Genomic DNA, 56,645 nt, shown 5'->3' with positions numbered 1-56,645 from the left:
ATAAACAAATGATTGAAGAGAAACTCGGAAGTGTGGAGCGGCCAGACTTACAGTGGATCGAAACAAAAGTGAAGGAAGCCGCTGAATTGTATGAGCAAGCATCGGAACATTTGATCACCGCTCAGGACACCTTGTCTCGACATCGTCAAATCGTTTCAGAATGGAATGCCCTTCTTGAGGATACGGCGCTTGAAGAGAAGAAGTTAGAAACAATCAAGTTAATTGCGGATACCGGAAAAGGAATTAATCCGCAGAAAATGACGTTTGAGACATATGTACAAACAGCTTTCTTTGATCAGATTCTATATGCTGCAAACATTCACTTGGATCAAATGACAAGCGGGCAGTTCCGACTTGAACGTAAGGTAGAGACTGCGAAAGGAAATGCCAAATCCGGACTCGAGTTACTCGTTTTTGATGCGTACACCGGTCAATCAAGACGCGTCCAAAACCTTTCGGGAGGGGAAGGGTTCAAGGCGTCGCTCTCTCTCGCCCTCGGACTTGCGGAAGTAGTGCAACATTTGAGTGGGGGTGTCAGTCTCGAAACGATGCTCATCGATGAAGGATTTGGGACACTTGATGCCGAATCCCTTGACCAGGCGATTGAATTATTAATGTCTCTGCAGGCGACGGGTCGCCTCGTCGGGGTCATCAGTCACGTGCAAGAATTGAAAGATCGCGTCGATGCCCGAATCGAAGTGAAAAAATCTAGAAGCGGGTCATCGATCCAGCTGATTGTGGAGTGAAAGTTGTGAAACAGATGGTCACGAAATCAAGTATCATAGATAGTCTAAAAATAGCCGGTATTAAGCCGGGAGAGGCTTTGTTTGTCCACACGTCGCTTTCTAAACTCGGGTGGGTGTGTGGTGGTGCCCAGACTGTGATTGAGGCGTTGCAAGAAGTGGTAGGGCCAGCTGGACTGATTATGATGGCGACCCAAACCGGAGACAATTCAGATCCGGCTGAATGGGAAGCTCCCCCCGTCCCGGTTGAATGGTGGCAGACGATTCGTGCCGAAATGCCACCATATGAAAAGGGGAAGACAGCGACTCGTGGAATGGGACGTGTTCCGGAGCTCTTCCGAACACACCCGGACGTTTATCGCAGCTCCCACCCGATGTGGTCAGTCGCCGCATGGGGAAAAGATGCAGAAGAAATCGTTTCTGGTCACACGGTCGATGTCGGATTTGGTCCCGGCTCTCCAATCGAACGAATGATTGAGCGAGATGCACGTGTCCTTCATCTCGGCTCACCGCTCGATGCGACGACACTTTGGCACTATGCCGAGTACGGAATCGATGGACCGACAAAATCGTTTGGTTGTGCCGTCCTTGATCGCGATGAACGTAAATGGATTACGTTTGACCACATCGATGTAAACAGTGATCCATTTGGTGCGATAGGCGAAAATATTGTCAAACAAAAAGGTGTTCGAACGTTTACGATCAACGAAGCGACATGCTATCTGATTCCATCTAACACATGGGAACCGGTGCAACATGCTCTCGTCGCGCTTCGAAGTTGGTTGAGATAAATGAACGCAGAATCGAGGGGAAGAAACAGATGAGTCGTTGGATGAAAATATTGAGTATTTCTGTACTTGTCATCTTACTCGTTGCCGGACTAGTGATTGGCGGGATCTCAGCACACATCGGCGATCAATTGACTTCGCCTGAGCGTGAAACTTTGACATACACGCCGAAGTCATTAGGGTTAAAGTACGAGAATGTTACGATTCAATCGGAAGAAGAGTATGATTTATATGGATGGTGGATTCCACATCCTACGCCGCGTGCGACAATTGTTTTCGCGCATGGGTATGGTAAGAATCGAGAACAGGAAGATCTGCCGCTTAAAGAATTGATTCCTGAATTTCATGAACAAGGATATCAATTCTTAACATTCGATTTTCGTGCATCGGGCATATCTGAAGGGGACCGTGTGACGGTTGGTGCCAAAGAACAATCGGATTTACAGGCAGCTATTAAGTATGCACAGGGCCGCTCAGAGGGACCAATTGTCCTGTATGGAATCTCAATGGGAGCGGCGACAGCACTTTCTACAGCTGATGATGTCGAAGTTGCGGCGGTTATCGCAGATAGTCCATTTAGTGATTTAAGGAACTATCTCGAGACGAATCTACCCGTGTGGAGCGATTTACCAAATGTTCCGTTCACGCCCGTCATCATGACTGTGACACCTTGGTTTACCGGTCTCGATGCCGATATTGTCTCTCCCATCCATGACATCAAATCAATTGATGCGCCGATTCTTTTAATTCATAGCGCGGGTGACGATGCAATCCCTGTCTCAGAAAGTGAAGAACTGGCTGCAGCTCAAGAGCAAGTCGAGCTCTGGGTGACCGATAACGACGGACACGTTGGATCTTATCGGTCATTCCAAACAGAATATCGTCAACAGATTTTCGATTTTTTAGAACGTTCATTATGAGTAAAGGGGCGCATTTGACGCCCCTTTTTGATATGATTGCAGACGAGACCAATGAAAGAAGGGTATAACATGGACTTTTTGCAGTTAATACAGTTTCTTTTGCTCGGGACGTTGATTGGAATCTTGAGCGGCTTCTTCGGAATCGGAGGCGGAATTTTACTGACACCACTACTCCTCGTTTTCGGCTATGAGGCGAGTGCGGCAATCGCCCTCAGTCTCATGTTGACACTCGGATCAACGACGGCAGGAACGATCTCGCACATTCGTTTGCGTAACGTGAACGTGCCTCATGCTTTATGGATTGGTGTATTTGGGATACTCGGTACATGGGTTGCGACGCCACTCGTCTTTTATTTAGAAGGGGTAGACGGAGCGACGCTGATCATTTCTCTCGTTTACATTGCGTTACTTACGTACTTCGCGATTTCTTTCTTCCGCTCGAAACAGCACGTGGAAGGAAGTGTTGGTACGGGTTCCGTGCCACGTCTAGGCATCATCGGTGTCTTTGCCGGTTTTATTTCCTCGTTGATGGGTGTGAGCGGGGGGTTCGTATTGACTCCGCTACAAGTCAAGTTACTCAATACTGAAATGAAACGTGCGGTAGGAACGAGTATTTCAGCGGCACTTCTTATCGTCATTTCCGGCGTGATTAGTTACGCCGTAGCTGGCGCAGAAACGAACTATTGGCATGGAATCGCCCTGATTGCTGGTGCCATGATTGGGTCACCGTTCGGAGCAAAACAGTTACAGCGGTTCAGTTCACAACATGTCAAAAAAGCACTCGGTGGATTTTATGTTACGGTCGCATTCAGCGTGGCGCTCAACCTGATAGGATGGAATACCGCATCACTCTCACTTCTTGTGTCATTGGCGCTCCTTTTCATCATTACGCTCATCATTCGACCACGAAAAAAATAAACCCCGTCTACGGACGGGATTTTATCGTCTAGCAATATGATCAATGTTTTCTTGGATTTCACCGACTTTGCCTTTTGCCTCGCGGAGTCTGCGCTCAAAAGCTTCTGTGTCACGTTTCTCATGAGACGATTTGTCGACTCCTCGATGTTGTCCTTTATCAGAGCGTTTATAAAAGTGGCTCGCTTTCTGTAATCGTTTTTTAAACGTCGAATCGCTCATAAGGACACCCCCTTCCATATAAACAATATTCCACATAAGGAAACCGGCGAAACGTTCAAACCTTTAAGAAGCGAGCGAACGTCGCACTTGGACATTTTCAGAAATTTTGTTTGCCATAATTCCTGCGAGCACAGCCTTGATTGAATCTCCGAAAACAAATGGGATATTCACTTTGAGCGCATCAATGAATGACATGCCAAGCATGAATTCAAGGCCGATGCTGCCGAGTAAATAGACGAATCCTAGACCGAATAAGAAGTTGTAACCAATTAATCCAGGAATCGAGCGATGGCGTTCGCTGAACAAGCCAATCAGAAAAGCCGCAATAGGGAAGGCGATCAAATAACCGACTGTTGGACCGACGAATGGTGCGAGACCACCTTGACCGCTCAGTACCGGAAGTCCGATTAATCCTAGCAATAGATAAACTATCACTGCTAGTGAGCCTTTACGTGCCCCGAACACACCGGCGATTGTCATGATGGCAAGTGTTTGAAGCGTTATCGGAACCGGTCCGATCGGTATTTCAATAAATCCGACACTCGCGATGAGTGCAGCTCCAAAAGCGATTTGTGTCATGTCTTGAATCTTCATATGTAAACCCCCTTCAAGTTAACGTTAACATAATAAAAGTTAACACCTTAGGAAGAGGATAGCAAGAATTTTTTTGACAAGAATAAATTAGTAAAAATACACCAGAGATATTTGTCTCTGGTGTATTTTTTGTTAAAGTCCATTTTGACTTAGAACTGTCTGATATGCTTTTGTATCAGCATAGATTTCATCCTTGAGTGGATGAAGATTACGTTGGCGGATTCGATAAAATTGGTAAGACACAAGTGCTATATTCGAAATAAGAGAGATGAGACTAACGATGAAAAATGCTCTCGGATTATGAGTGGATGGAACAGGTGCCAACCGGTCGACAAAAGATGGGACAGTCATGACAAACATGATCCATAAAGCGAGTGTATGTGCACGGTGCTGTAACCATGCTCCTTTTTTGATAAAAAATGAAGGAATCGTACAAGCGAGTAAAAGTGCAAATCCCGCATAAAATGAATGGTCAGATATACAGTTGTAGACGTATGCAAAGTTCCAAAGATCATAAGCGATAATCCATGGCCAAATCATGTCAGGCCATATCATATCTTTCGATTGGTCTTTTGAAATCTTGATTCCAACCCATCCACAAATCGCAATGATATTTAGTAGTCCAGCGACCCCGTTCATTAAGTTCCACGGACCAGACATGACCCACAAGTTATCAATATATGCTCCGTTCGGGACGTTATAAAAATAAACTTGAAAGTCACGAATGCATGCTTCTAATATGTTTAGCGCCAATATACCAGGAGGGAATAAAAGGATCCATTTATTGTTTAATAAAGTAGGGCGATAACGAATTAGCATAAAGCCAAGGCACCCCGCGAGTGCAGAATAAGTCTTCACCCAGTTGAACCACGTACCTGTTCCATATTCATTTCCCGGTGACGCTGTCGTTGGCCAAATAAATATAGTTAAAACGACTGGAACAATCAAAAATAGAGTCAATCCACCCCATTTTGTCGTCCGACTGAATTCATTGAAAGCCATGAGCGCAAATAGAACAAATAACCATATTCCCCAGCCTACAAGATCTGTTTGCTCGTATAGTATTCCCATGATAAGTGACTCCTTTATAAAAAATATTGTTCAACATTGAGCAATTGAAGGCAAAAATTGATACGCAATACGAACGTTAACTCGCTTTAACTCTCTTAAAACTCAAGGTCGCTTTATTATTATGAAGTTGCCACATATGCCAAAATACATAAGGAACAATAATGACAAAATTAATCATTCCCCACGTTCTCAATACTTCTGGATTGAACCAAGTCGAGGAATTCATAACAGTCGGGAAGACATCATAGCATGCTCGAATTAGCAGATGAGCTGCTAACGTATAGATTCGGGCAGTGATATATAATTCTGGTCTACCTTTTAGCACTGGATAAAGTTCGGCAGCAATCAAAATACAGAGAGAACTTGCAAAATAAGTTGGTGATTCGGCATATACAAAACAAGCATTCCATGTCGTATAGATAAAATTCCAAGACCCGGTCGTATATGCGACGAGATCAGCATAACCTTCTTTTGCAAACCTCCAAAAAGTCGGAGCAAACGGAATCGTGACACAAAGTAAAAACCCACAAGCGGCATTAAAATAGTTTCCAAGTGTTGCATCCTTGATGGTTGCTTCGGCAATATTCAAAAACAGAATTCCATAAAAGAACCATAAAAATTCATCTCGCTTCAAGAAATCCCAGATGCGACCTTGTTTATTTTCATATATTGCGATTCGAGAAAAACCAACGATAATCGTCGGGATGATAACGCTTACAATTTTTGCCCATCTAAACCATCCATCTACATTTCCCATCATCCATAACGGGATCGTCAACAGCGAAGCGAGCCAAAAATAGGCGGACAATTTGTAGTGTTTACGAAAGAAAACAACGATTCCTAACAATAGACCTAAATAGAGTGGCATTGAGATTACATGAGGCCATACGTTCATCAATTTCACCTTCTCATTTGAATTTAACAAACATAACGTTTGTTATGTTTTTAGTATAGGCTGATATTTATCAATAGTCAATGTGAATTTATTCACAATATTGAAGCGAAACCTAGTTCGGGCTATGTTATTCTAAAGTGGAATCGAAAGGGGATAAATTGAAAGTGGATGGAAAAACAAAAATTCTTGCTGCTACAAAAAATGTGATCATAAAACATGGTGCCAATGGGGCGACGGTTAGAGCGATTGCCGAAGAAGCGAACATGACGACTGGAGCCATCTATCATCACTATAAAAATAAAGAGGATTTATTATATGATCTTTTAGATGAAAGTTTGTCAGTTTCCTCTCAAATCGCTAAAGAAGTAACTAACGAATCATTTTCGAAAGAACTAGTGAAGGAAGAGATTGTACAAAACACGGCCAATCGATTTTATAAAGATGCAGAGAATCGGCTTCAATATCATTTCGCTCACGACGTATTACTAGGAAATATGGATGCGCAAGCAAAATTGAAAGTCAAATACTCTGAATGGACGAAACAAATCGAGCAATTATTGATTCATTTGTATGGGTTAGAAAATACCCGTTTGAGTCAGGCCTTTAGTTCATGGTTGATTGGCGCAATTGATGGAGTAGTTCTCCAATATTTACTAGACGTCAATGAGAACTCGATTGATGAGATGATGGAAGTGTTCGAAATTTTACTAGATGAGGGTCTCGAATCCTTCGTTGAGCGATTGAACGAAAAAGGAAAGTAAAAGATCCGCCACTCCATAGAGTGACGGATCAAATCTGTTATGAAGAAGTCATCATTTTCATACATTCTGAAGCTTCCTTCAACTGTTCGCGGACGGCATCAAATCCTGTGCCGCCATAACTGTTCCGACGTTTAACGGCCTGTTCAGGGGTGAGGGCGACATACACATCGTTTTCAATCAAGGTGGAGTGGCTTTGAAACACTTCAATCGTAAGCTCACATAAATATAATCGTTCATTCACGCAGTGCTTGACTAGTTTTCCTGTCACCTCGTGCGCCTCGCGAAACGGCAACCCTTTTGCTGTCAAATAATCGGCGAGCTCGGTCGCATTAGAAAAATCACGTTCGGTCGCTTGTTTCATGACGTCAGAATGGAACGTCAATTCATTCATCATCCCAGCCATGATACTAAGAGAGCCTTGGACGGTCTTGACCGTATCGAACATTCCTTCTTTATCTTCCTGTAAATCTTTATTATAAGCGAGCGGAAGTCCTTTCATGAGCGTCAACAATCCCATCAAATTTCCAATCACTCGACCCGATTTTCCACGGACGAGTTCGGCCATGTCCGGATTTTTCTTTTGTGGCATCATACTTGAACCGGTAGAGAAGGTGTCTGACACCGTAATGAAGCGATATTCTTCACTCGCCCAAAGAATCAATTCCTCGCAGAAACGGGAGAGGTGCATCATGAGCATCGACGCATTTGAAAGGAACTCGAGAATGAAGTCACGATCGCTCACGGCATCGAGACTGTTCGGGTAGACCCGATTGAATCCGAGAAGTTCAGCTGATCGGGTCCGGTCAATTGGGAAAGTTGTTCCGGCAAGCGCGCCTGCTCCAAGCGGTGACCAATCGATTCGTTTCAAACTGTCGGTGAAGCGTTCTTTATCCCGCTCGAGCATCCAAAAATAGGCGAGTAAGTGATGAGCCAGTGAGATGGGTTGCGCGCGCTGAAGGTGCGTATAGCCAGGCATGATCGTCTCGACATGGTCTGAAGCGTGTGCATGGAGTTCCTGCTGAAGTAATTCAATCAATTGAATCACTTCTTTCACACGTACTTTCAAGTAAAGATGCATATCGGTCGCGACTTGATCGTTTCGACTACGTGCCGTATGCATTTTCCCGGCAACCGGTCCAATCGCTTCATGAAGCAGAGCTTCTAAGTTCATATGAATATCTTCGTGATACACCTCGAATTCCAATTCACCTGCATGTGCTTTTTGCTTAAGCTGTTGCAATCCATCAAGGATTTGAGTGACCTCCTCCTTTAAGAGGATGCCCTGGTCACCTAGCATCGTCACGTGAGCCATGCTACCTTCTAAATCTTCAAGAACGAGTTGAGCGTCAAATTCAATCGATGCACCGAACGCATCGACCCAATCACTCGCCGTCTTCTCGAAACGGCCTCCCCATAGTTTACTCATTGACGAACGCTCCTTTTTCCATCAACACCTCTGATTGAACTTTTGTTGGCAAGCCCCATAACTTGATGAATCCGACAGCTGCTTGCTGATCGAACGTGTCCGCCGATGTATATGTCGCAAGTTCCTCATCGTAGAGTGAGATTGGGGACTTGCGGCCGTCGACGATGGCGTGCCCTTTAAACAGCTTCATCCGGACCGTGCCTGTGACGGTTGCCTGTGTCTCATCGATAAAGGCAAGGAGTGCCTTCGTGAGCGGAGAATACCAAAGTCCGTTGTAGATGGTCTCCGTTAACTTTTGCTCGACAATCGGTTTGAAATGCGCGACTTCACGCACGAGTGTCAAGGATTCAAGAGCTTTATGGGCCGTAATCAATGTCATGGCACCAGGTGCCTCATACACCTCACGTGATTTGATACCGACGACACGGTTCTCGATGTGGTCAATCTTACCGACGCCATGCGCACCAGCGACGATATTGAGCTCTTTCAAGATATCAGTGAACGGTTGGCTCTTCCCATCAATGGCGACCGGCACCCCGTTCTTGAATTCAATTTCAAGGAAAGTCGGTTCGTGTGGTGTATCCTCGATTGCTGCAGTTAACTCATAAGCGCTCTCAGGTGGTGCCGCCCAAGGATCTTCTAAAATGCCGCATTCGATGGCGCGTCCCCAGATGTTCTGATCGATCGAGAAAGGCTCTTCTTGAACGATTGGAATAGGGATATGATGTTGAGCCGCGTACGCAATTTCTTCCTCACGTGACCACTTCCATTCACGAACGGGTGCGACGATTTCCAGTGAAGGGTCGAGTGCGTGAATGGACACTTCGAAACGCACTTGGTCATTTCCTTTCCCGGTACATCCATGAGCCACAGCGACGGCTCCTTCTGCTTGTGCGACCTCGACCAATTTCTTCGAGATGAGGGGACGAGATAGTGCCGAAACGAGTGGATATACGCCTTCATATAATGTATGGGCCTGCATCGAGTAACGAGCGAACTCGTTGACGAATTCATCGACCGCATCGATGACGATGGATTTTTTCGCTCCAACTTTCATTGCTTTCTGCTGAATCTTTTCTAAATCTTTTCCTTCCCCAACGTTTAAACATACCGCAATGACATCATACCCTTGTTCATCCAACCATTTAATTGCAACCGATGTATCAAGTCCACCTGAATAAGCCAATACGAGTTTCTGTTTCAAAATGTGAACACCCCTTATGAATAATTATTAGTTTTTATTTATAAATATACGATTTAGTGTAAGGGATAATAATTTAAGTAGCAACCTTTTTTTGAAAAAAGAAAAACCACGAACTTTTTTCGTGGTTGTCATTGTTCAATCTTGAGTTGTGGTAACCACTGAGACATGTGATTACTGATAGGGGAGATGAGTTTAGGGCGAGCAACTTCTAATGGGACGACTTCATACGATCCACCGATAGATTTTCGAGCAAACGTCGGATAGAACATGGGATTCTTCAATTCAAAAGTCACACTGTTATCTTCGATTGTTTTGACGACATCAATCCCAATGATCCCACCTGTATTTCGATCATCCCCTTGTTGACCTGAAAGGAAATTACCGAGTGAGTAGACAACAAATGTCTGATTGCCGTTGACTCCTTCTAGCATCGCTGGGGGTTGCAGCACATGAGGATGGTGACCGATGATGATGTCGACCCCAAGGTCTGCTAACGCTTGTACGAGTTCGGTTTGACCCTCATTCGGTAACGGTTCGTACTCCGTTCCAAAATGGAGGGAGACGACGGTCATGTCAGTCGACTGTTCCGCCTTCTCAATCTCTGGTTGCATTTGCGCGAGGTCGATATAGTTCACGTGATATGGCTGCTTCGGAACGACTCCATTCGTCCCGTACGTGTATGCGAGGAAGGAAAAAGAAATGTCATTGGCTGTCAACGTACGAATGTTTGCTTTGTCTTCAGCGGATAAAAAGGAGCCGGTATAAGGCATCCCGATTTCATTCCAATACCCGATTGAGTTCTCGATGGCACGAACCCCGCGGTCGAGCGTATGATTATTCGCCGTTGTGACCAAATCGATTCCCGCCCGTTTCAAAGCATCTCCAATCTCATACGGGCTGTTAAATGCCGGGTAGCTCGACAGTCCGATTTCACTTCCACCAATCATACTCTCTTGGTTGGCAATTGAAATATCGGCGCGACTCAATATCGGAGAAATCTGTTCGAACGCAGAATCAAAGTCATACCCGTCATCGACACGAGCCGCGTTGTATACCGAGTCATGAAGAAGTACATCGCCGATCGCATAGAGAGAGGCCGTCGTAACAAGCGGCTCAGGTTCGATGGGTGGTACTTCTTCAGGAACCTCGACAATGGGTTCTTCTACTTCTGCTGGTACTTCTTGATTTGTTGCTGGAGTCGTACTACAAGCAAATAATACAACTAAGCTAGGCAGGAAGGTAAGGCGAGAGACGATTTTGATTGGTTTCATCTCGATTCTCCTTTTCACGACAGATTCGTTCGATAACCATAAAATTCGTCGATAATTAAGAAAAATCCTGCTTATATAAATAAAGACAGGTCGTTTCTGACCTGTCATGAGAATTATTTGATATGTTCCTTGACCATGTCTTGCATGTGGTCAAACTCACGTTGAACGACCTCATTTGGTGGCGGCGTCATCAAGCTCACGATGTAGATGGCGAGCGCCGACAAGAAGAATGCTGGAATCATTTCATACAATGTCCCAAACGTACCGAAGAGAGAAGCGGCATAGTTCTTCCATAGAATAACGACAAAGGCTCCAGTCAACATTCCAGCAAGCGCGCCTTGACGCGTCGTTCGCTTCCAAAACAGACTGAACAAGATGAGTGGTCCAAATGAAGAACCAAAGCCTGCCCAAGCATACCCGACAAGATTTAAAATGGTGTCGTCTGCATCGAGTGCAAGAACAATCGACACGACGGAGACGAGGATGACCGTGATGCGACCGACCATGACGAGTTCACGATCTCCTGCGTCTTTACGGAAAAACTTCTGATAAAAATCTGTCGTCGCGGCACTTGACGAGACGAGCAATTGAGAGGAGATGGTCGACATGATGGCAGCAAGAAGAGCAGCCAACAATACACCAGTCACCAAATCCGGGAATAACAAATCAGATAAATTGATAAAGACGTTCTCCGGATTATCGATCGTAAGGCCTTGTTGTGTGTAATAGGCAAGACCAAACAATCCGGTCGCCATCGCCCCGACAACGGTGAAGACCATCCATGAGATTCCAATCCGACGTGCCGTCTTAATGTCCTCAATCTTTCCGATTGCCATAAAACGGACGATGATATGTGGTTGTCCGAAGTATCCGAGACCCCATGCAAATAAAGAAATGATTCCGATGAACGATAGTCCTGTCCACGGGTCAAGTAGTGCTTCATCAATGTTGCGGACCGTGTCCAAAGCATTCGAGACACCATCCGTTGATATGATTGCAATCGCAGGTACAAAGAGGAGGGCGAACAACATGATCAATCCTTGAACGAAGTCTGTCCAACTAACGGCTAAAAATCCACCAATGAATGTATACACAATAATAACGGAAGCGAGAATGATGACACCCGTCACAAATTTAATGTCGAAGACGGCATTGAAAAGACGACCGCCGGCGACGAATCCGCTTGTCGCATACAGTGTGAAAAAGATGAGCGTGACAGCTGCTGAAAAAGAACGTAACACGCCTTTTGTGTCTTTGAATCGTTTCTCAAAGAAGTCTGGGATTGTGATTGCATCGTCTGATATATATGAATAAATGCGCAATCTCGGAGCGACCAATAACCAGTTTAAATACGCGCCGATGGTCAATCCAATTACAATCCAGCCACTTGAAATCCCTGACGCATACATTGCACCAGGCAATCCCATTAAGAGCCATCCACTCATGTCTGATGCACCGGCAGATAAGGCGGCGACCCCGGGACCTAACGCCCGTCCACCCAACATGTAATCTCCGATGCTGCTTGTTCTCCGATACGCGATGATCCCAAGTAGGACCATCAGTGCCATGTACACGACGATGGACACTAAAATTCCGTTCATCAACATCCCCCCGAAAGATAATAAATATGAAAATGATTTCAGTGATTGAGTATCACTTTGTCAAAATATTGTCACAACAAGTGGGGAAATGTAAAGATGTTTTTGATAGCTGGTCTTAAATTAACGGAACGTGCAAGAGGTGAGATGATCATTGACGAGACCGGTCGCTTGTAGGTGGGCATAAACCGTTGTCGGTCCTAAAAACTTAAACCCGCGTCGTTTGAGGTCTTTACTCAATTGTTCAGATAGTTCCGTCGTTGCGGGAACATCTTCAAGTCGATCCCATGCATTGATGATAGGTTCATGATCGACGAATGACCAGATGTATGAATCAAACGAGCCAAACTCTTCCTGTATTTTGATGAACTGTTTTGCATTATTGATCGACGCCTCGATTTTTCGACGATTCCTCACGATTCCGTTATCGGATAGAAGTCTTTTCACATCCTCATCCGTAAAGCTGGCAACTCGTTGTACCTCAAAGTTAGCATAGGCCAATCGATAATTTTCTCGTTTTCGTAAAATCGTGATCCAACTCAGTCCAGCCTGCGCACTCTCAAGGGTCAAACATTCAAAATGTTTCGTATCATCGTGTATGGGCTTTCCCCATTCCTTGTCGTGGTAGCTGACGTATAACGGGTCGGTACCGCACCACGGACAGCGAAAGATTCTTTCCAAATTCATCAGCTCCTTTTATGTAAAGTGTAGCATGTCTTGGCGGTTATGCTTGCGAATCGACGGGTATACAGAGTGGGAATGGGGGACATTTAAAATGAGCGACTGGATGATTTCAGTAATCGAACAATATGGATACATAGGAATCGCGTTCATGATTTTTATTGAGAACGTATTTCCGCCAATCCCTTCTGAAGTTGTTTTATTGTTTGGCGGTTTTTTTGCTGTGAAGACGAATCTTTCAATTATACTAGTCGTCGTAGCCTCAACGACCGGAGCTATACTTGGAGCAATTCTGTTATATGGAATTGGTCTATTATTCGATGTTGAACAGATTGAGAAATGGACGAAGCGATACGGAAAGTGGTTGCGTCTTGATATAGAGGATGTCAAAAAAGCAGATGCCTGGTTTGACCGATACGGGGGATGGATGGTGTTCTTTGGGCGATTGATGCCTGTCGTCCGAAGTCTCATTTCAATACCTGCGGGGATGTCGAATATGCCGTTTTTGAAATTTTTACTCCTCAGTACTGTGGGGACAGCCATTTGGAACACGATTCTCATATTGATAGGAATGAAGGTAGGGGAGAACTGGAAAGAAATTCTCACGTATCTTGATGCTTATTCCTACACGATTTACGGTCTGTTGCTGATCGGTATGGTAGGATACCTGATCTGGCGAAAAAAACGTCAACATAAAAAGACGGTAAAAGATTAACGGAGACGATAAAACAGGCGGACCGAGTCACGGTTCGCCTGTTCACTCTTATTCTTTTTTCTTGTCCGGCAATACTTTCGTGAGTGTCCGTTCCGTCTTTTCTGCCAAATATTCTGAGAAACGGAATAAGATGATCCCGACAATAGCGGATACAAAAATATAGAGACCGACAAACAAGTTGATGGCTCCGTTCGAAAGCGCGGTAAATAATATAGAGAATTCGCCACGTGGAGCGAGCGAAAATCCGGCCTCGTTGGCCTGGATTCGTGTCAGACCGTATATTCTTCCACCGACACGACCAACAATCCACTTCGATAAGACGCCCCACACAATCAGGACGAAGAATAAGGCGTTTACGATGACACCTTCCTCTAGATTGATTGAGATGCCAAATGAGATAAAGAAGATGGGTAAAAATAAGTCGCGAACCGGTACAGTCAATCGCTTGAGCGGTCTGACGTCGTGGATGTCCGCTAACATGATTCCAGCAATGAACGCACCTAAAATTTCGGACAAGCCAAACATCATCCCGATTCCGGCGAAAAAGAGAATAAGTCCGATTAAACCGATACTAGCATCATCCTGCCTAAGTAAATGCTTAGAAAACTTTTGCTGTCTAGATACGAAGTTTGATCCAATGAACAGCAGTACCCCGAATATGAGAAATCCTGTGAATACTCTTCCGATGTCACTCATGGCCACCGGTTCCTCTTGAATAATGAAAGGTGCAATCGTTAGTAATAGCGGTGCAAAAATATCCTCGAATATGAGTAAAGCGAGAACAAAGTCTTTAATATCTTCATGTTTTTCGGAATGGCGCTCAAGTAGCTTCGCGGAGATGGAAGAACTTGTCGCATACAATACGGCGCCGATTAAAAAAGCACGAGGGAAATCCAGACCAAACAGTAAGGCAATCCCAAATGAGACACCGAACGAGAGGATGATGTCAAGGACTCCTGCTTTCCATACTTTACGCATCCGTTTCCATAGCTGACGTAGGGGAAACTTAAGACCAAGAAAGAAAAACAAGAGGACGATTCCGATTTCACCCGCGACTTTGAATACCTCGTTTCCATCCCAGAAAAATCCAACGCCTACCCCGATGGCGATAAACGCCAAAATGCTAGGGAAGTATAGGCGTTCAATCAGAAGGCTGAATACGGAAATCAGAGTGAGCGACAATCCGAGCAACACGATGATGTTTAATCCATCCATAAGTCATCTCCTTTAACGATGGGTTTCACTGTTTGCTTGATTCCACTGATACTCCATCCCTACGGATTCAGGTCTTGAGTAATCAAAGCCGAACTGTCGATATAATCCATCTGCAGGGATATCCGCAATCAGACTGATGATGGCTGTTTCGTCTGCTTCAGTTAAAATCCAATCCATCATATGCTCCATAATCAACTTTCCGAGACCGAGTCCTTGGCATTCAGGGTCTACGACAATATCAACTAAATGAAAGACCATTCCGCCGTCACCTACGACACGCCCCATCCCCACAATCTCGTCATCTAAGTATAAACAGATCCCAAAAAGCGTATTCTTAAGTCCTTTGACCGTACTTTCATCAGACCGACGAGGCATTCCTGCCTTGACGCGCAACGCTTGATGCTGTTCCGGTGTTGGCGTTTCGACCTTTACTGTGACTTCATTGACCATACTAAAATCCCCCTCAACACAAGTTAATTTTACTTTCCCGATATATTGAATGAGTAAACCTTGATTTCTAAAAACGGCTGTCTGCATAATGAGAGAGGAGATAGGGGGAATAGCAGATGTTAAACGGTCAATCACTCTTGCCGGCGATACGGGACATGCGTGATTTAGAACGCTTTTTATCAAGTGATCTCGAATTAGGCGTGTTATTGGAAATTCATATGAGTCGATTAGAATCCATCTTTAAATTACTGGGGAGCCATCACAAAAAGGTATTCATTCATATGGATCTGATACAAGGAATGAAAGCGGATGAATTCGCGACTGAATATATATGTCAAACATATAAACCGTTTGGCATTATCTCGACGAAAGGAAACGTAATCGTGAAGGCGAAGCAAAAAGGTGTCGTGACTGTACAACGCTTGTTTTTAATTGATTCACTCTCACTTGAAAAGAGTATTCGTCATATTGAACGTTCGAAACCGGACTATATCGAAGTATTACCTGGAATTGTGCCGAAATATATACAGCGTGTTCATGAAAAGACAGGCATTCCGGTATTCGCAGGCGGCCTAATCGAGACAGCGGAAGAAGTTCAAGCAGCTCTTGATGCGGGAGCGAGTGTTGTTACGACCTCAAATCGAAAACTATGGTCCGACTAATCAGGATTTGGGTATACAGTCCTTTAGGAGGGATGAATGATGAAAGACGTGATGATTGTGACAGGTGTTAGTCAAGGCATTGGTTATGCGATTGCACAAACTTTCGTAAATCAGTATGAAGTGATTGGGCTAGACATTGGAGAAGACCCAAACGTTGAAGGTATACATTTTTATCAGGTTGACCTCGGTGACAAGTCTGAACTCAAGCGTGTCTTCGAAGAGATTTATAACCAATTTGGTCGAGCCCATGTCTTGATTAATAATGGAGGCATCGCTTCACTGATCAACCCGATTGATGAACTCGAGATTGACACGTTTAAACGAGTCATCGATGTCAATTTAGTCGGGACATTTAGTTGTTCAAAATACTTTTTAGAACTGAATAAAGATGAGTCGTACGGAAGAATCGTCAATATGGCTTCAACAAGAGCATCGCAAAACGAACCTCACTGGGATGCATATGGGGCTTCAAAAGGTGGAATCGTCAGTCTAACGTACTCACTAGCCATCTCATTGAGCGACCGACCGATTACAGTAAATGCGATCAGCCCGGGGTGGATTCACACGTCTGATGAGTCGTTACGTGAGATCGATCATGAACAACATCCATCGGGTCGGGTCGGTGAACCGGAAGATATCGTCCGTGCGGTGCGCTATTTGATTGACCGACAAAATGATTTTGTGAATGGACAAAACCTCATTGTTGATGGTGGTATGACGAAGAAGATGATATATGAAGAGTGATGAGACTTTTCACCTAATACCACTTTGTTTTTTAGGTTAATTATGCCTAATTTCGGGTAATAGATATTGGAGCTTTTATCCGAAAAAAGGGGGTACATGATATGAACCCGCTCATAGAAGAGGCCATTCGCTTTTCGTCTATACGTCACGGAGGACAGGATTGTAATGGTTCATCCATTCCATATTTGTCTCATCCCTTTTCGGTTGCTTTGCTACTCGAAACAGATCAACAACCACCGGCTGTCGTTGTAGCAGGTCTACTCCATGATGTGATAGAGAAGACCAATACGGAACCGCACGAAATTTTATCAAAGTTTGGTCCTGATGTACTTCGCCTCGTTCTTGCGGTCTCAGAGGGAATTCGAGACTTGACCTGGGAACAACGAAAGCAAATGACCCTTCAACGCCTGTCAACGCTTCAATTCGATGAAGTTGCTCTGTTCGTGGCGGACAAGCTACATAATCTCCGTTCCATTCGCTATGATTTAGAAATGGAAGGGATGAAGGTGTGGCAACGCTTCGAACGTCCGATGAGAGACCAATCTTGGTATTATCATGAGTTGTTGTTAGCGCTTGAACCATTTCGGAGCTCGACGGATTTGATTGGTTTATATGAACAAGAACTTCATTTGTTATTTTATGGTGAGAAGAATGCGAAGGATCGAAAAGTAAGACAATTACTCGAATCGATTGTCATTAATTTCGATGAGGACATCTGGATCCAGGAAGTGGCACCGCTTTGCCAGACCGCGTATGAATTAAGAGAAATCGTTGGACGTGGGACATGTGATGAAGAAGAAGTTGCACGTTTCAGACAGCAACTGTACCAATCCGGTTGGCCGGAACTTTCGTCACCATCAACGCTTGCTGGCTTGAAGGAACTCAGTTATCGCACTGCACTTGATGTGAAGGATTTAGTCATTCTCATGCGTCACTCGATTGTCAACTAGATTTGTTCATGCTATAGTCAAATGGAAGTTAAAAAGGGGAGTAGCGACCACATATGTGGTCGATGGGTCGTCATTACAGTGCGTCTGCACTCGGTCCATCGAGCTTTTACAAGTACGCAAGACCTTTTTATGGGCGTTTTTGTCGTCCATAAAAAGGTCTTTTTTGTTTATCCAAGGAGGAGAAAAAAATGGTATTTGTTTATTTTTTATTAGCTGCGGCTATTACGGTCTTTGCCGCGATTAAATTATCCACTTACGCCGATGTCATGACAGAGAAGTCGAAAATGGGTGGGATGCTCATCGGAACCGTCCTATTGGCAGGGGCGACGTCGTTACCTGAAGTGACGACGAGTATTTCGGCCGTCATGATTAATAACCCCGATATCGCGATTGGGAATATGCTCGGGTCCAACTTATTCAATATTTTCATCTTGGCGATGTTCGACTTATATTTCCGTCAAAAACAACTGTTTAACTATGCGAGCCGGGACCATTTATATACGGCAGGGCTCGGCTTATTATTGACCTTCACGACATTGGTTGCTTTGATCGTCCGTGTTGATATGACGTTCATCGGAATCGGAATCGACGCGCTCTTTATTGCCATTCTCTATGCAATTGGAATTTACTATATCGGTAAGCAGCCGAAAGATCCGGTCGCTGAACAAGAAGTGGAGGAAGAAGTTGTCGTCAGTAAATATGAAGACATCACGTTAAAACGGGCAGTCGTTGGTTTTCTGATTGCTGCTATCATGATTATGGCAGCAGGTACAGCCCTATCGATCACAGGGGATCAGATTGCCGTCGTCACGGGACTCGGTTCAAGTTTTGTCGGAAGCTTTTTAATCGCCGCATCAACATCGTTACCAGAAGCAGTCGCTGTCTTCATGGCACTTAAACTTCGAAACGTAAACTTAGCGTTCGGTTCGATTCTCGGTAGCAATATTTTTAACATGCTCATCATCGCTATGTCAGATGTATTCTATCGCAACGGTTCGATTCTGGCAGATGTCTCGACGTCTCATCTCGTCTCTGCGGTCGGAATCACGATTCTGTCCATCCTTGTTATGTATAGTGTGCTCCGTCAAAATGTCACGTCGAAAGTTCGGTATGCGATACCCTCACTACTCGTCTTAGTCGTTTATTTTGTTTCTTCCTATTTGATTTTCATCGGATGATTTTGTAGCATCAGCCTCGTGCTGATGCTTTTTCTGTTGGCATGCGAATCCGTTCCATCGGGTATAAGGGAAGGGAGAGGAGGGGTGGCGATGCAAATGCATAAAGTAGAAGCACGTCAAGCGTATACGATTTTAATTCCTGCCTATAACCCTGATGGTGCACTCGTCACACTCGTTGAGAAGTTGAGAGCAAATGGATTTTTATCGATTATCGTCGTCGATGACGGTAGCGGTGCTTCAGCACAATCGACCTTTGATGCAGTGACACCTTTAGTTGATCAAGTATTGACCCATGATCAGAATCAAGGGAAAGGGGCTGCTTTGAAGACAGGATTACAATATATTGTAAATACGTATCCTGATCGTTTAGGGGTCATCACAGTCGATGCCGATGGACAGCACCTGCCTGAAGATGTTGTCAACGTATATGAGGAAGGTGTGAATAAGCCACACCATCTCATCATGGGATGTCGTGATTTTAGTGGGGAGGAGATTCCGTTTCGAAGTCGATTTGGGAATCAGGCGACACGGCTCGTTATGTTGATTGGGAGCGGATTAAAACTGAAAGATACACAGACCGGGTTACGTGCCATCCCGATGCGATACGCGAGACAATTATTGGACATTCCGGGAAGTCGATACGAGTTTGAGATGAATATGCTCACGTTCACAAAACGGCTACAGGTGCCCATTCAACAAACGACCATTCAGACGGTTTACGAGAACGAAAATGATTCATCTCATTTCAGACCGGTACTCGACTCGATTTTAATTTACCGGATGTTTTTGATGTATTCAATATCGTCAGTCGCTTCGTTCCTTGTCGATGTTGGAGTATATGCAGTCTTCATCTATTTATTATCCCCGTACTTCGATACAGCCCATGTCATCGTTGCAACGGTACTCGCACGAGTCATTTCCTCTTTATTCAATTATTTTGTCAATCGGAAAGTAGTCTTCCATTCGAAGGCACGTCGATCACTTTCCAAGTATTTTGGACTCGTCGTTCTCCAGATGGCGATCTCGGCACTATTGGTTTATCTTCTGTTTCTCCTATTTAGACAAGGAGAAGTCGTCTTGAAAATTATCGTGGATAGCTTTCTCTTTTTCATCAGTTATTATGTTCAAAAACGATGGATTTTTAAAAAATAACCGGTCATGATTTCATGACCGGTTTAATATGCGAGCGTTCCCATTTTGACGGACGTATAGCGATGTAACTCTTTCGGATTCGTAATACTTGTCTTTTGCATCATATCACGCATGAGTAAGGCGCATACGCGAGCATCTTCCGCGGCATCATGGTGAAGAAATGGTACATTCAAATACTCGGCCATCGTGTTCAACTTGTGGTTTGGTAACCCGGGATATAGTTTGCGTGACAGTTTGACGGTGCAGCCGTACTCGATTGTAGGGAAATCGAATAAATCATATTTCACAATCGCCTTTCTCAAGGCACCCATATCAAATGAGGCGTTATGTGCGATGACGAGGTCCACTTCCCGTAAAATCGGGTAAAGAGAGGAAAGTACTTCCGGTAATGCCGGCGCATCCCAGACGTCACTCGGACGAATACCATGAACGCGGACGTTGCGCATATCGAATTCTTCTTCCGGGTTGACGAGTCGTTGATCGGTTTCGACGACTTCTCCATTCTCAAGAATGCTCCATCCGACAGAACAGATGCTGCGACTGTCGCGGTTCGCGGTTTCGACATCGAGAGCGAAAATTGAATATTGCATGGTCCACCTTCTTTCTAAGCAATAAAAAAAGTCTAACAGAAAGTTAGACGAATGTCGTGTTTAGGCAGCGACGAGTGTACGGCAAGCTTCCGAACAACGCTCACACGCTTTCGCACAAGCCTGACAATGGTCATGCAGGTGGCGGCCACATTCGACGGCACATGTGTCGCATATTTGGGCACATAGAGAGAGAATTGGTTTAGAAAAAGCGGAGTCTGACTCTAAGGCGTTCAAAGCTAGCGTGCAAATGTCAGAACATTCCCTAGTTAGTCGGATGCATTCGGTGAACATGTGTAAATCCTCTTCTTGTAAACTTTTTGAGAAACAGTGATTGCAAGCGCGTAAACATTCAATCACGCTCGTCAATGTCTCTTCTACGGATGTGCGTTCCATCGGAAGTCCCCCTTGTATGAAAAGTCTATCTACCATTACCCGTTCACTAAGGGGTTGAATCGCGTCATGCCAATAAAAAAGTCACACCTCATCCGAGATGTGACAAATTAATGGAGCATAGGGGGCTCGAACCCCTGACCTCTACGCTGCCAGCGTAGCGCTCTCCCAGCTGAGCTAATGCCCCGTTCGAAATCATTATATCATCCTAGTATTCGCTATGGCAATTCCCTTTTGCAATTTAGGTTTATAAAATTGAAAGCGTGGGAATTTCATGTTAGACGTTATATTAAGAAAGCAGGTGTGCTTCATGGAAATGATTCTTTTGGCACTCTTACCGGCACTCATGTGGGGAAGTATTCCGCTCATCGTGTCGAAGGTGGGAGGCAAACCGATTCAGCAATTGATCGGAACGACCATCGGGGCGATGATCATGGCGGCAGTGATTGCCCTCGTCTTCCGACCGGAGTTCACGACACTCGCCATCGTGACCGGGTTTATCTCAGGGGCGTTTTGGGCGCTCGGTCAATACTTACAGTTTCAATCATTCCAAATCTTAAGTGTCTCGAAGGCGATGCCAATCAGTACGGGCATGCAGCTCGTCGGGACGTCTCTCTTTGGAGTCATCGTTCTCGGAGACTGGCAGACGACGACGGAGCTATGGTTAGGGTTCTCGGCGCTCGTCTTGATCATCATCGGGGCGACGATGACTTCGTATCAACAGAAAAAAGACAAAGATAGTGCCGGCGCCTTGAAAAAGGGACTACTCGTCCTCTTCGTTTCAAGTATCGGTTACGTCACGTATGCCGTTTTGACGAACTATTTTGGAGTAGAGGGAATCACGGCAATCCTTCCACAATCCGTCGGGATGTTCATCACAGCACTTCTCTTCAGTCTTCGTGAGAAAGACGTCAAGAAACTGGATCCGCGTACGTTCAAAAACATCTTGGCGGGGCTTGCCTGGGGGATCGGGAACTTCGGACTTTTCGTTTCAAGCGGAGAAGTCGGGATCGCGACCTCGTTCGCCTTATCTCAATTGAACGTCGTTGTGGCGACACTCGGTGGTATCTATCTATTGAAAGAAGAGAAGACGACAAAAGAACGTGTCTTTGTCTTTATGGGAATCGGTTTGATTGTCGTCGCTGGATTTATGCTTGGGATTGCCAAGAGTTAAATCGGGTTTGAAGGAACAAGTTAGTCAGAGGAATTAATAATCTTCCGTTCCATCCGAGATTGAACAAAAATAAGGACGATTCGACCGACGTTTTCGGGACAATCGTCCTTTTTCCTTTGTAAGGCAGCATAAGTAAAGTTGTCTCTGCTTGAATAAGGCCCATCAACTAAATGTCTAGTGGTGTGAGAGTTCAGAAATGAAATCACACCCTTCTTTTCTATTGACTTATAAGTTACTAACTTGTACAATATGTTACAGTTACGTAACGTTAAGAGGTGAAGAAATGAATAAAACGCAAATCAATATTGTGAACATCGCAATTGATGTTCTTTCAAGAAACGAAAGCGCATCGATGGAAACGATTGCGGAACAGGCGAATGTGAGTCGAATGACGATTCACCGTTATTTCAAGAGTCGCGAACGGTTGTTTTCTTCCATACATGAGGTGTTGATTGAAAGGACATTAGTCATTTTCAATGAGTCGATGGACAAATTTGAGGATCCGCTTGTGCAGATGGAATCGATTATTAGAACAAATGCGGGAAATCATGGATTCCATCTTTTATTCCGTGAGCACGGGAATCATGAAGAGCATGACCCGGAAACGTGCAAGTTTTCGAAGGTCAACGAAGTGCTGTATGCATTGATCGGACGATTGAGAGACGCAGGGCATATTAATTCTTCTATTCCAGATGCCTGGGTGTTCCATATGTATGACGGAGTGCTGTTGATGGCTTGGGAGGCATTGCACAACGGGACAGTGGCTCCGAGAGAAATCCCAGATCTTGCATGGAATACATTTAAGAAGGGATTGTTGTCATGAGTTTTGATGAGGAATATTTACAGAATAAAATGCACTGGACAAGGCCAGATGAGCGGATTATTGAATGGCTTGAAGGTGTACCAACAGGTCGTGCGCTTGATCTCGGTGCCGGGGAAGGTGGCAATAGTTTTTGGTTAGCGCAACAGGGATGGAGCGTGACGAGTGTCGATTTTTCTCCGGTGGCTGTTCAGTTCATCGAGCAACATTCTCGTGAAAAGGGATATTCGATAGAGACGGAAGTAGCAGATGCACTTAAATACAAGGGGGAAGGGAAATTTGATTTGATTCTTCTCTCATTTATGCATTTTTCGAAAGAGGAGCGGGGTACGCTTTTCTCAAGATTAGAAAAACAGCTTGAAGAAGGCGGTCTGCTCGTCTATCTTGGGTTGATCAAAACTGAGGAAGAGCTTCCACCAGGAGGACTCTTGGATGAATTTCCATCATCTGAGAAAGTGGTGGAGGAAATGAAGTCTCTTCCTTCGCTCGTCGTCTTAAATCTAGGAGATCAGGTGAGAGAACTACCGATAGGGATTGCTGAAGGTACATATGTAGCGAAAACGGCAAGTGTGATCGTTAGAAAGGAGAGAGGACACGTTGGAACAATATGAAGTGATTGTAATAGGGGGCGGAGCTGCTGGCTTAAGTTCAGCGCTTGTGTTTGGACGATCAAAGCGGAAAGTTCTCGTATTGGATGCCAATACCGCACGGAACCGTGTGACGCATGCATCGCACGGGTATTTGACACGAGACGGTGTGAAGCCTGAATTATTTAAGTCGATCGGTTTAGGCGAAATCAAGGCATATCCGACAGTAACCTATGTTGAAACCAAGGTTACGGCACTTGAAAAAATAGAGGGCATTTTTACCGTTCAGACCGATAATGGGGATAGCTTTGCCAGCCCGCGTGTCATTGTAGCAGCGGGGATAAAAGAAAAACTGCCGGCAATCAAAGGACTACAGAACGTATACGGCTCAACGGTTTTTCCATGTCCTTATTGTGATGGTTGGGAGCGAAAAGATGAACCTTTGGCGATTTTTGGAAACGAGCCCTGGCTTATTCACTACGTTAAATTGATTTATAACTGGAGTCAGGATCTAATCGTTTTTACAAACGGTGCTGCAACGCTTTCGGAAGAAGATCGGAAAGATTTACTAGGGCACGGTGTGGAGCTTGTGGAAGAGGCGATTGATGAACTTATTTCAACCGAGGGTCAACTACAAAAGGTCGTTATGACGTCAGGAGAGACGTAACATCGAACTGGTGGGTTTATCATGGATACAGGCGAATATCAGGCGTTTTCTCTAGACCACTTTGGCATCGATTATACAGACATGGGGGGAGTCAAAACTGAAGAAGGATCGCAAACGACTGTGAAGGGACTATATGTGATCGGAGACACAAAGAATGTGTTTTCTGGATTGCTAAAGGCTGCGAGTGATGGGTATGAAGTCGCAGCTGAAATTAACCATGAAATGGCGATGGAAGATTGGGAACGAGGTGGAGTAACATGACGGAACGAATCTACGATACACATTATCAAGAACAACATTATTTCGGGAATCCATACCCTGGACTCATGGCATTCTTTAAGGCGTATGAACCGAAAGGGCATGTCTTAGATGTAGGATGCGGACAAGGAAGAGACTCATTGTTTTTAGGAAGGTTAAGGTATACGGTGACAGGCGTCGATATCTCCACTGTCGGGCTCGCACAAATGAATCAAGTCGCCCGTGACGAGCAGTTGAAAGTGACCGGAAAAATAGGAGATGTTTACACATACCCGATAGATGAGGAATACGATATTGTCCTGTTAGATTCAATGTTGCATTTTTATAAAAGGGATATTGAGGAAGAAACAAAACTGCTCCAACGTATTGCTGTGGAGCTGAAGAACGGTGGGGTGTTGGCCATTTTTATGCAGCAAGGCCAAAAAAGGGAAGCATACTTGAAGCGCGTGCTCGATGAGTTGGAAATCGATTGGGAAATACTTGATGACCGCTATACAGACTATCCGGAATTCAATGCGCGCTACCATATGTATATCTTGAAAAAGGGCAGTTGAGGGAGTAGGTAAACTATTATTTGAACGACCCCCGCCTAAGCTTTGCTTTAAGGTGGGGGATCCCCGAATGATCCGACCTATTGATTGAAATCTGGTCAGGCTACCCCGTCTTCTCAACGGTTGAACAAGCAGTGATTCTTTCAGCCTTATACTAAGTTCCACACTTTACCATATCGATTACTTTTTCAACTTGAATTGTTTGATCCGCCACATCATCGACGTCATAAACGCTGCCCATCCACCGAGTACAAGGATATAAATTGCCAAGAAAAACACAAATGCTCCATAGTCTTCGAGCTCTTCGAATGGATTCTGAATAATCATCGGTTCGGATAGTATGCCGATCACCATCAATGGAATGAAAAATAGAAAGAAACGTTTCCAAAAGTAGTGTTTGTACGTTTGTGACACAGTCTGTTCCATAATCGTATCTCCTCAATTGAATTACACTTATTTACATATATGATAGCATATACACAATTGATGTTGGATGATTGGTCTTTATTTTTTAGCCGATTTCAAATGAAAAGAGGGTGGCCGATTCATTCAGCCGCCCTGCAGTCAATTCATTCACTTGTTCCAGTCAGTTCTCCCGTCCCGAACGTCGCGCTGAACGCACGGCACCAGATGACAACTGTGTTGTACTCCTCTAGATTCACATCCGCAGGGACCAAATAGTTTTGATTCCCGATATTCCCTTTTAGAGCCCCTAGACTGACGCCTTCGGTCGTCTCTTGACCTGGTTTTGTCAAATAGACAAATAAGTCTGGACCGTTCGTCGTCTCGAACTCTTCAAATCGGAGATATGTCCCGTCTTCTGCCTCGACCGAGCGGATCGTCCCGGTCGTCTCATAATTTTCCTCCCCGTCCATGAACACACCCGCTACTTCGGTTGGACTCGGTTGTGCTTCCGGTGTCTCGGACGTCTCTTGATCTGATTCCTCTTCCTCTGGAGTTGGTGATTCGACTGCTGTCGGCGGCAATCCTTCATCGACCGTCTCGGTTAAGAATAGTGGGGAGATCAGCCACCAGGCGATGGCGATCACGGCTACTCCGATCACACCGATGATGAGTTTCGTACTTGTTTTCATATATGAGTCCTCCTTTTCGGATGTATGAACCATTAGTAGCCTTTTCCCGATTATTGGTCTTATAAAAAGACGCGAATGCTAAAATTCGCGTGTGATGACCGTTATACGGTTTCAGTCCACTTCTCCTCGATGAACTCGTCACGTCCCGAGATGGCTCGGTCTTCCTTATAATGCTTCGGATTCTTTTTATGATAATCCTGATGGTAGTCTTCTGCGGCAAAGAACGTCGTCGCTGGAATGATTTTCGTGACGATCGGGGCCGTGAAGCGCCCGCTTGCCGCCAACACATCGCGACTCGCCTCAGCAGCGATTCGTTGTTCTTCCGTGTGATAGAAAATAGCTGGGGCATACTGAGGTCCCCGGTCTTGGAATTGACCACCGTCATCGGTCGGGTCGGTCTGAATCCAATACAGTTCAAGGAGACGTTCATACGAGAATAATGCTGGATCATATGTGATTTGAACGACCTCGAGGTGCCCCGTCGTCCCGGTTTTTACTTGTTCATATGTCGGATTGTCGACTTGTCCACCCATATAGCCGGATACGATGCCTTCAATCCCTGGTAATTCCTCAAATGGTGTCACCATGCACCAAAAACAGCCGCCTGCGAATGTTGCTTTTTCCATTCTGTCGTTCCCTCCAAATCGTCATTCAACAAAAAAGCGCTCACGTCGGATGACATGAGCGCTTTCGTCATATCGTCCAAGGTTTCCCTTGCTGGTCGTAGCACCTTGCCTAAGGCAGGTTGCTGTGAAGTCGCGGAGCCAGATCTCTCGTTCACTCTTGATATCGATATGTAGTTGGTGAGAGCATCATACCACCCTCAAAATACATCCGTCAATGATTCGGCTTTCGTTTCAACTGAAAAACAGTCAAGACGATGATGAATCCAATCAACGCGATGGAAATGAGTGTACCATAAGGCACATTTTCACCGTATAGCTGTAAGAAAAATAGACCGAACACAGCCAGCAACACAAAGACATAGGAGCGTGTCATAGGAACCTCCTGTTTTTTCTTAAGTGTAACAAGAACACATCGACTTGGCGATACGAAAAGGAAATCAGACGTAGAGCACGAATAAAGGGGAGAGATAAAGGAGGAATGTATGATGGAACAAATCCAATTACATGAACTGACGATTGAACGTGCACATCGTGGGTATAAAGAAGGACAATTCACGGCGAGAGACGTGACCGCCTATTATTTAGGGCGGATTGCAGCGTATAATGAACGGCTTCACGCCGTCATTCAAGTCAATCCGGACGCCCTGTTCGAGGCAGAGGCGGCAGACCGGGCGTACCGAAAAGGAGTACGCAAACCGCTACTCGGTATTCCTGTCTTAATCAAAGACAACATCGAGACGAACGGTCTGATGCGAACGACTGCAGGTGCTGCCGCGATGCGACATCATTTCGCCGCTCGAGATGCCGAGCTCGTCAAACGGTTACGGGCTGACGGGGCCATCATCTTGGGGAAAGCGAACCTGTCCGAGTGGGCGAACTTTTTAACGGAAGATATGCCGAACGGATGGAGTGCCGTCGGTGGACAGACGATGAACCCATATGGCGACGCGTTAAATGTCGGGGGATCAAGTTCGGGGTCGGCTTCTGCGGTCGCGGCGAACCTCACTCTTCTTGCGGTAGGGTCCGAGACGAGCGGTTCAATCGTTCATCCGAGTGTCCATAACAGCATCGTCGGGATCAAGCCGACCGTCGGATTGATCAGCCGCTCCGGAATCATCCCGATCTCACGTTCTCAAGATACGGCAGGACCGATGGCGAGGACGCTTCGTGATGCGGTCATCGCCTTACAATCGATGTGCGGTGAGGATGAATCGGATCCGGCGACTCTCGAGACACCGGTCGGTCCCCCATACGTGACATGTCTCGACGTGAGGCAAGCGGTCGGGATGCGTGTCGGATTTATCAAACCAAATATTTCAGACGAAGAAGTCGGATTGTATGAACAGGCAATCAGGTTACTACGGCAAGCCGAGGTCGAACTTGTCGAAGTCGCACTACCAAAGCATGAGGCGCTTGAGCAGGCGGACATCCTGTTCGACGAATTCAAGCTCGGGGTCGAGGCGTATCTCGCGAACACGACCGTGCCGTTTAAGACGCTTTCTGATTTAATCGAGTGGAACGCGGAACATCCTGAATCGATTCCGCACGGCCAGACCATCTTTGAAGAAGCGAACGCCCGATCTGGAAAACTGATCGAAGCGAGCTATCTCGACCGTCGCATCGCGGACGTCCGTCTCGCAAAAACAGAAGGGATTGACGCATTGCTTCAAACTCATAAACTAGATGCAATCGTCCTCCCACATGATATGAACTACGACATGGCTGCGAAAGCAGGGCATCCGACGATTACAATCCCTTATCAACGAAAAGAGAGCGGGGCCCCATTCGGCCTCTCGTTCACGGGGACGAGCTACGCGGAGCGTGATTTGATCCGAGTCGCTTATGCGTTCGAACAGTTCATCACACGCCCGACGCCTCCGGATTATTCGTAAGTTGCACCCGTCTCTCACGTCCGCTACAATGGTACGTATGCGGATTAGAGAAAGGACAGATTACAATGAAATCATCTATATACGGGTTGACGTTCGATCAACTCACAAACGAGTGTACGGAAGCGGGATACGGTGCCTTCCACGCACGTCAAGTTTGGGACTCGCTCTACATCGATCGGGTCAAATCGATGGACGACCTCAACGTACGTGATGAGGTGCGCGATTACTTAACAGAGAAATATGTCATCTCGACACAAGAACTGTTCGTCAAACAAGAAGCGGGCGACGGGACGGTCAAATTCTTACTTAAATTACATGACGGGCATTACATCGAGACGGTGCTCATGCGTCACAAATACGGACGTTCGGTCTGTGTGACGACTCAGGTCGGTTGCAACATCGGCTGTAGCTTCTGCGCGAGCGGGTTGTTGAAAAAGACACGGGACTTGACGGCTGGTGAGGTCGTCGAGCAAATCATGACCGTTCAACACTTCCTCGATGAAGAGGGCGAAGGGGACCGCGTCAGCCATATCGTCGTCATGGGTATCGGCGAACCATTCGATAACTTCGACAACTTGGTCGACTTCTTGCGTGTCGTCAAAGATGAGCGTGGTCTTGCGATCGCTCCGCGTAAGATCAACGTGTCGACGAGTGGTCTCGCGGATAAGATCTACAAGTTCGCAGACCTTGACTTACGCATCAACTTGGCGCTCTCGCTTCATGCGCCGAATGATGAATTACGTACACGTATCATGAAAATCAATCGGGCGTTCCCGCTTGATAAACTCATGCCATCGATTCGTTACTACGTCGAGAAGACGAACAAACGGATCACGTTCGAGTATATCCTACTCTCGAAAGTGAATGATTTACCGGAACATGCGGAAGAACTCGCCGACTTGATCGAAGATATCAAAGACAAGTCGTACGTCAACTTGATTCCATATAACCCGGTCAACGAGCACATCCAATATGAGCGAAGCACGCCTGAGGACATCATGGCGTTCTATGACATCTTGAAAAAGCGTGGCGTCAACACTGGTGTCCGTCTCGAGCACGGGACAGACATCGATGCAGCATGCGGACAACTCCGCAGTAAACATATGAACGTCGAAGGCGCGAAGTAAAAATGGCCTCTCCGGGAGATTGAACTGAACCCTGAATGATAGACACTTGATAAAAAGTGCTCATTCAGGGTTTTTGACGTTTCCCGTTTTGGCGGAGGGAAAGCGTCAAAGTTTTTTTTGTGTTCACGTTTGGGTGCTGCGCTGAATTTTATAATCCATCAATCAATAAACTGTAAAGTCAACTGCAACATGATGCTACTTTGTCTAAATCTTTCTCCTTAATGTAAATCTTTTCGTCCTCGACTCTAAAATCAATCCCCTTCTTCTTCAGACGTTCTTCCTGAGACGTGCTATATTCGCCCCAAGATGATATTTCAAATTAGTTGTTCATCTAACTGTCGGACGAAAAACTAGAAACTTTAAAATATTGGTGCATATAGAGTCAATCTATAACTCGATGTCTGTTGTCACATTTCATACAGCAATCTTGAAAGTCGACAACCTGCACAATCATTGAATAGGCAGAATAGAAACTATCGAATACGGTGATGATTATATATTGTAAATCAATAAGAATATAAAACGTTGTGAAATATCATAGTGACTTTTGGTACAGGGATAAAATGAAACGTGTCTTTTATCCTAAGTTTAATGTTTAATTTTTAAATGTATAACAGTACTTAAGTTTTAGATTTTATGTTAAATATATTAAACACTTGAAATGATTTCCTTAGAATGAAACAATGATATCAATTACATAAAAGGTATATCTATCCATTAGTAAATTTTTTAGGTGTAAATAACTGGGGTGATTTTTCGTCTAACTATTGTCAAATTTTTACTAGATCAATGATTTGCCTTAGTGCTACTGACTTGTTTGATTGCCGAGACGAAACAATGAATTGATGACATGAAAAAAGCGAGGTGCAACAATGTTGATGCTACAGATTGAAAATGTAAAAAAGAATTATGGGAAAAAAGAAGTGCTGAAAGGTGTTTCCTTCGAAGTAGAAAAGGGGGATTTTTTGGCCATCATCGGTAAGAACGGGGCTGGCAAGACCACACTTACCAACATCATTTGTAAACTGGTGAAACAAGATTGCGGGACCATAAAATACGCGTTTAATGAACGCGATCTTTATTCTCACATCGGAGTCCAAACGCAATCAGGTGATTTCGATGATCGTCTCAAGGTCGAGGATATGTGCACATTGTGGCGAAAAATCTATAAAGTCGACCAGGCAGTAGTTGAGGGGTACCTTGAACGCTTCGATTTAACAGAGGTGCGGAAACAGTATATAAAGACACTATCTGGTGGTCAAAAACAAAAGTTAAATATCCTATTGAGCCTATTGAATGACCCGGATCTACTTATTTTAGATGAGCTCACCACATCCCTTGATGCGACGAGTCGTCACGAGATGCGAAAATATCTAAAGGAACTCAATGACCAAGGAAAGACCATCATCATGGTCAGTCATTATATGGACGAGGTTGAAGCAATGTGCAACAAGGTGGTCGTCATCAAAAATGGAGAAGTCGAACAATCGACTACACCTCAGGCATTGATGGGGACTGACTATAACAGTTTGCAAGATTATTTTGTCGAATCTATGTAAATCGAGGAGGAACTCATGAATACAGTCACCGCACTATTTCAGCTAGAGGCAAAAAAGTTATTAAGGACGTGGATCATCCTAGGGTTTGGAGTGGCTGCACCGCTCTTCTTCTTGATCATGCAGACAGAAGTCAGCAACAACAGCCTTGAACTCTATGGGATGGAGATTGCCCCGATTGATTTCACGTTTCCGATGTTTGCTTTCTTGAGCGTCGTGGTGCTCGCCATTGGTAATGTCGGGATCGGCTTCGCCTACATGAGAAGCATATCTTTTTTCAGAAGACTTCGTTTGGCCTCGGTCAAAAGCACACAATTCATCACCGCCAACTTCATGGTACAGTTGCTGTGTGCCATATTTACAATCATCCTCTTATTCGCCATCGCGACGACCCAGTACTCGATGAGTCTCGATGGAAAGAACCTCTTCATCTTTGGATCTATACTGTTCCTGTCATTCATGATGTGCTATTTCATTGGCGTGTTCATTGGGAACTTGACGACAGATCCGAAGACCTCACAAACCCTGTCGATGGGAGTCTACTTCGTCATTATCTTTTTAGGTGGCGTCACGTTCCCGACTGAACTGATGCCTGACTTTATGCAGAGCGTCGCGAACGTCTTACCGACGACCCATGCGGTGAAAATCCTACAAATTTCTTGGAACGGTGGAGACATATGGGAATCCTACCATCTCATCTACGTCATGGCGACGACGGTAGTCGTAGGGCTCCTAAGTTTCCGTTTCTTTAAATATGACTAATGACATATCAAAACGAATCTGTTTTTAGGAGTTGTTGTGATGAATTCGAAGTTACCGCTCTTCTTAATTAGACAGAACAGCGTGCCCTATGCCCATGCGTTACAGTTCGGTTCCAACGAGTTACGAGATTTAATGCAACAATATGGTATTTCCCTCCAATTCCAAGAGAAAAAGATTGTTTCATTTATTACCACATTAGAACGTGTGATCAAACTTATTGAAGACGATCAACAAAGGAAAGAGTTGATCAACTTAAAACGGGATATGTTCAACTTACGCCCTCGTTTCTGTCAGCGAATCGATCAGTGCCAGCCTATGTTAGAGGATTTTAAGTTGATAAGGGAAGCGGAAGACATCCGCTCCCTCTATCAACAAAACAAGGCGCGATTGATTGAAATCGAGCATCAATTTATCTATGCAAAATCGCATGAGAGGGCGCAGCTCTATGATGTGTTTCAAAAAGAAGAGACACTGATGAATTCATTGAAATTCATTCAGGCGACCATCATGGAAAAAGCCAGGGGATATTTTAACACACCTGTTCAGGAGCATGGAGTCAAACATAGAAAATTAGACTATACACTGTTGAAAGTATTGACTCGTGCGACCCACAAGACAAGTCCATTTAGCACGTTGACGAAGGTCGGGATTGGTCAGTTTTCAAATAGTCACCTTGTATCATCGACTGATCCCGGCGAGACATATACGGTCACAAATCTCAATCTGGCGTATCTGATGCGTGTATTCGAAGCAATTCGTCTGCGACCTAGTATGGTCTTCACAATGACCTACCGTTTCAATGAAACGTTGACACGGCACGAAGGGAAGTTCTATTGGACGACCCTGGCCGACCAACCAATGAAACGGAAAAAAATTTATCGTACTGCGGATACACTAATGAAGATCAAAGAAAATCCACTATTACTTCAACTCTACAAGGAACTTGGAAGCGACCCCTTCGCATATGATCGTGTCGAGAAAGTGTTCCTTCATAACGGATTGGATCAAGAAAAAGCCGTGACCTATGCGTTGTCTTTAATCAAGAATGATTTTCTGCAACCTACTCAAGGCATTCCGGAACATAGCAATAAAGGGTTAGATTATATCCTCTCTTGTCTCTCAGAGGCGGAAGTGCTGAACGCAGATGAAGTTTTACGGCAAGTATTTGTCCATCTGAAGACCATTAAAGAAATTCTGAACACATTTGACGAAATGCATGGCCAAGCTAGCTACCAGAGCTACCAAGAAATTGTTTCTCATTTTAAAGAAGTGACGAAACACTTGGGTATACCGGACCTTGATGAAAAGTTGTTGCTCTATCAGGACTATCTCACGACGGAACGAAGAATAGAACCACAGGAAAACTGGGAACAAATCGATCGTTCATTAAAACTTTTCCAACAGTCTACTGTCTTATTTGATGTCGTGTTACGAGTCCAATACGTCTTAGGGAAGTTCATGCTCGATAAATACGGACATGAGCGTGTCGCCTTTCGGGACAATGAAAAAGAAGACGTGATGGAGATTATGCTGAATGCCATCATGGACAACGCAGGCCATCTATGGAGCGGACAGTTTAACGAGACGACAATAGATAGTGAAATCGAAGAAGTGAGAGTGTTGGACGCCGCGAAAAATGAATTTATTCGATACCTTAAAGCAGAGGAACAATTAAACAAAGGTTCGGAAATAAGGATTCCAAGTGACTACCTTCAAGAACTTATCAGTACATTGCCGAGAGATTTGGAGCGGTATACACAGTCAAACAGTTTCTTCGTACAGCGAACAGATGAGAACAGTTTCGTTCTGAATGATATGTATGGAGGTTACCTGTCTTATTTTTCTCGCTTTCTATTCAACTTAAAAGACGTCATGAAAGAACCAGCGTTACAGTCATATGTCCATCAACACATTAAAGAGCGCAATGTTGTCGATATTTATAAATCTTACGGATTTAATGCCAACGTACGCTCGAGCATTACTGATTACAGTGTACATATCCCCAACAGTCGGGTGGCAGATAAGAGCGGCTTAACCGGTGTCTATGATTGGCAGGATCTCGAGCTGCAGTACAATCCCATCACCAAAAAGATTGATGTATTTGCCAAAGGGGAGCAGGTTCATATCTTATTCTTAGGTTCATTGATGACGCGACTCATACCTTCGATTAGCGCAATGCTACATGCCTTATCGGCAAACGGCGTACTTTTTAAAAGTGTCGGATCAATTCTGATCGACGAGTATCTGGCAATACCCCGGGAACAGCCAACCATCAAACATTTTCCTCGAATCAGTCTAGATGGGACACTTGTTCTTAGTCGAGAGTGCTGGGTCATCGACACGCAATTATTAACTGAATATTCAGATAAAAATCACCTATCTATGATGAATTTCTTATCTCTATTGGATTCTCATGGTATCCCTCATCGTGTTTTCTTCCAAAGCCTGAAATCGTTAGATGGGATTGAGGAGGATACGGACACAATTGATGGAGCTTTTGAAAAACCACAGTACGTGAACTTTACAAGCCCACTTCTTTGGAGTCTATTCTTAAAAGAAGCAAAGGATACACCTTACTTTCTACTGACAGAGGTGCTTCCAGACTTAAGAGAATCAGATCAAGAATACACCGAAGAATATTTACTCGAACTGACTTCGAAAGGAGCCCTTCAATGAACCCGTACCAGTATCATGTCGCAAAAATGTTCCTTTATGATTCAGCTCAGTCTCGGGAAACCTTATATGGTGTGTTCAAAATTCTCCACGAGAATGGTATTACAGATTGCTTTATGCAAAAACATTGGGCAACAGGTCCTCACATCGCTGTTTATTTCCGTGACAATGACATAGATTGTGACTTACATGTGAAAGACACACTCATCACATCTTTCCAAAACTTGTTGGGAGAGTATGAAGGTGCTCCTGTTGACCACAACAAATATGAACAATTATCTTCTCGACTTGCTAAAGCAGAGCGTTATACAGGTGATCTCCTACCACTTCGCGACGACCTTAGTCTCGAAGTGATGATTCAAGACCTGTCTTCGAATCAAACGATTTATGCACCTTCGTTGTATCAAAAATGCGAAATAGAAAAGTCAGCGTTCTTTATCCGACATCATGATTACCTTGGTCGATTGAGTCCAGATGACAGAGAAATTTTAAGCGCGAAAATGATGTTAATCACAGCTAATCAATACCGCATCGAAATCGAAGACACGGTCCTTGAAGGCATCAAATTCGGCTATATCTCTTTCAAGTCTCATTGGGAAGGATTCAACATGCAACTTCAACGCATGACGGAGGAGAAAAGAGATATTGTCATGCAGAAGATTGATCATACATCAAAAGAACTTCAGTCCTTTATTGATGAGATGCCTGTATTTCTCACACAAGTAGAGAAACGGTTTAAAGATTATGGCGGGAATGACAAGGTGATATTGCTCGATTGGTACGCGATCAACGAATCATTAGGATTATTTTTTCACAACGGTCTGGTTAGAGAGGAAATTCATTTTGAAGAATATCATGACATCTCTTCTTTCACGATAGGTGGTAGCCAACTGAGTGATTTTCACAGTAAATTCGTGGACGAGAAAGGCTTTGCTTCATTCTCCAAATCTATTGGTTTTTTACAGTATCGCCTATTAGTCAATTCTTTATATAGCGTGTTCCCTTTGTTGAATATCTCTCCATTTCAAAAGAACAAACTATGTAAAGTTATCAGTGAGCAAGCGGAGCAACATTACAACTTCTCATGGGAAGACATCATGGCCATGAGAGGGGACCGGTATAACGGAACGGATATATACCACAACATATGAATCTGGCAATGATAGGAGCAGGACTATGATCAATCAATTAGTTCCAGAAACACTGTGGTTGTCCTATCACGATGACCATATCATTGTGAAGACGCCGACCAAACGATATCAAATCAAGCAACAGCAAACTGTTCAAGCCCTTCTGGCACTGCTTCCTGGTATTCAAACAGGTCATGTGAACGCTGAAGACATTCGCAAAATGAACAATCCACAGTTGAATCGATTGTTGGCACGATTTCCTTCGGCTTCTTTAGTGGAAGAGCAGTCAGAGCGTGTCCCTTTCCTGTCTTTCCTCCGAGAGGAGAATGAAAGTCAGAATACGGTGAGGCTTAGACTGCGAGAATATCATTCTGAATCAGTCATGGTAGCAATTCCGACCACTGTACAACCTTTTATCTTTCTCGGTAAAGGAATGGATATCATTCGCTTCATGGACATGCATCATCTTCAAGTAAGCGGACAATCTACTCATTTTTCAGCTATTAGCGATCGGTTGCTTCAACGCTCAATAGAGTTTATCACCAAAGATCGCGCTATAAGAGATAAGATAGTTATCTTTACCATGGATGATTCAAGCAATGATCGATTTATACCTGTTCATAACTTTGAAGACTACCTGAAGATTGGTCAGGAAATCGAGGTTGAAGAACTCACGTTTGATTTCATGGAGCATTACCATGAACCTGTCGATCATATGAAGAAGTTTGTGACTCAGACCCCATATATGTTCCGACATTATGGATTTGAGGAACTGATGCAGATCCCATTTAAAATCGCCACAATCACTACCATACGAGGGGCAGAGAAAATGACCGTCCTTCAATCCGAAGACCATCCTTTAAAAGCCTTATTTGAGGTTTTCAAATTGGGGATGATGACATCTTTAAACCAGAGAGAGATGGATGAATATGCCCGCTGGGTATGCTGTTCGAGTATTGAAGAGCTTTATCAAGTTGGGGTCGCCCCACTCCTCTTCGACCATATGGCAAGAGTAATGACTCCTCTTGAGACGACACGGTATCCTTTGTCCGAAGACAATATCCCCTCACCTTTGATGAAAAGACTGGTGCAGATTAGTGAACTCTTTACCAGAGGTGGAAGTCCTGAAATCGAGGTACGAAAGGTAAAAGGGTACTCCCTTTACCAAGTTTCCATCCTGGTCGAAGGAGTGAACCGAATTCAAAGATACGGCACAAGTGTTGATCAATTGGTGGAAGCGAGCTTACGTCAATTTTATGCGCAACATGTACAGAATAATCACCCCTTCCATCAGCATGATCAAGAAAGCCGTCATCTCGTAGCTACTCTTGAAAGTGACACGTCTGTGTCGACTCATGACGTCGGCACCCTGGTAATAGAAATCACCCGTCTCCTTCAATCGTTAGAAATCAATCTTTCGGTTGTGGAGTGGTCCCACAACATGCTAATTGAAAAAACGGGCACAAAGTGTTTCAGAGTGTCCATTCCCAATCTCGACGGATCTTCGAAAGGTGAGACCCGCGAATAATAAAGGAGGAAATATGGATATCTGTCTCCTCAACCGTGGCCAGACGTTACTCCATCAATTCATAGCTTATTTTGATGAAAGTTCACGTATACGAGTCATCGATAAACTGACTGATGTGACTGACGCAGAAGTGCTGGTCGGTCTATATGATTACTTTGATTATAATTTCGAGCGGGGGGTTGTCGAGTACTGTCGAGACAACCACATTCCTTATGTGAGAGCCAATCTGATATTCGAACAGGCGGTCGTTGGACCAGTTTATAATGGGAGAATGAGCAGCTGTGTGGATTGTCTATATGAGCGTCTCTCTACAAACGCCCCTGACGACGCGATGGTTCTTTATAGAGATTATGACTACACGACTACGTCTCCTGCCATGACGTGGCGAATCAGTTTTCTGAATCAAATTTGTGAAGAGGTCGTCGAGTTGCTTCGGCTTGTAGAAGTTGAAGAAAAATCGGCCCTGAATCATATCACTATTCTCAATGATGAAAAGCGAAGTATTCACATACATCCCCTGCTCAAACATGAATACTGTCAAAGTTGTGGAGAACTACCGTCAGATACCGAGCAGCATGCGATGCTTCATTTTCAACCACGTATCAAGGAATCGCCAACGACATATCGTTTGAAGTCTTCACTCTCACCAACCGGTTTCAAGCAAAGATTGGTCGATTTAAAGACAGGAAAGACAAAGCACAGCTATTTCGAGGTCGAATCGAAATATGTTCCAATGGCCGGTACCGAAAATTACATTGAGACGGATAAGAACGAAGGAGCTTTTGGACGTACGTTTGATTTTAAGAGCTCCGAGGTCTCAGCTTATTTAGAAGGTCTGGAGCGATATTCGAACGTCTATAACCGGAAATCCCACAGTGAGATCTTTGCCTCTTATCTAGAAGTGAAGGATCGAGCAGTGAATCCGGCAGATATGACACTGCACAAGGAAGAACACATGAATGAACATTTCCGTCTTCATCGATATTCGGAAAATATGAAATACCATTGGGTGTGGGGCTGTTCACTCCGCAACGAAGTTCCATTACTGATTCCCGAACAGATGGTGTATTACAAAGATGAAATGATTCGAGGAGAATCTAGAAGGTTCGTGTATGAAACGTCCAACGGGTGTGCACTCGGGTCAACAATTGAAGAAGCTGTACTGTACGGGCTTTTCGAGATGATTGAACGGGACAACTTTTTGGTCGCTTGGTATAACCGTCTGCCGCTCGTCGAAATCGATATCAGCAATATGAATGAAGAATTCCGTATCCTGAACGAAGTCATAAAAGCCGATGGCTACGAAGTCCGGTTCTTCGATACCACGATGGAATTGGGTATACCGACCGTCTGGGCACTCATGGTCAATGAACGAGATGATGCGGTGGTGAAGACCTACTCGGCTGCTGGGTGTCATTTCAACCCAGAGAAGGCATTGATGAGCGCATTCATCGAGGTCGTTTCCTCGGTTCCGGTTTACAACAAAGTATTTGGAGCGCAACACCTGTTGGAACGGAAGCGTCTAATCTTTGAGAACGATGATCTCGCCACAGAGTTCCAAGATCACGTCCTTCTTTATTCGCACCCTGACGCTTTGGAACGGTTGTCATTTTTGACTAGTTCAGGAGAGAAAAAGACATTACGAACTCTACATCCTGAATGGTATGAGACTGAGACGTTCAAAAACCAAGATCTAACGGAAGATTTAAACCAGTTGTTACATCGCGTCTACAAACATTATGAAGATGTATACGTAGTCGACCTTTCTGGAGACCTGCTTAAATCGTTCAAACTTCGTTGCGTGAAGGTGTTCATCCCTGGGATGTTGACGATGACGTTCGGTCATCAGCATCGTCGCCTGGATGAATCGCGTATCTTACAAGCTCCTGTTCTGGCCGGACGTGCGGAAAGCCCATTGGCTTTGGACAACATTAACCCGTATCCACATCCATTTCCTTAGGAGGCAGACGATGAAACCATGGATATCTTTACATATTTTTCAGCATGAAATGTCCACGTATGATGCGCTAATCGTGAACATCTCCAAATTGATGGATGAACTCGTTCGGTCTGGAAAAGTCAATCAGTGGTTTTTCATCCGCTATTGGGAGGGAGGTCCACACCTCAGATTGAGGATTCAAACGGATCAGCCCGAAGCAATCATCGAACAAGTGACCGACTTTACGCAAGGATATTGGTTGATCAATCCATCTTCTCTCCCTCCGATGACCAAAGACGCTTACTATGAGGGGCATAAGTTCGATGGAAAAGAGATCACGATGAACGACCTGCCCTGGTATGAGGATAAGAGTGTGCACTTGATACCGTATGAGCCTGAGTTAGCGCGTTATGGTGGGGCTGACGTCATGGCGTATTCTGAAAACATCTTTGCCCATTCAAGTCGACTCGTCGCGTACTTACTTTCGAAAATGAAGTTCGATCCCGCGAGGCGTTTCATTCTCTCATTGACGCTGACCCGGTACTTGATTGAGGAGCTACTCGAGTTTGAAGACGAAGAAGACAACGTACAGTTCTGTCTCTTCTATCAAGAGTATTGGGAGTCGTTTGTAGAAGGGAACAAGACCGATGACTTACGTCGACTCTTCCATGCAAACGAGATGAGCGTGAATAGCTTTTACCAGCTATTGAATCAGAATGAGATTGTGAAGGATTGTCTCGTCGCGATGAAACAGGAGTTACAACAGATCCGCGAACAGGTGCGGGATGAACTCTACCTCCACCGAATTGTTGCCTCACATATCCATATGGCGAACAATCGGTTGGGTGTTTCTCCATTTGTCGAATACTATATCTCCGAATATCTAGGTGCTTACTTTGAAAGCCAGGAACCGAAGAAGGGGGTAATCCGCGTTGAAGAGCCTTCATGACTATAAGAAAATGGCTACGTTCTCTTTCTTTGATCCAAACGAGTTGTTCAAGATGAAAGAGTCGACACGTATCATCGAAGACCTTTGGGATGAGTGTCGTCCCCGAGCAACCTTTTCATTTCCTGAAGAGAACGAGAAGTTATCAGACCAAGAAGGTGCGCAAATTCCTATTATTCAACAAGCCGGGGTGGGTGAGTTCGAGGAAACAATTTTGGCACGCCGCTCTTACCGATTATCCGAGTTTGAGGGAAAGTGGTCGAAAGAAGATTTACTCAAATGGGCGAGACTATCCTTTGGTATCTCGGGTGAAAAGACCGTCTCCTATGTGAACGAGAGCGGACCACATACCAAACGCTTACAACTGCGGACTTATCCTTCAGGAGGGTCATTACTTCCCATCGAGATTCATCTTCACATTCGGCAAGTGGATGGCATAGAAGATGGATTATATCGATTAAACGCATCTGCAACCCACTTCACTAAAACGGGTACGACAATTTCTTTGGACATGTTACATGCTTTGTCACCATTGACGATCCCGAAGAACCCTTATGCCGATTCATTCGCCAAGACAAACGTGCTGGTTTTCTTAGTCGCAAATTACGAACGGGGTTTTTCGAAGTATGGGATGTTAGTGGATCGATTGGCGGCTCTCGAAGCTGGTCACATCGCTCAAAATATTCAACTCGTTGCTACATCTCTTCGGAAGAAGTCACTTCCGATGTGTGCCTTTTACGATGACAAAGTTGAATATTTTTTATCATTGAAAACAGAGATGAAACGCTGTTTGTACCTTGTTGCGCTAGGATGATTTTATGATAGGAGAATGCAAATGGTCCTTCAAAAACAACCGCTGGACGACGCGCTTCGGACATTGACACGTCTTAACCCTTACTACGTTCTTGAGATGGATGAGGATATCATTCGGGTTATTAATAAGGAGTCGCAGAAGGCAAAATATCAAGTGAGGATTCCGAATCAATGTGAAGACGTTCGAAGTTTGATCACGCAATACAACACCGAGAGTGTCCGGGCGTCTGATTTGGTCGAAACTATCCATGCTGAACCGAGGATAGGAGAGTTACTCTCACGATTATACAATATTGTCTTCGTTTCAGAAGATACGTATAAGCTCCAACTATGGATACTCCGCTGTTTGGACAAACATCGGACGTCAATTAGTCCAAAAGACCGCTACCTGGCCTTTGAACGAATCACAGAATGGTTCGTTGGTGAACCGATTGTTTGCCTGACGACCTCGAATGCACCGCAATGGTTGATCGAGGGTGAGTTGAAATCGGTCTGTCATTTTGAAACAATTCGGAACATGGAATCTATTCCTATAAGCCAGTGTGTCATCTTGTTAACAGATCGTGACCTGACATTCGAGGAACAGCTTCGGCTTCGCGAAAAGATTAATGCGAGGACACCTGTTCTTAACTTTTCTTATGATCGAGATTCGCAGACGCTCAAACTCGGCCCCCGTATTCGAAAAGCGGTTTACGGATGTATGCGCTGTGTCGAATTGACAGAAGAGAAGACCTTGTCTAAAAACGACAATATTGGCATCGATGCGTATCCTCAGTTGTTGATGGACACCATCAGCGAAGAGCTCATCTTCTGGTTGTTAGATGAATACTTCATGTACACGACCCATTTCTCGTCCATCGCTGGAAAACAGTATGTATTTGACGGGAGTTCTAGAGAAGTCTTTCTCAAGCAAATTCGAAAGCATCCTAACTGTGAGATCTGTCTGCCTTTGAAAGGAGGTGAGACGAATGGAGAACAACTTGGACATTGAATTAGAACTTGATTTTGAAGTGATTGAGCTTGATGATGTGACGGCTCTTCCAGAGACAGCTGCATCAAGTGGGAGCTCAGGCGACAACGTGTACTCGACATGTGGGTCGAGCTCATGCTGTTCATCGTGCTGTACTTAAGAAAACACACAACAATCAGGAGGTCAAAGACATGGAGAACAATTTAGACGTAGAGTTGGAATTGGATTTTGAAGTGATTGAACTTGATGATGTGACGGCTCTTCCAGAAACAGCTGCATCGAGCGGAAGCTCAGGCGACAACGTGTACTCGACATGTGGTTCAAGCTCATGTTGCTCATCGTGTTGCACATGATCGACCCATGACAAAAAGACTGACTAATGAACACTCACATGTTCGTTGGTCAGTCTCTTTAATGAGGTAAACGGCTCTTCCAGAAGCAGCTACGATTATTCAATGTGTAACTAGAAATGACAGGGAGTCATTTTGCTACTAAACAATCATGCTTACACTCATTTAACACATTTTATCAAAATTTTTTTGAAAAGTAAGTATATGAGATTGTATTTCTCTATAATTCTCAAATTTAGTTCATAAGGGGATAAGCATATGAGGCTTACCTATACGATTGACATTTACAAAGATGAAAAGGGTCTATGGAGTGTGGAGATGAAACCGAGGAATCAGGAATCGTCTACACTTCTCAATGATAGTCGCTTTTTCCTTACATATAAGACGCTGGTTTCATTTATACAGAACCGTCCCCACCATCACTACCTGATAGTTGAACGAGAAGAAAACAAAGAGATATTGAACCGGTTGTATTCTCTTATAGGGGCAATGGGACGTTCATCTAACATCTCTTTTGAAAATATACAAAACGAGCAGGGTCATCGAGACGACACCCATCAAGCTCTTTACAACGGTTTTAGACTGTTTTTAACAGGTATGTACCCCGCAAAGTTGCATCATTCAAAACTGAAACATCTGCATCTCGATTTTGACCGCCCGATTTCTTCTCAACTGAAGGATAGGCTCAATCTAAACAGTAATATTAACTCTTCCCAAATCGGATCTGGAATTAATCTTGAAACCACTAATCATAAAGATAGTTGGTTTGGAGAGGGGCAATTGTTGTATAAACCGGTAAACACCAATTCATACGAGGTGTTAGTCATTGAAAGCGGTGAGACGACGACGCGATCCATCAAATCGTTATCATACGTGGACTATATGAAAACACCATTTCTTCCTGAGAAGGGGGAAGATGTGTTTCTGACGATTGAACAACCAAAGGATTATGACTTGTATTCGAACGTGATTGAACAAATTCAGTTGACCGGGGAGCTATCTCTCGTCCATGTGATTCCTTACCTAAGAGATGAATGTAAATGGTCCTACCAATCTACGTGTTCAGTGACCAAAGAAACCCGAATCAGTATCGGGGCAGAGAATGTTCTTGATTCACCTGTCTGTTTTCAAATAGATGACAACGATTTGCTGACCCGCGGAGATTTGTTTCAGCTCTTTAAATCCAGGTACGCTGAGCATGCGGTCATTGCTGATTGTATCAATTGCCCGGTTGCGCTTGAGTGCCCGCGGTGCATCAAAATGGTTCCTCAGTCCATGGAAAAAGAGCGCTATTGCTCGCTTCGGAAAAGTCAGCCTTATGTGGCAGAGTTGACTCGGAAAAAATATATCTTGAAGAGCTTTTTCGCTTCAATTTCATCCAACCACTCTCTGTCCGATATCGTGATCTTTTCAACGGAACATTGTACTCGATTCTATCATGGGCCAATTAGGACGTTGCAGCGGAAAATGCGTACATCGCATTTCATATTCGGCTGGAAAGATGAGATTTTTTTATATAGTGAATCGAAAATGAAATTTTATAAGATTCCTATATTGATGGCGATTTATTTGGAGGGGGTTTGGTTGGGCGAATCAAGTCATGAGATTCGGGATTATTGCTCAGACAGATTTGGAATGAGCGAGGTTCAGTTTAACCATCTGATGCAGAAGGCCGAATCGCTACTTCGTTCCGTTTCGTGATGTACCACCCTGACAGATTAAAAGGAGTGAAAACATGAATAGTCATCCGTTGATTCATCCGATTCTTCCTCAAAAGCATTACGCACAAATCATCAAAGTTAAAACTGCAGCTGGTGCGACCGTCATCGATCAGGACGGACAGTCTTATTTAGATGGTATTAGTGGGTTATGGAACACGATATTAGGTCATGGGAATAAAGAGATAGAAGATGCAATCACTCGTCAAATGCAGACAGTCAGTTTTGTGAACCCTTGGACAAGTTGCACAGAAATTGCCTATCAACTGGCTGAACAGTTGATTGCTTTCACAAATCGACGATTTGATAAGGTGATGTATACATGTACCGGTTCTGAAGCGGTGGAACTAGCGATCAAATTGATTCGTCGTCATCATTCTGCTGCTAGTCACCATGACAAAAAGTATATAGGAGTGTTCGAAACGTCTTATCATGGCACTCACTATGGATCGATGACGGCGACGGGGATAGACAAGGCGTATTACAAACCCTATGGTCCTATGCTACAGGGCTTTGCCTATCTACCTATACCATTTGAAGAGAAAGGGACCGTATCGAGTTCAATCAAGTCGTTAGAGGACTTCTTCACAGCATATGGAGAACGAATCGGGGGATTCATACTCGAGCCGGTTCTCGGAGTTTCTGGTGTCGTTAAGCTATCATCTCGCTATTTAAAACGATTGAAAGCGCTATGTGAAGAATATGACGTATTGCTCGTCTTTGATGAGATTAGTACGGGTTTCTATCGAACAGGACCGAAATTTGCATATGAAGACACCGAAATTATCCCTGATATTTTATGTCTCTCAAAAGGGCTTAATAACGGAGTGCTGCCACTTGGAGCGGTACTCTTGAGTCAACGCGTCACACGACGAATTGGAGACGAAGATTTCATAAACCACTTCTCCACGCAAAACGCGAACCCACTTTGTTGCGCGGCTGCTGTGAAGACGATTGAGTTGCTCGAGCGAGAGGATTATCAGAGCATCGTATGCGAAAAGGGAGATCATTTATTGAAAAAGCTATTGCAATGCCAAGAAGAATTTACATTGATCAAGGCGGTTCGCGGAGAGGGAATGATGTTGGCGGTTGAACTAGATATGGATGATGATTTTGACGAGGTGTTAAGCTTCTCGAATCAGTTAAAAACGAATGGACTACTTTGCTACCCCTATGCCAACAAGTATTCTACTGGCCTGATGTTACTTCCGACGTATACAATGACCTATTCAGAATTAGATCAAATCGTATTGATCCTGTCAGACACCATGAGAGAATACGCCAAAGAACATCAACTGAGGAGTAACTGAATATGAAAAAAACTATTTTAATCACGGGAGCCGCTAGTGAGATTGGTCAAGCAATCATTCGAAGCTTTTTAGAAAAAGGTCACCGCGTTATAGCGACTGAAATTGAGTCAGAACAACGGATACTACAAGAGTTTTTCGAATCACTCTCATCTCAGGATCAATCTCGGATGGTTTTCTACTCTTTAAATTTGGAAAACGATGAAGAAATACCGAAATTTGTCGATTCTTTAAACGGTACTTACGACGTAACTGATCTAGTAAATGTGGCAGGCATAAACATATTAAAAAGTTTCTTCGATTGGACGCCTAGTGATTTAAGAAAAGTGACAGAAATTAATTGGATTGGAACCTTTCTACTCACAAAGGCCATAGCCGCACAAATGGTGAAGCGAGGAAATGTCGGGACCATTACGACCATAACGTCACAACATGGGATGGTCGCGAACAAAGAACGTGTTCCATATTGCGTCAGCAAGGCTGGTTTAATCCATTTGACCAAGGTTCTTGGACTTGAGCTCGCTCCCTATGGTATTCGAGCGAATTGCATCTCTCCAACGTATGTAAAAACAGAAAAGAATCATCATATCTTATCGAGTAATCGTTGTATCGAGAACGAGCTGGGGAAAATTCCTCTTGAGCGTTACGCTTCCCCGTCCGATGTCGCAGAGGCGGTCATGTTTCTCAGCGCGAAATCTTCAAAGATGATGACTGGTCACAATTTAGTGCTTGATGGTGGATGGACGTTACATTGAGTGGAAAGGGATGATTTGATGAGAAAAAGCTTATGGATCTTCACAGGGGTGATTCTATTAGTTTCAGGGTGCGCTTTGACTCCATCTCAAGGAACGGAAGTGAACGATCGTTATGAATTTACGGATAATATTGAAACAGTATCAAACATCTTGGTTGACGCTCCAAGTACACGCGTCTTCTTTCACGCCCATGACGAAGATAAAATCGTTGTAGAATTGAAAGGAGTATTCCCTGGTACCGAGGAGGAGGTGGACCAGGCACTCTCGACACAAAGGTCTGGTCGCTCTTTTCAAGTCGCCATCCAGTCCCCAATCAATAAAAAATGGATCAACGAAGATTTGGAGCTACATATCGCTGTTCCGAGTAAGACATACGGGAGCATTCAAATGAACGTAACAAGCAAACCGATGCAAATGAGTGATATTCAATCAAAAGAGCTCATCGTCAAATCGACCTCGGGAGACCATGTCCTAAAGGGGTTTACTGGGGAATCTTTCAAATTGAAGGCGACATCGGGCAATCTTCGTCTTGAAAGATTTAATGGCAAGGGCGAAATCGAGATGACTTCGGGCGACCTACACTTGTCACTTCAGAACATGGACGACTCAATCTCTATTAAAAACACGTCGGGTGATATCTATTTACAGGTACCTCCTGAAAATCGATTCTTTTTAACAACGAACATTCGTGAGGAACGTACAAAGGTATCTACCGACTTCGCGACTCAACGCTCGCAAACAAGCCCGACTCTTGAAATCAATCAACCCAGTCTTTCGAATCCCACGATTCAAGTTAAAACGAATTCTGGATGGTTGTATTTAAAATAAAACTAAGCACCACAATCCAAAGTGACTTAAAATCAACATAGGGGATACAAGTCTACTTCATCGTTAAATTAAAACATCTTGTATACGTTTCGACGTCAAAACGTATACAAGATGTTTTTAGTTGTCGCTTATAAAATAGACTCAACTTTTCTTCGTAATATAAACTGAGGAAGAGCACAGCGCTATTTTTAAAGCGTATATAGAGTAAGAACGATCGTATACAAATATGTCAGGCGCAGAATTAATCGCCCAATGCCCTTGTTTTCATTGACGAACACAAACAACGGAATACAAGAAAAGATGACCACGGAACAATACCGGAGCCATCTAATTGCCGCATAGAACTGGAGTCACTCAGTCCATAAAACAAGGCTTTAAACGAAGAGGTCATTATTACCGTTTTTGCCCGACATATTGAATCACAGCGGATTCGCCGTGATGGAGCTTGCCTTCTTCTCGCCATACGACCGTCTCGTTTAAGACGAGAGGGGCGAAATCTTCATCGAGTTGATGGAACATCCCTTCGGTGTAGAGAAGGGAGGCGTCGTTCGGTCCGCCTGTCCCGTAAGTGAGTTGGTTTGTAGAGTAAACTTCAGTCAGGAATACACCACCAGGGCGAAGCGTTTTTTGGATACCGGCGAACACCTTTTCTCTGACATGCGGAGGAAAGTGACCAAAGATGCAGATGACCATGTCATACGCCTCTTTTTGCCAGTCGGCTTCATTCAAGTCGATCTGTTTCATCTGAAGGAACACGTTTCGTGAAGCCGCCAGGCGTTTCGCTTTTTCGAGTCCTACTTTCGAAGCGTCCCACATCTCGACGTCGAGTCCGAGTGTGGCGAGCCATACTGCGTTTCGACCTTCTCCTTCAGCGATGGCTAACACATGTTTTCCTTCAAGCCGATGTGTTGTGATGAAGTCGAGTAAAAATTGATTTGGCTCCGTTCCGTACACATATTCATCGGTATTATAACGATCGTTCCATTTAGACAAATGATCCACTCCTCTCACCTTTCCATAAATATATCAAAATGATGAGACTAGGGTGGAAATCCTCTACGATTTTTCGAATTCATGCATAGTCCAGATGGGAGAAGGGAATAGATTTCTGAACTAATGGATAGAGTGGAGGCTAAGTAATGGAAAGAATAGATGCGTCGTTGTGGATTCGGGTACGAAATACGCTTGGTGAAGGTCCTTGTTGGGATGCTGAGTTGAAGCGTTTCTATTGGGTGGATATCGAAGGTCATACGTTATGGTGGTATGACGAGCGAGAAGACGAGATTTCTTCTTTCGAAGTCGGAAAACAGGTCGGTTTCGTCATTCCAAAAGTGACGGATGGTGTCGTCCTTGGTCTTAAAGACGGGATTTATGAATGGGATGAAATCAACCGGGAGTTAATTAAAATTGTCGAATTGGATGACCCTGAAGGTCGATTACGTTTTAATGATGGGAAAGCCGATCCGTACGGTCGTATTTTTGCCGGGACGCTCCACTTGGACGATAAAGAGAATCAGGCATCTCTCTATCGGGTGGACCGCGATGGAACGACGACAACACTTATGGATGAATTGACACTTTCAAACGGGTTGACGTGGTCTCCTGACCATTCCGTTTTTTATCATATTGATACACCGACCGAAAAAATTCGACAATATGATTTTGACATGAAGACCGGCACATTGTCGAACGGAAAGGTCGTCATCGACTTTTCGGAAGAGGACGGCTTCCCGGATGGCATGACATCGGATACGGAAGGTTTTTTATGGATCGCACATTATGCAGGAAGTAAAGTATCTCGCTGGGATCCATCGACCGGTGAAAAAGTGTTAGAAGTTCACGTCCCTGCCCCGAATGTCACATCATGCGCCTTCATCGGGGATGGTCTCAATCGATTAGCCATCACAACAGCACGTGAAGGGATGGACGAGGAGGCGTTAACCGAACATCCGGACGCTGGATCGGTATTTATTATCGAGACAGATGTGAAAGGGATGCCGCTTTATCGCTTTGGGCGTTGAGGAGGACATACGATGGTGAAACGACTGTTAGTGCGAGCAGGTATTGGATTGGCAGTTGCGGCAGCGGTCAAGGTGGGAATTCAAAAATTACAAGAAAGTCGAGCGCGGGAAGAGGATCATTCTTATCTCGATCCGAAGTGGGACGAGGTCCCGAGTGTCGATTCGGACAAGGACGAGGATGAAGTCGGATTGACGCAGCTCGACTCCATTTATCGAGCCGAGTGGCAAGCGAACGCCTATCCGCGTTCAGAAGCAGAACGGAAAGCGTTGGAAGAATAATTGAATGTTCATGAAAACACGTCGATGAGGCGTGTTTTTTTATTGACAAAAGGGTGGAACCGTTACATTATACAAAGAGTAATGATTACTATTTAACGGAGGTCCATCATGAAACGAATTCCAATTACGGTACTCTCAGGTTATCTTGGTAGCGGGAAGACGACACTGCTCAACCACATTTTACATAACCGTGATCACAAAAAATATGCGGTCATCGTAAACGATATGAGTGAGTTGAACATCGATGAGAAGTTGATTGAACAGGGCGGGTTCTCCCGTACCGATGAAAAGTTAGTCGAGCTCTCGAACGGGTGCATCTGTTGTACCCTCCGTGAGGATTTGCTCACGGCTGTCGAAGAGCTGACAAAGAATCGTGACCTCGATGGGATTATCATCGAGTCATCAGGGATTTCCGAGCCAATTCCCGTCGCACAGACGTTCACGTATGCCGATGATGCGCTCGGAATCGATTTGACGAGCCGTGTCTATATCGATGCGATGGTCACCGTCGTCGACGCGTACCGCTTCTTCAAGGATTTCAATTCCGGTGAATCGCTCATAGAACGTCAACAAGCCGTCGACACAGGTGACGTTCGCGAAGTCGTCGACCTACTCGTCGACCAAGTCGAATTTGCGGATATCATCGTATTGAATAAGGCGGACCGGGTGACTGAAGCGGAGCTGCAGGAGATGAAGGGTCTGCTCAAGACGCTCAACCCGAGCGCACGATTGTTGACTTCGACCTACTCGGACGTGGCGTTAGACAATCTACTAGACGTCCGTTTGTTCGATTTCGATCAGGCGATGCATGCGGCGGGATGGATTCAAGAGCTCGAGGCAGAAGAACATACGCCGGAAACGGAAGAGTATGGGATCAGTTCGTTCGTTTACCGTCGTCGTCGACCGTTCCATCCTGAGCGTTTGATGAATTGGATGGAGCATTATCCAGAAGAAATCGTTCGCGCCAAAGGGTTCTTATGGATTGCGTCACGGAACGACCTAGCCTGTCTCTTCTCTCAAGCCGGATACGCGTCGACGCTCGAACACGCGGGCCGTTGGCTAGCGACACTTCCGGAGAATGAACGAGAGGCGATGTTTGCCTCAGAACCTGAACTACGCGAGGACTACATCGAGCCGTACGGAGATCGACAGAACGAATTGGTCCTCATCGGTCAACGGATGGACCGGGAGACGGTCGAGCGGTCACTTGATGCTTGCTTGTTGACGGATGAGGAGATGGTGGAGCCGTGGAATGCCTTCCATGACCCACTTCCTGGTAATGGCCAACTCGTCACTTATTCAGATTGACCGTTTACAAAGTGACGAAACATCGCTATACTGTGACTGCATAAGTAACCGCATATCAATGACTGCACTAGGGGTGCTTCGGCTGAGATGTGAGCATGGCTCCGATCCCTTATAACTCGATCCAGGTAATACTGGCGTGAGGAAGTGTGGCACTTTCTCTATGCAAGTTTGTATAGATTTTGTTGCTGCATTCTCATGAATGCGGCTTTTTCTATGCAAACATATATAGAGGGGGAAACAAGATGAATGAATCATGTGGCACGAGTCCGATTGTCGGATTTCGCTTCACGCTTAGCCCGATGACAGATGACTTTGTCGGGACGATTAAAGGGGCATTGAAAGGAACAAATATGACAGGGGTGTGGCGACATACGGATGACGTATCGACCGTGATCCGAGGGCGCGTCGAGCACGTGTTCGACGTCGCACGGACAGTCTTGAGTCTGGCTTCGGAAGAAGGACGCCATGTCTCGATGAGCGGAACCTTCTCCGTCGGATGTCCGGGAGATTCGGCTGGGGATGAGGCGCTCGATGCACCACCACAACCATTGAATGGAATGTCAAGAGAGCAGTATGTCTCTTCACAGTTCGCGCTTTATCCGATGGGTGCAGGTAACTATATGGATCTCATCTATGATGAAATCGAACAAGCGAAACAGGCTGGTGTGTATAATGACTCCATGCATTATGCGTCAGGCATTCATGGGAATTTGGATGATGTGTTCTCGTATTACGAGGCGGCGTTCAACCGGACGCGCGAGAAGAATCGACACGTCGTCATGACGGTGACGTTCAGTGTGAACAGTCCGTCACATGGAGGTCAACATGCTTAAGTCGTGGAAATTGAAAGAGGTCGTCCTCGTCTCCGTATTGTCTGTCGTTTTTGCCGTTGTCTATTTATTGTTCGTCCATATCGGGAATTTATGGGCAGGGTTGATTGGACCAATCGCCTATGAGTGGATCTTCGGTATCTGGTTCATCGTGTCAATCATCTCGGCGTATATCATTCGAAAACCGGGTGCTGCCTTCATTTCGGAAGTGATGGCTGCGACGATTGAAATGTTGATTGGGAATGCGATCGGACCGCGCATCATCCTGGTCGGCATCGTTCAAGGTCTTGGTGCTGAAGCCGTCTTTGCAATGACGGGTTATCGTCGATACGAACTTTGGGTTCTCATGCTTGCTGGATTTGGCTCGGCCGTCACGAGTTTCGTGTATACCTACTTCATGAGCGGATTTGCGATGCTTGAACCGGGATATGTAGCGACGATGTTCGGGCTCCGTGCGGTTAGTGGCATGGTCATCGCAGGAATTGGAGGGAAGTTGCTTAGTGATTTGTTATTGAAGACAGGTTCACTTCGCGGCTATGCAATCGCTCGGAGTGGGAACGTTCATGGTTGAGACAGAATCGCTCTCATTCCGGTTTCCAGAAAGTCAGGACACCATTTTAAAAGGTGTGACACTTTCCATACGACCTGGACGTACCGTATTGAGCGGAGCGAGCGGAAGTGGGAAATCGACGCTTCTTGCGCTATTTAACCGTCTCTATCCAGAGAATTGTGATGGGATCCTTGAAGGCAGACTCGAACTGTTCGGACGATCATACGACGACTATGCACCGGGCGAGATCAATCAGCGGGTCGGGACCGTGTTCCAAGACCCGGACACACAGTTCGTGATGGAACGGGTGGAAGAGGAACTCATCTTCACACTCGAAAATTTGGAGACACAAGTCGAGGTAATCGATCAGCGCGTGACAGAGATTCTCGAGTCACTCCAACTGACCGATTATCGAAATCGACTCATCGATTCCTTGTCAGGCGGGGAGAAACAGCGGATTGCCGTCGCCTGCGCCATGGTTGGACAACCGGAATGGTTGCTTCTCGATGAGCCGTTGACGCACCTTGACCCGGTGACCGCGTATCGATTCGTCGAATGGCTCGATCAAATGGATGACGTGAACGTCATCGTTGTCGAACATCGCGCGCATATGTGGGGAGACTTTTTTGATTGGCAGATCGAACTTGAAGAAGGACGGATTGTACGTAACGAACCGTTTCGATCGGTCGATGATTTTACATTCACACCGTCGTCAACACCACAACAAGAAGTCGAGCACTATGTGGTCGACGAGGTGGTGCGTGATACATTCCAATTAAAAAGTGTGACACTTCAAGTTCGCATTGGGGAAGTGATCGCCATATTGGGTCCGAATGGGAGCGGAAAGTCGACGTTTTTACGAAGTTTGACGGAATGTGATCGCCGTGTCGGACTCGTCCCTCAATCTCCGGAACACTTATTTTTCATGAATTCGGTCGAGCAAGAACTGCAGTTTGGCCATGAGGAATCGATTGATATCGTGTTGGAGGATCTATCACTCGAGAATAAACGATCTCTCCATCCACTTTCGCTCAGTCATGGGCAGAAGCGACGACTCGCCGTCGGGATCCAGTTACTCTCAAACAAACAGTTGCTTGCCTTTGATGAACCGACGGCAGGACAGGACGAGCCGTCACTCCATGCACTCGAGATGTTAATGAAGCGACATGCGAAAAAGGGACAGACGATCCTGTTCGTGACCCATGACTTGTCGTTCGCCAACATCGCCAATACGTTCTATCTGATGAAGGATGGGGTACTCTCAGGACCGTTCGGGGATGAACTTTGGCAGGACACGGAGAAACTTCATCATTATCGGTTAGTGGGAGGGAGGCAACGATGTCACTCCATGATATGAATCCGACGGTCAAGTTTATGACGTTCACGATTATGATGTTCGGACTGGCCTTGTTTTATAACCCGTGGACCCCACTCGTCATCATCGCCGGTACGTTAGTGATCCAGACCTTGGCGACGGACGTGTCATGGAAAAGGTGGAGCCTGTTCTTGATCCCGTTTCTCATCACGGCGCTCGGAACATTTTGGACGACGCTCGTGTTTGGGAAAGAGCTCGGGGGAGAAACGTGGGTGACCCTTCTCGGTCAGGACATTTCGAAAGAAGAGGCGCGCGTCGCTATCTCTCTTAGTCTACGTGTTTTGGCGTTCACCGTGTTGTCGCTTCTCTTCATGTTGACGACCGATTCGAAACGATTCGTCATGAGTCTGATGCAACAGGCGAAGCTGTCGCCGACGATTGCCTACAGTGCGCTCGTCGGATTCCGTTTCCTACCGTTAATGCAACAGGAAATGTATCAGCTTCAATACGCACATCGTCTTCGTGGCGTTCCTCTTGATACAAAATGGGAACGCGTTCGACATGTGCCGAAACTACTTCTCCCGCTATTAGCAGGCTCGATCCGACGGGCGGAACGTGTCGCCTTCTCTATGGAGGCGAGAGGATTCACGAGTGGGAAACGGACCGTCTATGAGCGGATTGACGTCAAACCGTCCGATTACATGTGGTCAGGTGTGTTCTTCACACTGTTCGGTCTTTCAATTTGGGTAGGGATATAAAAAGACGACTCACTCGGAGTCGTCTTTCTTCGTTTCTTTCACGATACGGAACTTCGGTTTTACTGATTCATTGTTGAACGCCTCGAGGACCGTATTCTCATTCGCCATTCGGATCTGTTGTGGTTCGCCTTTTGCTGTCGTACCGATGCAATACATATTCGCCTCATAATCGGCAAACAGTGATTTATAAGATGTCGCGTGGTGCATCAATCGACCTGGCGATCCCCAGCCGACGATGATCATCCCGCTGCTCGCATCTACCTCTTGCAACGTCTCTTCGACGTAATGGTAGTTCGTCTCATCAAGTTGAGATTCCACGTAAGGGAGGTTGTCATTGATGGCGAGTGTCGGGACGAGACTGATGACACGCATTTCTCGAATCGGTTGTGACAAATGATTTTGCATCAACATATAAGCACGCTGTGTCGTCGTGCCGGACAAAAAGGCATCGCTCATCCGCGGCGAGTAAATGATGACGGCACAGATGACGCCATCCTCCACATCGGTGAACTCATACGTTCGCATATAGCGTTTCGTTTTACCTTCGTTGAAGATTGATTTTACGCGGATGGTAACTTCTTCTACAAGCGTGTTCATTTCCATTCCTCACTTTTTCATGTAAGCATCAGCCGAGCGCTTTGAACCACTCGACATATCGAATCGTGTAATAAGCGACTTGTTGACTGAACGTATCACGCTCATCAGGCATGAACGTCACGCTTGACTCATAGTTTTCAAAATACGTCATGACATCGTTGACATACTGCTCACTTCGATTATATTCGAAGATGGCGTTTCGGACGGATGCCACCGAATCTGTCTTTTTTCCACCGTGTTCACTTAAATAATACGCCGCCGTGTGCGCAGAATCAACTAGACTGTGTGGGTCTGCTTTTCCATCACCGTTCCCGTCACGACCGAGACCACCATACTGTTCAATCAAGGCAAGGTTCGTCAAGTCCACTTCGTCTTCCGGAACATCGCCTTTTTGGTCATCGGTGTCATATTCCCAACCGAGCCATGTGCGAGGCATGAATTGAAACGGTCCAATCGCGCCGACAGACGAGCGCATCGAAGAACTGTGGGAGAAGATCGTCTCTACACGGTGAACGGCGGCAAGTAGACGCCAGTCCACGTCATACGTTTCGGCTGCGTCTTGATACACAGCGAGATGCGTGTTCGGGACGCCGTTCTCTCCATAATAGGTTCGATACAATCCATTGTTCACTTTATCATGTTGACCGAGCCAGCCGACTGCCCCGAGCAAAAGCACGAGCACAATGATGAAACCGGTCAGTCGCAGCATCATACGTTTCAAGATACCGCCTCCTAGCTTTTAGACAATACCCGAATAGTGTAGCATATAGCTAACAGGAAGGACAGGAGTGGATATGAATGCTCGAACGTTTGATTTTTACAGCAATCATCGGCTACATGCTGATTGTTCAAATCTTCAATGCCAAATTGATTCGTCCGTTGATTGAAACGAGAGGACGGGCATGGGTGTACGAACAGACCGTGAAATCGGCATGGGGATTGACCTTGTTGATTGTCGCTCTCGTATTTTTATTTCAAGTACCGCTATCTGAAATTGGTTTAAGATTTATACCAGAACCGGGAGATGAAGAAGCGTGGCAAATCTTTTTAATATCATGTGTCCTTGTTACTTTGATATTCGTCTTCTATTTGTTTGTAAAAATTTCATCTCGACTCAGGAATGCTTTACGTCCTTACTATGAACTGGATTTAGAGAAATTACTTCTACCACGTACGAAGACTGAAGAACAGGCATGGAGCGCCGTTTCGATCACTGCGGGAGTGACAGAGGAGTTCATCTTCAGAGGAGTCCTCCTGTACACGATTTCCCTCTATATAGAGGTACCGAATATGACACTCGCCTTAATTGGTGGTGCCTTATTCGGCATCGCTCATGCTTATCAGGGGGTACAAGGTGTCCTTACGACAGGAACCGTCGGATTCGGACTTGGTATCTTATACTTAGGGATGGGCGTCCTGTGGCCGGTCATGGTTTTGCATATACTGCTTGATTTGATTGCTGGTCCAATTCATGTCGATGCAAAAAGCGATTGACTGCCTCTTCATAGGCGGGGGCATCCTTGATTATACAGTTCGTATGTTCTGCCCCGTCGATCAATGTCAGGTCATTGTGACGATTGAGGGCATTCATCTCGACTGACATCCAGGTCGGGACAAAATCATCTTTTGAACCGTGCACAAATAAAATTGGGGTCGTCGTTTCGGTGACGGCCTTTTTAGGTTGAACTTGTTTCATTGTGAAGCCGGCACGGGACCACAGAAAATAATCGATTCCAGGAAGAATGAACTCTGCCGGGATACGATGCAATTCCTTTAACTGA

Annotated in this window: 63 protein-coding genes, 1 tRNA gene and 2 riboswitches (2 of these 66 running past the window's edge); of the genes, 42 read left to right on the top strand and 22 right to left on the bottom strand. The window is 45.1% G+C overall.

Translation table 11 applies throughout. The features are described from left to right. The 4 genes from KNO98_RS02675 to KNO98_RS02660 all read left to right on the top strand — a co-directional run. A protein-coding gene (locus KNO98_RS02675) for an AAA family ATPase (protein WP_214698798.1) crosses the window boundary here: on the top strand, window positions 1-746 show its 3' end. 2,263 nt of this gene lie to the left of the window's left edge; only the last 746 of its 3,009 coding nucleotides appear in the window; the start codon falls outside the window, past its left edge; it ends in the stop codon at window positions 744-746. A 14-nt stretch (window positions 747-760) separates the two neighbouring features. Continuing rightward, window positions 761-1,534, top strand: a complete 774-nt coding sequence (locus KNO98_RS02670) for an AAC(3) family N-acetyltransferase (protein ID WP_214699929.1) — start codon at window positions 761-763, stop codon at window positions 1,532-1,534. A 29-nt stretch (window positions 1,535-1,563) separates the two neighbouring features. Continuing rightward, window positions 1,564-2,451, top strand: coding sequence for an alpha/beta hydrolase (locus KNO98_RS02665; protein ID WP_214698797.1), 888 nt, complete (start codon window positions 1,564-1,566; stop codon window positions 2,449-2,451). Between the two features lie 69 nt (window positions 2,452-2,520). Next, window positions 2,521-3,369, top strand: coding sequence for a sulfite exporter TauE/SafE family protein (locus KNO98_RS02660; protein ID WP_026825878.1), 849 nt, complete (start codon window positions 2,521-2,523; stop codon window positions 3,367-3,369). A gap of 21 nt (window positions 3,370-3,390) precedes the next feature. Here KNO98_RS02660 and KNO98_RS02655 read toward each other — a convergent pair whose 3' ends face one another. The 4 genes from KNO98_RS02655 to KNO98_RS02640 form a co-directional block, all read right to left on the bottom strand. Further along, a complete protein-coding gene (locus tag KNO98_RS02655) occupies window positions 3,391-3,588 on the bottom strand; it encodes a hypothetical protein (RefSeq protein WP_214698795.1) in 198 nt (65 codons plus the stop codon). A 63-nt stretch (window positions 3,589-3,651) separates the two neighbouring features. Further along, window positions 3,652-4,182 carry a biotin transporter BioY gene (locus KNO98_RS02650; protein WP_214698793.1) on the bottom strand — a complete coding sequence of 177 codons (531 nt, stop codon included), beginning with the start codon at window positions 4,180-4,182 and terminating at the stop codon, window positions 3,652-3,654. Window positions 4,183-4,314: 132 nt separating this feature from the next. Then, window positions 4,315-5,253 carry a DUF5692 family protein gene (locus KNO98_RS02645; RefSeq protein ID WP_214698791.1) on the bottom strand — a complete coding sequence of 313 codons (939 nt, stop codon included), beginning with the start codon at window positions 5,251-5,253 and terminating at the stop codon, window positions 4,315-4,317. Window positions 5,254-5,329: 76 nt separating this feature from the next. Continuing rightward, window positions 5,330-6,148 (bottom strand): hypothetical protein, encoded by an 819-nt coding sequence (locus KNO98_RS02640; protein ID WP_026825882.1) that lies wholly within the window; start codon window positions 6,146-6,148, stop codon window positions 5,330-5,332. 164 nt (window positions 6,149-6,312) lie between these two features. On the opposite strand from KNO98_RS02640, the gene KNO98_RS02635 reads away from it, so the two are divergent. Further along, a complete protein-coding gene (locus tag KNO98_RS02635) occupies window positions 6,313-6,909 on the top strand; it encodes a TetR/AcrR family transcriptional regulator (protein WP_214698789.1) in 597 nt (198 codons plus the stop codon). A 37-nt stretch (window positions 6,910-6,946) separates the two neighbouring features. On the opposite strand, the gene argH is transcribed toward KNO98_RS02635, so the two are convergent. The 5 genes from argH to KNO98_RS02610 all read right to left on the bottom strand — a co-directional run bounded on the left by argH (window position 6,947) and on the right by KNO98_RS02610 (window position 13,095). Further along, entirely contained in the window at window positions 6,947-8,335 is a 1,389-nt protein-coding gene (gene argH, locus KNO98_RS02630; RefSeq protein ID WP_214698787.1) for an argininosuccinate lyase, read from the bottom strand. Next, a complete protein-coding gene (locus KNO98_RS02625; RefSeq protein WP_214699928.1) occupies window positions 8,328-9,542 on the bottom strand; it encodes an argininosuccinate synthase in 1,215 nt (404 codons plus the stop codon). Before KNO98_RS02625 ends, argH begins: the two co-directional genes overlap by 8 nt. A 125-nt stretch (window positions 9,543-9,667) precedes the next feature. Beyond that, complete coding sequence (locus KNO98_RS02620; protein WP_214698785.1) at window positions 9,668-10,810, bottom strand: CapA family protein; 1,143 nt, start codon at window positions 10,808-10,810, stop codon at window positions 9,668-9,670. A gap of 113 nt (window positions 10,811-10,923) precedes the next feature. Then, entirely contained in the window at window positions 10,924-12,411 is a 1,488-nt protein-coding gene (gene putP, locus KNO98_RS02615) for a sodium/proline symporter PutP (protein WP_214698778.1), read from the bottom strand. Window positions 12,412-12,531: 120 nt separating this feature from the next. Beyond that, window positions 12,532-13,095, bottom strand: coding sequence for a DNA-3-methyladenine glycosylase I (locus tag KNO98_RS02610; protein WP_214698776.1), 564 nt, complete (start codon window positions 13,093-13,095; stop codon window positions 12,532-12,534). A gap of 88 nt (window positions 13,096-13,183) precedes the next feature. Between KNO98_RS02610 and KNO98_RS02605 the strand changes: the two genes are divergently transcribed. Beyond that, complete coding sequence (locus KNO98_RS02605) at window positions 13,184-13,804, top strand: DedA family protein (RefSeq protein WP_214698774.1); 621 nt, start codon at window positions 13,184-13,186, stop codon at window positions 13,802-13,804. A gap of 48 nt (window positions 13,805-13,852) precedes the next feature. On the opposite strand, the gene KNO98_RS02600 is transcribed toward KNO98_RS02605, so the two are convergent. After that, on the bottom strand, window positions 13,853-15,019 hold the full coding sequence (locus tag KNO98_RS02600) for a cation:proton antiporter (protein ID WP_214698767.1): 1,167 nt from the start codon (window positions 15,017-15,019) through the stop codon (window positions 13,853-13,855). 12 nt (window positions 15,020-15,031) lie between these two features. Beyond that, on the bottom strand, window positions 15,032-15,469 hold the full coding sequence (locus tag KNO98_RS02595; protein WP_214698765.1) for a GNAT family N-acetyltransferase: 438 nt from the start codon (window positions 15,467-15,469) through the stop codon (window positions 15,032-15,034). A gap of 116 nt (window positions 15,470-15,585) precedes the next feature. Between KNO98_RS02595 and KNO98_RS02590 the strand changes: the two genes are divergently transcribed. The 5 genes from KNO98_RS02590 (at window position 15,586) to KNO98_RS02570 (ending at window position 20,155) form a co-directional block, all read left to right on the top strand. Continuing rightward, on the top strand, window positions 15,586-16,131 hold the full coding sequence (locus KNO98_RS02590; RefSeq protein ID WP_214698763.1) for a glycerol-3-phosphate responsive antiterminator: 546 nt from the start codon (window positions 15,586-15,588) through the stop codon (window positions 16,129-16,131). A 39-nt stretch (window positions 16,132-16,170) separates the two neighbouring features. Next, a complete protein-coding gene (locus KNO98_RS02585; RefSeq protein WP_353047722.1) occupies window positions 16,171-16,875 on the top strand; it encodes an SDR family NAD(P)-dependent oxidoreductase in 705 nt (234 codons plus the stop codon). 101 nt (window positions 16,876-16,976) lie between these two features. After that, window positions 16,977-17,825, top strand: coding sequence for an HD domain-containing protein (locus tag KNO98_RS02580; protein ID WP_214698759.1), 849 nt, complete (start codon window positions 16,977-16,979; stop codon window positions 17,823-17,825). 188 nt (window positions 17,826-18,013) lie between these two features. Continuing rightward, window positions 18,014-19,003 (top strand): sodium:calcium antiporter, encoded by a 990-nt coding sequence (locus tag KNO98_RS02575; protein WP_214698757.1) that lies wholly within the window; start codon window positions 18,014-18,016, stop codon window positions 19,001-19,003. 90 nt (window positions 19,004-19,093) lie between these two features. Further along, complete coding sequence (locus KNO98_RS02570) at window positions 19,094-20,155, top strand: bifunctional glycosyltransferase family 2/GtrA family protein (RefSeq protein ID WP_214698755.1); 1,062 nt, start codon at window positions 19,094-19,096, stop codon at window positions 20,153-20,155. 23 nt (window positions 20,156-20,178) lie between these two features. Here KNO98_RS02570 and KNO98_RS02565 read toward each other — a convergent pair whose 3' ends face one another. From KNO98_RS02565 to KNO98_RS02555, 3 genes are all read right to left on the bottom strand, one after another. Next, window positions 20,179-20,745: a 3'-5' exonuclease gene (locus KNO98_RS02565; RefSeq protein ID WP_214698754.1), complete on the bottom strand. Its 567-nt coding sequence runs from the start codon at window positions 20,743-20,745 to the stop codon at window positions 20,179-20,181. A 60-nt stretch (window positions 20,746-20,805) separates the two neighbouring features. Then, the gene (locus KNO98_RS02560) at window positions 20,806-21,138 is read right to left on the bottom strand and encodes a four-helix bundle copper-binding protein (protein ID WP_084483592.1); all 333 of its coding nucleotides are present in this window, start codon (window positions 21,136-21,138) and stop codon (window positions 20,806-20,808) included. Window positions 21,139-21,249: 111 nt separating this feature from the next. Continuing rightward, window positions 21,250-21,322, bottom strand: a tRNA-Ala gene (locus KNO98_RS02555). A gap of 123 nt (window positions 21,323-21,445) precedes the next feature. Between KNO98_RS02555 and KNO98_RS02550 the strand changes: the two genes are divergently transcribed. From KNO98_RS02550 to KNO98_RS02525, 6 genes are all read left to right on the top strand, one after another. Next, window positions 21,446-22,309: a GRP family sugar transporter gene (locus KNO98_RS02550; RefSeq protein WP_214698747.1), complete on the top strand. Its 864-nt coding sequence runs from the start codon at window positions 21,446-21,448 to the stop codon at window positions 22,307-22,309. A gap of 283 nt (window positions 22,310-22,592) precedes the next feature. Then, window positions 22,593-23,132 (top strand): TetR/AcrR family transcriptional regulator, encoded by a 540-nt coding sequence (locus KNO98_RS02545; protein WP_214698745.1) that lies wholly within the window; start codon window positions 22,593-22,595, stop codon window positions 23,130-23,132. Beyond that, window positions 23,129-23,740, top strand: a complete 612-nt coding sequence (locus tag KNO98_RS02540; RefSeq protein WP_214698743.1) for an SAM-dependent methyltransferase — start codon at window positions 23,129-23,131, stop codon at window positions 23,738-23,740. The genes KNO98_RS02545 and KNO98_RS02540 overlap by 4 nt, the downstream gene beginning before the upstream one ends. Beyond that, on the top strand, window positions 23,727-24,383 hold the full coding sequence (locus KNO98_RS02535; protein ID WP_214698742.1) for an NAD(P)/FAD-dependent oxidoreductase: 657 nt from the start codon (window positions 23,727-23,729) through the stop codon (window positions 24,381-24,383). The genes KNO98_RS02540 and KNO98_RS02535 overlap by 14 nt, the downstream gene beginning before the upstream one ends. A 21-nt stretch (window positions 24,384-24,404) precedes the next feature. Beyond that, window positions 24,405-24,644 (top strand): hypothetical protein, encoded by a 240-nt coding sequence (locus tag KNO98_RS02530; protein ID WP_214698740.1) that lies wholly within the window; start codon window positions 24,405-24,407, stop codon window positions 24,642-24,644. Continuing rightward, window positions 24,641-25,195, top strand: a complete 555-nt coding sequence (locus tag KNO98_RS02525; protein WP_214698738.1) for a class I SAM-dependent methyltransferase — start codon at window positions 24,641-24,643, stop codon at window positions 25,193-25,195. The genes KNO98_RS02530 and KNO98_RS02525 overlap by 4 nt, the downstream gene beginning before the upstream one ends. Window positions 25,196-25,372: 177 nt before the next feature. Here the strand turns inward: KNO98_RS02525 and KNO98_RS02520 are convergent, their stop codons facing one another. From KNO98_RS02520 to KNO98_RS02505, 4 genes are all read right to left on the bottom strand, one after another. Further along, a complete protein-coding gene (locus tag KNO98_RS02520) occupies window positions 25,373-25,618 on the bottom strand; it encodes a hypothetical protein (protein ID WP_214698736.1) in 246 nt (81 codons plus the stop codon). A 143-nt stretch (window positions 25,619-25,761) separates the two neighbouring features. Then, a complete protein-coding gene (locus tag KNO98_RS02515; protein ID WP_214698734.1) occupies window positions 25,762-26,286 on the bottom strand; it encodes a DM13 domain-containing protein in 525 nt (174 codons plus the stop codon). A gap of 101 nt (window positions 26,287-26,387) precedes the next feature. Next, the gene (msrA, locus tag KNO98_RS02510) at window positions 26,388-26,912 is read right to left on the bottom strand and encodes a peptide-methionine (S)-S-oxide reductase MsrA (protein WP_214698732.1); all 525 of its coding nucleotides are present in this window, start codon (window positions 26,910-26,912) and stop codon (window positions 26,388-26,390) included. Between the two features lie 67 nt (window positions 26,913-26,979). After that, window positions 26,980-27,079, bottom strand: a riboswitch (SAM riboswitch). Between the two features lie 44 nt (window positions 27,080-27,123). Further along, window positions 27,124-27,285: a hypothetical protein gene (locus KNO98_RS02505; protein WP_214698730.1), complete on the bottom strand. Its 162-nt coding sequence runs from the start codon at window positions 27,283-27,285 to the stop codon at window positions 27,124-27,126. Between the two features lie 112 nt (window positions 27,286-27,397). Between KNO98_RS02505 and KNO98_RS02500 the strand changes: the two genes are divergently transcribed. The 17 genes from KNO98_RS02500 (at window position 27,398) to KNO98_RS02420 (ending at window position 47,206) form a co-directional block, all read left to right on the top strand. Then, entirely contained in the window at window positions 27,398-28,804 is a 1,407-nt protein-coding gene (locus KNO98_RS02500; protein ID WP_251129432.1) for an amidase family protein, read from the top strand. Window positions 28,805-28,869: 65 nt separating this feature from the next. Then, window positions 28,870-29,931 (top strand): dual-specificity RNA methyltransferase RlmN, encoded by a 1,062-nt coding sequence (gene rlmN / locus KNO98_RS02495; RefSeq protein ID WP_031423599.1) that lies wholly within the window; start codon window positions 28,870-28,872, stop codon window positions 29,929-29,931. 872 nt (window positions 29,932-30,803) lie between these two features. Beyond that, window positions 30,804-31,490 (top strand): ABC transporter ATP-binding protein, encoded by a 687-nt coding sequence (locus KNO98_RS02490; protein WP_214698726.1) that lies wholly within the window; start codon window positions 30,804-30,806, stop codon window positions 31,488-31,490. A 15-nt stretch (window positions 31,491-31,505) separates the two neighbouring features. Further along, the gene (locus KNO98_RS02485) at window positions 31,506-32,249 is read left to right on the top strand and encodes an ABC transporter permease (RefSeq protein ID WP_214698724.1); all 744 of its coding nucleotides are present in this window, start codon (window positions 31,506-31,508) and stop codon (window positions 32,247-32,249) included. A 39-nt stretch (window positions 32,250-32,288) separates the two neighbouring features. After that, on the top strand, window positions 32,289-34,925 hold the full coding sequence (locus KNO98_RS02480; protein WP_214698722.1) for a lantibiotic dehydratase: 2,637 nt from the start codon (window positions 32,289-32,291) through the stop codon (window positions 34,923-34,925). Then, window positions 34,922-36,073, top strand: a complete 1,152-nt coding sequence (locus tag KNO98_RS02475; protein WP_214698714.1) for a hypothetical protein — start codon at window positions 34,922-34,924, stop codon at window positions 36,071-36,073. Before KNO98_RS02480 ends, KNO98_RS02475 begins: the two co-directional genes overlap by 4 nt. Before the next feature lie 25 nt (window positions 36,074-36,098). Continuing rightward, window positions 36,099-37,580, top strand: a complete 1,482-nt coding sequence (locus KNO98_RS02470; RefSeq protein WP_214698712.1) for a hypothetical protein — start codon at window positions 36,099-36,101, stop codon at window positions 37,578-37,580. Window positions 37,581-37,593: 13 nt separating this feature from the next. Beyond that, window positions 37,594-39,540, top strand: coding sequence for a TOMM precursor leader peptide-binding protein (locus tag KNO98_RS02465; RefSeq protein ID WP_214698710.1), 1,947 nt, complete (start codon window positions 37,594-37,596; stop codon window positions 39,538-39,540). Between the two features lie 10 nt (window positions 39,541-39,550). Next, window positions 39,551-40,468, top strand: coding sequence for a thiopeptide-type bacteriocin biosynthesis protein (locus KNO98_RS02460; protein ID WP_214698699.1), 918 nt, complete (start codon window positions 39,551-39,553; stop codon window positions 40,466-40,468). Further along, window positions 40,452-41,279, top strand: a complete 828-nt coding sequence (locus KNO98_RS02455; protein WP_214698697.1) for a SagB/ThcOx family dehydrogenase — start codon at window positions 40,452-40,454, stop codon at window positions 41,277-41,279. Before KNO98_RS02460 ends, KNO98_RS02455 begins: the two co-directional genes overlap by 17 nt. A 21-nt stretch (window positions 41,280-41,300) precedes the next feature. Continuing rightward, the gene (locus tag KNO98_RS02450; RefSeq protein ID WP_214698695.1) at window positions 41,301-42,269 is read left to right on the top strand and encodes a hypothetical protein; all 969 of its coding nucleotides are present in this window, start codon (window positions 41,301-41,303) and stop codon (window positions 42,267-42,269) included. Continuing rightward, window positions 42,247-42,408: a thiazolylpeptide-type bacteriocin gene (locus tag KNO98_RS02445; protein WP_074033142.1), complete on the top strand. Its 162-nt coding sequence runs from the start codon at window positions 42,247-42,249 to the stop codon at window positions 42,406-42,408. The genes KNO98_RS02450 and KNO98_RS02445 overlap by 23 nt, the downstream gene beginning before the upstream one ends. Window positions 42,409-42,439: 31 nt before the next feature. After that, window positions 42,440-42,601: a thiazolylpeptide-type bacteriocin gene (locus KNO98_RS02440; protein ID WP_074033141.1), complete on the top strand. Its 162-nt coding sequence runs from the start codon at window positions 42,440-42,442 to the stop codon at window positions 42,599-42,601. A 255-nt stretch (window positions 42,602-42,856) separates the two neighbouring features. Next, window positions 42,857-44,299 carry a hypothetical protein gene (locus KNO98_RS02435; RefSeq protein WP_214698693.1) on the top strand — a complete coding sequence of 481 codons (1,443 nt, stop codon included), beginning with the start codon at window positions 42,857-42,859 and terminating at the stop codon, window positions 44,297-44,299. 34 nt (window positions 44,300-44,333) lie between these two features. Next, complete coding sequence (locus tag KNO98_RS02430; protein WP_214698691.1) at window positions 44,334-45,626, top strand: aminotransferase family protein; 1,293 nt, start codon at window positions 44,334-44,336, stop codon at window positions 45,624-45,626. Between the two features lie 2 nt (window positions 45,627-45,628). Then, window positions 45,629-46,378 carry an SDR family NAD(P)-dependent oxidoreductase gene (locus KNO98_RS02425; RefSeq protein WP_214698690.1) on the top strand — a complete coding sequence of 250 codons (750 nt, stop codon included), beginning with the start codon at window positions 45,629-45,631 and terminating at the stop codon, window positions 46,376-46,378. A gap of 18 nt (window positions 46,379-46,396) precedes the next feature. Continuing rightward, entirely contained in the window at window positions 46,397-47,206 is an 810-nt protein-coding gene (locus KNO98_RS02420) for a DUF4097 family beta strand repeat-containing protein (protein WP_214698688.1), read from the top strand. A gap of 393 nt (window positions 47,207-47,599) precedes the next feature. Here the strand turns inward: KNO98_RS02420 and KNO98_RS02415 are convergent, their stop codons facing one another. After that, complete coding sequence (locus KNO98_RS02415) at window positions 47,600-48,208, bottom strand: class I SAM-dependent methyltransferase (protein ID WP_371742732.1); 609 nt, start codon at window positions 48,206-48,208, stop codon at window positions 47,600-47,602. Window positions 48,209-48,345: 137 nt separating this feature from the next. Between KNO98_RS02415 and KNO98_RS02410 the strand changes: the two genes are divergently transcribed. From KNO98_RS02410 to KNO98_RS02380, 7 genes are all read left to right on the top strand, one after another. Continuing rightward, a complete protein-coding gene (locus KNO98_RS02410; protein ID WP_026825909.1) occupies window positions 48,346-49,227 on the top strand; it encodes an SMP-30/gluconolactonase/LRE family protein in 882 nt (293 codons plus the stop codon). A 12-nt stretch (window positions 49,228-49,239) separates the two neighbouring features. Then, the gene (locus KNO98_RS02405; protein ID WP_026825910.1) at window positions 49,240-49,506 is read left to right on the top strand and encodes a hypothetical protein; all 267 of its coding nucleotides are present in this window, start codon (window positions 49,240-49,242) and stop codon (window positions 49,504-49,506) included. Between the two features lie 108 nt (window positions 49,507-49,614). Next, a complete protein-coding gene (locus KNO98_RS02400) occupies window positions 49,615-50,814 on the top strand; it encodes a GTP-binding protein (RefSeq protein ID WP_214698685.1) in 1,200 nt (399 codons plus the stop codon). Window positions 50,815-50,873: 59 nt separating this feature from the next. After that, window positions 50,874-50,974, top strand: a riboswitch (TPP riboswitch). Window positions 50,975-51,056: 82 nt separating this feature from the next. Further along, window positions 51,057-51,647, top strand: a complete 591-nt coding sequence (locus KNO98_RS02395) for a YkoF family thiamine/hydroxymethylpyrimidine-binding protein (RefSeq protein ID WP_026825912.1) — start codon at window positions 51,057-51,059, stop codon at window positions 51,645-51,647. Further along, window positions 51,640-52,215: an ECF transporter S component gene (locus KNO98_RS02390; protein ID WP_012726387.1), complete on the top strand. Its 576-nt coding sequence runs from the start codon at window positions 51,640-51,642 to the stop codon at window positions 52,213-52,215. Before KNO98_RS02395 ends, KNO98_RS02390 begins: the two co-directional genes overlap by 8 nt. Next, window positions 52,208-53,551 carry an ABC transporter ATP-binding protein gene (locus KNO98_RS02385; protein WP_214698683.1) on the top strand — a complete coding sequence of 448 codons (1,344 nt, stop codon included), beginning with the start codon at window positions 52,208-52,210 and terminating at the stop codon, window positions 53,549-53,551. The genes KNO98_RS02390 and KNO98_RS02385 overlap by 8 nt, the downstream gene beginning before the upstream one ends. Continuing rightward, window positions 53,533-54,267: an energy-coupling factor transporter transmembrane component T family protein gene (locus KNO98_RS02380; protein WP_214698681.1), complete on the top strand. Its 735-nt coding sequence runs from the start codon at window positions 53,533-53,535 to the stop codon at window positions 54,265-54,267. Before KNO98_RS02385 ends, KNO98_RS02380 begins: the two co-directional genes overlap by 19 nt. Before the next feature lie 9 nt (window positions 54,268-54,276). Here the strand turns inward: KNO98_RS02380 and KNO98_RS02375 are convergent, their stop codons facing one another. Beyond that, the gene (locus KNO98_RS02375) at window positions 54,277-54,864 is read right to left on the bottom strand and encodes a DUF1643 domain-containing protein (RefSeq protein ID WP_214698679.1); all 588 of its coding nucleotides are present in this window, start codon (window positions 54,862-54,864) and stop codon (window positions 54,277-54,279) included. 28 nt (window positions 54,865-54,892) lie between these two features. After that, window positions 54,893-55,576, bottom strand: a complete 684-nt coding sequence (locus tag KNO98_RS02370; protein WP_034771456.1) for a lytic transglycosylase domain-containing protein — start codon at window positions 55,574-55,576, stop codon at window positions 54,893-54,895. An 86-nt stretch (window positions 55,577-55,662) separates the two neighbouring features. On the opposite strand from KNO98_RS02370, the gene KNO98_RS02365 reads away from it, so the two are divergent. After that, the gene (locus KNO98_RS02365) at window positions 55,663-56,358 is read left to right on the top strand and encodes a CPBP family intramembrane glutamic endopeptidase (RefSeq protein ID WP_214698677.1); all 696 of its coding nucleotides are present in this window, start codon (window positions 55,663-55,665) and stop codon (window positions 56,356-56,358) included. On the opposite strand, the gene KNO98_RS02360 is transcribed toward KNO98_RS02365, so the two are convergent. Continuing rightward, window positions 56,291-56,645, bottom strand: the end of a protein-coding gene (locus KNO98_RS02360; protein ID WP_214698676.1) for an alpha/beta hydrolase. 569 nt of this gene lie beyond the right edge of the window; the window shows 355 of its 924 coding nt (coding positions 570-924); its start codon lies beyond the right edge, outside the window; it ends in the stop codon at window positions 56,291-56,293. The two genes, KNO98_RS02365 and KNO98_RS02360, sit on opposite strands and share 68 nt — an antisense overlap.

It is taken from the genome of Exiguobacterium sp. s57 (genome assembly GCF_018617685.1).
In the GTDB taxonomy this organism is placed as follows: Bacteria; Bacillota; Bacilli; order Exiguobacteriales; family Exiguobacteriaceae; genus Exiguobacterium; species Exiguobacterium marinum.
Note: the sequence above shows the minus strand (reverse complement) of the source record. Positions and strands in the feature narration are given on the sequence as shown.

Excerpts from the sequence above, each read along its gene's own strand:
- KNO98_RS02670 (WP_214699929.1), top strand. The coding sequence starts at position 761 with ATGGTCACGAAATCAAGTATCATAGATAGTCTAAAAATAGCCGGTATT.
- KNO98_RS02410 (WP_026825909.1), top strand. The coding sequence starts at position 48,346 with ATGGAAAGAATAGATGCGTCGTTGTGGATTCGGGTACGAAATACGCTT.
- KNO98_RS02480 (WP_214698722.1), top strand. The coding sequence starts at position 32,289 with ATGAATTCGAAGTTACCGCTCTTCTTAATTAGACAGAACAGCGTGCCC.
- KNO98_RS02660 (WP_026825878.1), top strand. The coding sequence starts at position 2,521 with ATGGACTTTTTGCAGTTAATACAGTTTCTTTTGCTCGGGACGTTGATT.
- KNO98_RS02585 (WP_353047722.1), top strand. The coding sequence starts at position 16,171 with ATGAAAGACGTGATGATTGTGACAGGTGTTAGTCAAGGCATTGGTTAT.
- KNO98_RS02580 (WP_214698759.1), top strand. The coding sequence starts at position 16,977 with ATGAACCCGCTCATAGAAGAGGCCATTCGCTTTTCGTCTATACGTCAC.
- KNO98_RS02545 (WP_214698745.1), top strand. The coding sequence starts at position 22,593 with ATGAATAAAACGCAAATCAATATTGTGAACATCGCAATTGATGTTCTT.
- KNO98_RS02490 (WP_214698726.1), top strand. The coding sequence starts at position 30,804 with ATGTTGATGCTACAGATTGAAAATGTAAAAAAGAATTATGGGAAAAAA.
- KNO98_RS02575 (WP_214698757.1), top strand. The coding sequence starts at position 18,014 with ATGGTATTTGTTTATTTTTTATTAGCTGCGGCTATTACGGTCTTTGCC.
- KNO98_RS02610 (WP_214698776.1), bottom strand. The coding sequence starts at position 13,095 with ATGAATTTGGAAAGAATCTTTCGCTGTCCGTGGTGCGGTACCGACCCG.
- KNO98_RS02430 (WP_214698691.1), top strand. The coding sequence starts at position 44,334 with ATGAATAGTCATCCGTTGATTCATCCGATTCTTCCTCAAAAGCATTAC.
- KNO98_RS02550 (WP_214698747.1), top strand. The coding sequence starts at position 21,446 with ATGGAAATGATTCTTTTGGCACTCTTACCGGCACTCATGTGGGGAAGT.
- KNO98_RS02620 (WP_214698785.1), bottom strand. The coding sequence starts at position 10,810 with ATGAAACCAATCAAAATCGTCTCTCGCCTTACCTTCCTGCCTAGCTTA.
- KNO98_RS02605 (WP_214698774.1), top strand. The coding sequence starts at position 13,184 with ATGAGCGACTGGATGATTTCAGTAATCGAACAATATGGATACATAGGA.
- KNO98_RS02390 (WP_012726387.1), top strand. The coding sequence starts at position 51,640 with ATGCTTAAGTCGTGGAAATTGAAAGAGGTCGTCCTCGTCTCCGTATTG.
- KNO98_RS02595 (WP_214698765.1), bottom strand. The coding sequence starts at position 15,469 with ATGGTCAATGAAGTCACAGTAAAGGTCGAAACGCCAACACCGGAACAG.
- KNO98_RS02380 (WP_214698681.1), top strand. The coding sequence starts at position 53,533 with ATGTCACTCCATGATATGAATCCGACGGTCAAGTTTATGACGTTCACG.
- KNO98_RS02460 (WP_214698699.1), top strand. The coding sequence starts at position 39,551 with ATGAAACCATGGATATCTTTACATATTTTTCAGCATGAAATGTCCACG.
- KNO98_RS02440 (WP_074033141.1), top strand. The coding sequence starts at position 42,440 with ATGGAGAACAATTTAGACGTAGAGTTGGAATTGGATTTTGAAGTGATT.
- KNO98_RS02420 (WP_214698688.1), top strand. The coding sequence starts at position 46,397 with ATGAGAAAAAGCTTATGGATCTTCACAGGGGTGATTCTATTAGTTTCA.
- KNO98_RS02505 (WP_214698730.1), bottom strand. The coding sequence starts at position 27,285 with ATGACACGCTCCTATGTCTTTGTGTTGCTGGCTGTGTTCGGTCTATTT.
- KNO98_RS02600 (WP_214698767.1), bottom strand. The coding sequence starts at position 15,019 with ATGGATGGATTAAACATCATCGTGTTGCTCGGATTGTCGCTCACTCTG.
- KNO98_RS02540 (WP_214698743.1), top strand. The coding sequence starts at position 23,129 with ATGAGTTTTGATGAGGAATATTTACAGAATAAAATGCACTGGACAAGG.
- KNO98_RS02405 (WP_026825910.1), top strand. The coding sequence starts at position 49,240 with ATGGTGAAACGACTGTTAGTGCGAGCAGGTATTGGATTGGCAGTTGCG.
- KNO98_RS02590 (WP_214698763.1), top strand. The coding sequence starts at position 15,586 with ATGTTAAACGGTCAATCACTCTTGCCGGCGATACGGGACATGCGTGAT.
- KNO98_RS02565 (WP_214698754.1), bottom strand. The coding sequence starts at position 20,745 with ATGCAATATTCAATTTTCGCTCTCGATGTCGAAACCGCGAACCGCGAC.
- KNO98_RS02370 (WP_034771456.1), bottom strand. The coding sequence starts at position 55,576 with ATGATGCTGCGACTGACCGGTTTCATCATTGTGCTCGTGCTTTTGCTC.
- KNO98_RS02485 (WP_214698724.1), top strand. The coding sequence starts at position 31,506 with ATGAATACAGTCACCGCACTATTTCAGCTAGAGGCAAAAAAGTTATTA.
- KNO98_RS02445 (WP_074033142.1), top strand. The coding sequence starts at position 42,247 with ATGGAGAACAACTTGGACATTGAATTAGAACTTGATTTTGAAGTGATT.
- KNO98_RS02500 (WP_251129432.1), top strand. The coding sequence starts at position 27,398 with ATGGAACAAATCCAATTACATGAACTGACGATTGAACGTGCACATCGT.
- KNO98_RS02375 (WP_214698679.1), bottom strand. The coding sequence starts at position 54,864 with ATGAACACGCTTGTAGAAGAAGTTACCATCCGCGTAAAATCAATCTTC.
- KNO98_RS02655 (WP_214698795.1), bottom strand. The coding sequence starts at position 3,588 with ATGAGCGATTCGACGTTTAAAAAACGATTACAGAAAGCGAGCCACTTT.
- KNO98_RS02645 (WP_214698791.1), bottom strand. The coding sequence starts at position 5,253 with ATGGGAATACTATACGAGCAAACAGATCTTGTAGGCTGGGGAATATGG.
- KNO98_RS02465 (WP_214698710.1), top strand. The coding sequence starts at position 37,594 with ATGGATATCTGTCTCCTCAACCGTGGCCAGACGTTACTCCATCAATTC.
- KNO98_RS02385 (WP_214698683.1), top strand. The coding sequence starts at position 52,208 with ATGGTTGAGACAGAATCGCTCTCATTCCGGTTTCCAGAAAGTCAGGAC.
- KNO98_RS02470 (WP_214698712.1), top strand. The coding sequence starts at position 36,099 with ATGATCAATCAATTAGTTCCAGAAACACTGTGGTTGTCCTATCACGAT.
- KNO98_RS02475 (WP_214698714.1), top strand. The coding sequence starts at position 34,922 with ATGAACCCGTACCAGTATCATGTCGCAAAAATGTTCCTTTATGATTCA.
- KNO98_RS02435 (WP_214698693.1), top strand. The coding sequence starts at position 42,857 with ATGAGGCTTACCTATACGATTGACATTTACAAAGATGAAAAGGGTCTA.
- rlmN (WP_031423599.1), top strand. The coding sequence starts at position 28,870 with ATGAAATCATCTATATACGGGTTGACGTTCGATCAACTCACAAACGAG.
- putP (WP_214698778.1), bottom strand. The coding sequence starts at position 12,411 with ATGAACGGAATTTTAGTGTCCATCGTCGTGTACATGGCACTGATGGTC.
- KNO98_RS02665 (WP_214698797.1), top strand. The coding sequence starts at position 1,564 with ATGAGTCGTTGGATGAAAATATTGAGTATTTCTGTACTTGTCATCTTA.
- KNO98_RS02640 (WP_026825882.1), bottom strand. The coding sequence starts at position 6,148 with ATGAACGTATGGCCTCATGTAATCTCAATGCCACTCTATTTAGGTCTA.
- KNO98_RS02515 (WP_214698734.1), bottom strand. The coding sequence starts at position 26,286 with ATGAAAACAAGTACGAAACTCATCATCGGTGTGATCGGAGTAGCCGTG.
- argH (WP_214698787.1), bottom strand. The coding sequence starts at position 8,335 with ATGAGTAAACTATGGGGAGGCCGTTTCGAGAAGACGGCGAGTGATTGG.
- KNO98_RS02365 (WP_214698677.1), top strand. The coding sequence starts at position 55,663 with ATGCTCGAACGTTTGATTTTTACAGCAATCATCGGCTACATGCTGATT.
- KNO98_RS02400 (WP_214698685.1), top strand. The coding sequence starts at position 49,615 with ATGAAACGAATTCCAATTACGGTACTCTCAGGTTATCTTGGTAGCGGG.
- KNO98_RS02425 (WP_214698690.1), top strand. The coding sequence starts at position 45,629 with ATGAAAAAAACTATTTTAATCACGGGAGCCGCTAGTGAGATTGGTCAA.
- KNO98_RS02520 (WP_214698736.1), bottom strand. The coding sequence starts at position 25,618 with ATGGAACAGACTGTGTCACAAACGTACAAACACTACTTTTGGAAACGT.
- KNO98_RS02525 (WP_214698738.1), top strand. The coding sequence starts at position 24,641 with ATGACGGAACGAATCTACGATACACATTATCAAGAACAACATTATTTC.
- KNO98_RS02450 (WP_214698695.1), top strand. The coding sequence starts at position 41,301 with ATGGTCCTTCAAAAACAACCGCTGGACGACGCGCTTCGGACATTGACA.
- KNO98_RS02560 (WP_084483592.1), bottom strand. The coding sequence starts at position 21,138 with ATGGAACGCACATCCGTAGAAGAGACATTGACGAGCGTGATTGAATGT.
- KNO98_RS02530 (WP_214698740.1), top strand. The coding sequence starts at position 24,405 with ATGGATACAGGCGAATATCAGGCGTTTTCTCTAGACCACTTTGGCATC.
- KNO98_RS02570 (WP_214698755.1), top strand. The coding sequence starts at position 19,094 with ATGCAAATGCATAAAGTAGAAGCACGTCAAGCGTATACGATTTTAATT.
- KNO98_RS02395 (WP_026825912.1), top strand. The coding sequence starts at position 51,057 with ATGAATGAATCATGTGGCACGAGTCCGATTGTCGGATTTCGCTTCACG.
- msrA (WP_214698732.1), bottom strand. The coding sequence starts at position 26,912 with ATGGAAAAAGCAACATTCGCAGGCGGCTGTTTTTGGTGCATGGTGACA.
- KNO98_RS02650 (WP_214698793.1), bottom strand. The coding sequence starts at position 4,182 with ATGAAGATTCAAGACATGACACAAATCGCTTTTGGAGCTGCACTCATC.